Below are 57,671 nucleotides of genomic sequence, written 5' to 3' on the forward strand. Positions count from 1 at the left end.
TTTATCAAAGAAGAGGTAACTATTGCCGTAGAAGGTTTACAAACTATGGGCTTTAAGGTAGTCTTAGGAAAACATGTTTTCGACCGATACGGAAATCTCGCAGGAAAAGACGAAGACCGTGCTGCTGACATCAATGAGATGTTTGCCAACAAAAGCGTTAATGCCATTATGGCTATGCACGGTGGTTGGGGAAGTGCCAGAATTTTATCGTTGCTCAATTACGATACCATCAAGAATAATCCAAAAATATTTATCGGTTACAGCGATATAACTGCCCTATTATTAGGAATTTACAGCCAAACGGGCCTCGTAACATTTCATGGCCCAGTTGGTTCTTCTACATGGAATACTTTTACGGTCGATTATTTTAAAAATACATTGATTGATGGAAATACCACACGTATGAGTAATCCTGTGCGTAAAGGCGATGCTTTGGTGCAAATGGAAGACCGCATTTATACGATTTATGGTGGAAAAGCGAGTGGCAAACTCATTGGCGGAAATCTGACCGTGCTTTCGCATATTCTTGGCTCAATGTACGTTCCTGATTTCAAAGGAGCAATTCTATTCATCGAAGATGTGCAAGAGGATACTTACCGCATTGACCGTATGATGACACAACTTAAAATAACAGGAATTTTGAACCAACTGGCGGGTTTTGTGTTTGGGAAATGTACTGATTGTCCACCATCAAAAAACTACGGCTCACTAACGCTCGAAGATATTTTTGAAGACCATATCAAACCGCTCAAAATTCCAGCATTTTCGGGAGCTATGATTGGGCATATTAAAGATAAATTTACCGTTCCGATTGGCATTGAAGCCACCATGGATGCCGACGAAGGAACTATCAAACTCAGAGAATCAGCGGTTATCTAATGTGGAGCGAACATCCTTGTTCGCTTTGTCTAAAATTTTAACAAAAAAGACGAAATACAATTTCGTCCCACAATGAAAATGAAAACTAAACTCATTTCACTATTTATTTTATTCGGAATTTTTACAGCAAAAGCACAAAAATGGGAGCGAACTTCGAGCGAAGACGGTGCTATTCCACTTTCTTGGAAAACTACTCAACAAACTGCCTCACTTTCGGTCGATATTGACAAAGATGGCATCGAAGAATTTGTAATGGCGGGCCGTGGCCAAGTCACTTCGATTATCTACCTAAAGTTCGACCGTGCAATTGGATGGCGAGAATTTGCCGTTGAAAAAGAAGCTCTTCCTATCGAAACTGGCGGTACATTTTATGACATCGACAGCGATGGCGATAATGATTTGGTTTTCGGTGGCGATGCCCAAAGTAATAAAATTTGGTGGTGGGAAAACCCCGCTCCGTTTTTCAATCCAAATGTGCCGTGGCATCGTTATGAAATCAAAACCGATGGTGAAAATCAGCACCACGATATGGTTTTCGGAGATTTTAAGCAAACTAGCAAAGCTCAGTTGGCTTTTTGGAATCAAGGTGCAAAAACTTTGTTCGTAGCCAATATTCCGAGCGAAGTGCGTCGAGAAAAATGGATTTTTGAGCCAGTTTTTGTAGCTGATAAGGACACTAAAAACATCAAAGGCTGCGTAGCTGCCGATGTTGATGGTGATGGAAACAAGGATTTAGTAGCGGGAAATTACTGGTTTAAATACGTTGATGGAAAATTTAAACCCACAAAAGTTGGCGAAGAAGGAGGAAGAGTAGTAGCAGCCAAATTTAGAGCGGGCAAAAAAGTGCAACTTGTGTTTGCACCAAGCGATAGCAAAGGACGTTTGATGCTCTACGAATGCACAGGAAGTGCAGAAGTATCAGCCAACTGGAAAGGCCGTGATTTGATAGGCCGTGAACTCACACACGCTCACACACTCGAAGCAGCAGACATCAATGATGATGGTAATTTGGATATTCTATGTGCCGAAATGGTCAAGTGGGAAGAGAAGTTAACCACAGATAATAATCCAAATGCCGAAGCCTTCATTCTTTACGGTGATGGAAAAGGTGGTTTTACGAAAACTGTTTTTCAGACAGGGATTGATTTTCATGAAGGAAAAGCTACTGATATTGATGGCGATGGTGATTTAGATATTATCTCAAAATCATACATTTGGAAAACTCCAAGAGTAGAAATGTGGCTACAAAATGGTACTGGCGAACGCCAACCAAATATCAGCAAAGTTTTAAGCGACCGTATCGGACTGGAATTTTATAGTCTAAGAGATTATTTCAAAACCGATGTAAAAGGCACACTTGCTTATGTGAAAAGTCTCGGTATTATGGAAGTAGAAGTTGCGGGTACTTACGGCATGAAAACCGAAGATTTCAAGGCAGAACTTGACAAAGCAGGGCTAAAACCATATAGTACTTTGATGGATTATAATCTTTTCAAAGATAGCATCAGTAAAGTTGTGGCTACTTGTAAGGCTTTGGGTATCAAATACGCTGGTTGTGCTTGGATTCCTCACGTAAGCAATAAATTTGGTAAAGAAGATGCCGATAAAGCGATTAAAGTTTTCAATAAAGCTGGCGAAGCACTGGCAAAAGAAGGCATTAAGTTTTATTATCATTGTCACGGCTACGAATTTAAACCAACCGAAGAAGGTACACTTTTCGACTATATAGTGAAGCAAACCAACCCAAATAACGTAGGCTTTGAATGCGATGTTTATTGGGCTTTTCACGGAGGACAAGACCCTGCTCTTTTACTCAAAAAACACAAAGGCCGTTTTGTGGCTTTGCACATCAAAGATATGAAAAATGGCCAAGAAACTGGCGAACTTTCAGGCGGAACGCCATTGACCTCTGACGTAGCCGTTGGAACTGGACAATTAGATTTCAGAAAAATTTTACGAGCAGCCATTCAGACGGGCGTAAAATTCTATTACATCGAAGATGAAAACGAAGCCGTAAAAGAACATTTGCCAGTTTCGTTACGTTATTTGAGAAATTTAAAATAATCATCGCCATTTCACTGCCTTAAATACAATTTGAGCGTAGTTATTCTTTTCGTATAAAATTCCGATGTGGTTTTTATTCATTTTCACGATGTCGGAGTAAGCAGCAAAATCGTTTACTTTGGCATCGTTACTTTTTTCAATGACTTGTGTCCATGCCCAAGTTTTCCCTTCATCAAAACTAATTCTTAGCGTTAGGTTATCTCGATTTTGGGTGTCGGCAGCATTGCAGAAAGCTAAGATATGTTTGCCTTTTTTTATTCCCAGAGATAAAATACTTCCTTCACACACGGGGTCAGGCAGGTTTGAGTCGAAATAGGTTTTATCCCAAGTTTCGCCACCATTTTTGCTAATCGCTACTATTCGCTGACGAATATCCCCTTTCTGATTCCTCATATTCATCATCAATCCATTTTCAGAAATTTCAGTTGCTGTGGCTTCATTGCTTCCTGCAAGCTCAATGGTTTGACTCAAACGAAATGTCTTACCATGGTCGTCTGTAAAAAATCCGTGAGCAGCATAATCAGTAAATTGTTTCTGTGGCTCCCCCGCCGAGTGGTTGGCCGCAACGAATATTCTACCCTTATATTTTCCTGATTGAAACTGCATTGCGTGGCCAGGTGTATTGGCATACGACCGCCAATCTTCTTTGAAATGATACACCGTATTTGCTTGATTCGGTCGGTGAACTTGGCTTGTAATGTTCACACCTTCGCTCCAAGTTTTACCTCCATCAATCGAGGTTTTGTACCACACTTCCCGCAAGCCTTTGCCTTTTCTCACTTCATTTTCATGATTATTTCCTGTATTATAAAACAAAAACAAACGTCCTTTCGGAAAATTGGGGTCAGTAGCATCAAAAACAGGAGCAGGATTACCCGCTTGTAACGAATCATAATTGACAACGGTTGTTAGTTCGCTCCAAGTTTTGCCATTGTCGGTGCTACGTTTTAGTACAATGTTTATATCGCCAAAATCGCCACTTCCCTTTACCCGACCTTCGGCAAAAGCCAATAAATCACCGTTTGGAGTTTTGATAATGGCAGGAATTCTGTAAGATTTATGCCCCTCAGTTCCTGATACAAAAACGGGCGTTTGTGCCAATAATTGGTAGGAAGTGAGTAAAAATACGATGATTAATTTATACATAACAAGAGTGTCTATTGAGGTTGAATAAATTTCAAAATAACAAATTCTTGGGCATTTTTCTCGCTAATTTTCGGTTTATTGATTAAATAATTACCTTTGAGCAGCCTTACATTTCATTTTAAACTTATTTTGACCGAATGCCTCACGTCTTTTATTTGCCAATTACAGTTGCTCCAGATGATATTGATGAACTTAATCATGTAAATAATATCGTATATCTGCGTTATGTGCAAGATGCCGCCATCGGGCATTGGAAAACTGTACCGCAGGAAATTGCTTCACAAATAATTTGGATGGCTCGCCGACATGAGATTGATTACCTAAAACAAGCCTTTTTGGGAGAGGAATTAGTCGCTAAAACTTGGGTTGATGATTTTGTGGGTGTAAAAAGTATCCGTCATTGCGAAATCATGCGAGGCGAAGAAATTCTGGCTCGCTCAGTTACGCACTGGATTTCGCTTGATGCCCAAACTTTACGCCCGAAACGCATCACCGAAGAGATTGTAAAGCAGTTTTTCCCCGAATCAGAATAAAGATAATTCAAAAAACACCCATTTTTCTAATAAAAAACGCTACTTTTGCCCAAGAAAATGACGTAAGCTTTCTTACTCATTCGCTCATTCAATCATTCACAATTAAAGAAAATGGGACTTTTTGACTTTTTTAGCAAGGAAAAAAAAGAAACGCTTGACAAAGGCTTAGAAAAAACAAAAACCAGTATTTTTGATAAAATTTCACGGGTAATTGTTGGAAAATCGAAGGTTGATGAAGAGGTTTTAGACGAATTAGAAGAGATTCTGATTAGTTCGGATGTGGGTGTCGAAACAACCGTAAAAATTATTCGCCGAATTGAAGCAAGAGTAGAGCGAGATAAATATACTAATGTCGAAGAATTAGACCGTATTTTGCGTGAAGAAGTTGCGGCACTTTTGTCGGAAAATAATTCACAAGACGTAAAAGACAGCTACGAAACCGAGCATTTACCAAAACCTTACGTTTTGATGGTTGTGGGCGTAAATGGTGTAGGAAAAACTACCACCATCGGAAAATTAGCTCATCAGTTTCATAAAAGAGGTAAAAAGGTTGTTTTAGGTGCGGCCGACACTTTCAGGGCGGCTGCCGTTGACCAGCTCAAGCTTTGGGGCGAACGAGTGGGCGTAACGGTTGTTGACCACGGCATGAACACCGACCCTTCATCGGTGGCATTTGATGCCGTGAAAAAAGGTATGGAATTGGGTGCCGATATTATCATTATTGACACGGCTGGCCGTTTGCACACCAAAGTAAACTTGATGAACGAATTGGGCAAAATTAAGCGTGTTGTGCAGAAGTTTTTACCCGAAGCCCCGCACGAAGTAATGTTGGTTTTAGATGGAAGCACTGGGCAGAATGCTGTGATTCAAGCAAGAGAATTTACGAAAGTGACAGAAATTAGCTCTTTGGCCATTACAAAACTCGATGGCACAGCGAAAGGTGGTGTGGTTATCGGTATCTCCGATGAATTTAAGATTCCAGTAAAATACATTGGTGTTGGCGAAAAAATGGACGATTTGCAGGTTTTCAATAAAATGGAATTTGTTGATTCGTTGTTTAAGAGATAAACTTTCAAATCATTAATAAAGTGAAAGCAACGGTTCTGAATCGTTGCTTTTTTTGTGCAAAAAGACAGATAGACCCACTAAAACTTATAACTTTACAAAACTATTCAACACTAAAAACCTATAAATGAAAAACTTAACACACTTCCGCACTTGTAATCTTTGCGAGGCCATGTGCGGACTCGAAATAAAAGTAGAGGAGGGCATCGTGACCAAAATCGAAGGCGATAAAAATGACCCTTTCAGTCGAGGTCATATTTGCCCGAAGGCTGTTGCTCTGAAAGATATTTACGAGGACCCCAATCGCTTGAAATTTCCAGTAAAACGCACCGAAAATGGTTGGCAACAGATTTCTTGGGAAGCGGCTTTTGAAGAAGTTGTAGGTAAAATCAAAGAAATTCAAGTAAAATATGGCAATAATGCCGTAGCGATGTATCAAGGAAACCCCTCGATTCATAACTTGGGGACGACCATGAATTCTCCACTTTTTGCCAAATCTTTACGCACTAAAAATATGTTTTCGGCAACATCGGCCGACCAACTTCCGCATCATTTTGCTGCTTGGCAAATGTTTGGCCACCCGATGTTGATGCCGATTCCTGATATTGATTTTACTGATTTCATGCTCATCATAGGTGGCAATCCGATTGCTTCTAATGGCAGTATTATGTCGGTGCCTGATGTGGCCAATCGTTTAAAAGCCATTCAAAAACGTGGCGGCAAAGTGGTGGTTATCGACCCACGCCTGACCGAAACTGCTGCCAAAGCAGACCAGCATTTTTTCATTCGCCCAGGAACAGATGCTTTTTTGCTTTTGGCTATTATTCAAACTCTTTTTGCTGAAAATTTAGTAAATCTTGGCCGATTAGCTGATTTTACTGACGGTGTTGAATTACTAAAAGAAATTTCAGCCGAGTTTACGCCCGAAAAAGTTGAGAAACAAACAGGCATTTCGGCCTCAACTATTCGTCAACTCACACATGAGTTTGTGCAGGCGAAATCGGCGGTTTGTTATGGTAGAGTAGGGGTTTCGGTGCAAACTTTTGGAAGTATTGCTCAATGGCTTATCAACGCTATTAATGTGCTGACGGGAAATCTCGACCGCACAGGTGGAGCGATGTTTACAGCCCCAGCCGTTGATTTTTTGGCAAGAGCCAAAACCGATAATCGTTTCAATCGTTGGCAGAGCCGAGTGCGTGGTTTGCCTGAGTTTTTGGGTGAATTGCCAGTGGCTACGCTTGCCGAGGAGATTCTGACCGAAGGCGAAAATCAAATAAAATGCTTAATTACGAGTTGTGGAAATCCGATTTTATCCACACCCAACGGTGGACAACTCGACAAAGCCTTTGAATCGCTCGAATACATGGTAGCGATTGATATTTACATCAACGAAAGCACCCAACATGCCGATATTATTTTGCCGCCTGCTACGGGTTTAGAAGTACCACATTATGATATGACTTTTCATGTGTTGGCGGTCAGAAATACGGCTAAATTCTCAGAAGCACTTTTCCCGAAAGCCGAAGGAGCAAAATATGACTGGGAAATCTACCAAGAATTGGCTTACCGAATGGCTCACCCAACATCGAGCAATGAGGGTTTTGTGGCAGAATCTCCCGAAGTAAAATTAGATTTAGGTTTACAATTTGGTCCTTATGGTCTTTCTTTGCAAAAACTAAAAGAAAATCCTCACGGAATTGATTTAGGAGCATTGAAACCATGCCTTCCAAACCGACTTTTTACACCCGAAAAAAGAATCAATATCGCACCCGAAATTTTAGTAAAAGATATTGAAAGGTTGCGTAAGTCGCTCAATGACAATGGTTTAAGTGCTGGATTTGAATATTTGTTAATCGGAAGAAGACATTTACGGGATAATAATTCGTGGATGCACAATTCAGAAAGATTAGTAAAAGGCAAAAACCGTTGTACGTTGATGATTCATTCAGAAGATGCCAAAAGCTTAAATCTTGAATCGAATTCTTTGGTAAAAGTCACCTCAAGAGTAGGTAGCGTAGAACTCCCCATCGAAATCACTGACCAAATGATGCGAGGAGTGGTGAGTATGCCACATGGCTACGGTCACGCCCGAAAAGGAGTAGTACTTGATGTAGCCACGCAGCACGCAGGTGTAAGTATCAATGACTTAACCGATGAATTAGTGTTGGATGAACTCACAGGAAATGCGGCTTTCAATAATGTAGCTGTAAGAGTAGAAATGGTTACTAATTAACGGTAATGAGTTAATTATCAATGATATATAAAAACTGATAATAAATTTTCTAATAACTAATAACCAGTATTTCGTGTCTATTTTTCTTGCGTGTTTGGCTGCATTTGCGGCAGGTTTTATTGATTCAATCGTTGGTGGTGGTGGATTGGTGCAAGCTCCTGCGTTGTTCATTTTATTTCCGCATTATTCCGTTCCTCAGATTATCGGTACAAATCGTTTTGCTTCATTTATGGGAACGGGCGTTGCGGGCTATCAATATTCTAAAAAAGTAAAAATTCCACTAAAAACCGTTCTTTTTGCGGGAATTGGGGCGGGTGTAATGTCGTATTCGGGAGCGTTGATTTCGAGTTTGATGAGCGAACGCATCTTGAAACCAACAATTTTGGTCTTGATGACACTCATCGCTATCTATACTTACTTCAAAAAAGATTTAGGACAAGAAGACAAGCACCGCTTTGAACTGGGCAAAATACCGCTCTATGGACTATTAATCGGAATGACGACTGGTTTTTATAATGGTTTTGTTGGGCCGGGAACAGGAAGTTTGTTGGTTTTTGGCTTTGTGAGCATCATCGGCTATAATTTTCTTACGGCTTCGGCCATCTCGAAGGTGGTCAATGTTGTGGCCGATATTTGTTCGTTGATATTTTTTGTGGCCAAAGGTTACGTGATGTTTAGTATTGCAATACCGATGATGGTCTGTAATATGGCTGGTTCGTATGTAGGCAGCCGAATGGCTCTACTCCGAGGTAATAGCTTTATCAGAATCTTGTTTTTGGTAGTAGTTTTTGGTCTGATTCTAAGGTTTGGCTATGATATTTGGATGATGTATTTAGGGAGGAATTTGGAAAGAACAATTATCCCGTAGGGATTAAATATCGGTAGGATGTAGCGGCTATTCCCACGAATTAGCGTGCCGTAGGTACGCAACATTTCATCTATGGATTTTTTGTACGGGTATTTCTCCTAACGGCATATCGAAATCGCAAAAAACAAAACCCCTACGATGTCATTCGCAGGGGTTTTTGATATGATTTCGAATCAAAAGATTCTTAAATGTCTGAAAAATCAAAACTTTCTAAGAATTTGGTTGTGAATTTACCAGATTTGAAAGTCTCGTCGTCCATCAATTTGATGTGGAACGGAATCGTTGTTTTGATACCTTCAATCACAAATTCTTGTAAGGCACGTTTCATACGAGTTAAAACTTCTTCTCTTGATTGGCCTGTAACGATAAGTTTGGCAATCATTGAGTCATAATTTGATGGAATCGTGTAGCCTGCATATACGTGGCTGTCGATACGTACTCCGTGGCCACCAGGGAAATGTAAATTCGTGATTTTACCTGGTGATGGACGGAAACCATTGCGAGGGTCTTCGGCATTGATACGACACTCCATTGCATATAATTTCGGGAAGTAGTTTTTACCCGAAATCGGCACACCTGCTGCCACTTTGATTTGCTCTTTAATCAAATCGAAATCGGTAACTTCTTCCGTAATCGGGTGCTCAACCTGAATACGAGTATTCATTTCCATGAAATAGAATTTACCGTGTTTATCCACCAAAAACTCAATTGTTCCTGCACCTTCGTAGCCAATGGCTGCTGCACCTTTGATGGCCGCTGCACCCATTTCTTCACGTAATTCTTGCGAAACAATCGGTGAAGGAGTTTCTTCAACCAATTTTTGGTGACGACGTTGAATCGAACAGTCACGCTCCGAAAGGTGACAAACTCGACCGTTTTGGTCGCCCACAATCTGAATTTCGATGTGGCGAGGTTCTTCGATAAATTTCTCTAAATATAAACCATCGTTTCCGAAAGCCGCACCCGATTCCATTTTGGCGTCGTCCCATGCTTTTTGGAATTCCGATGAGTTATTGATAATTCTCATACCACGGCCACCACCACCAGCAGTTGCTTTGATGATAACAGGATACCCCATTTCTTCCGAAAGACGGATACCTTCTTCAACCGATTCGAGCAAGCCTTCAGAACCTGGAATTACGGGTACGCCCGAATCTTTCATGGTTGCTTTGGCAGTTGCTTTATCGCCCATTGAGTTGATTTGGTCGGCTGTTGCACCGATAAATTTGATGCCATATTCAGCACAAATTCTCGAAAATTCAGCATTTTCCGACAAAAAGCCGTAGCCTGGGTGAATCGCATCTGCATTCGTTATTTCAGCCGCCGAAATGATGTTCGGAATGCTCAAATATGACTGACGGCTGGCCGCTGGCCCGATACAAACAGCTTCATCGGCAAATCTTACATGCAGACTATCACGGTCGGCAGTAGAATAAACCGCTACTGTTTTGATGCCCATTTCACGGCAAGTTCTGATAATGCGTAGAGCAATTTCTCCACGATTAGCTATTAATATTTTTTTAAACACGATTTTCGAATTTGGAAATTGTTAAAATTTGAAATTTTGAAAAAACTCCGCTTTGGACAAATCTTCAAACTTACTTACTTTCAAATTAGTTTGGCTCAACCAAGAATAATGGTTGGTCGAACTCAACTGGCGTTGCGTTTTCAACCAAAACTTTAACGATTTTACCAGAAACTTCTGACTCAATCTCGTTGAATAATTTCATTGCTTCGATGATACAAACCACTTTCCCTGTTGATACTTCATCGCCTACTTCAACGAAATTAGCTTTGTCTGGGCCAGGTGAGCGGTAAAATGTACCAATCATTGGTGATTTAATGGTGATTAAGTTGCTTGCTTCGGCTGCTGGTGCAGGAGCGGCTGCTGGAGTTGCTGGGGCAGCTACTGGTGCAAGAGCCGCTACTACTGGAGCTGGAGCAACATAAGCAGGTTGTGCTTGAACAGCTACTGGAGCGGCATTTGAATAACGCTTAATAGCAAGTTTCAACTCCGAAGTTTCGATGTTTACTTCGTCTAAGCCTGATTGAGATATAAAATCTATTAGTTTTTGGATGTCTTTTGTTTCCATGAAGGGTATAAGATTATTCGTGGTTTTTGAGTATTTACCGTACAAATGTAAAAAGAAAGACGATACCTACAAAGAAATAAGAAAAGCAGAAATATAATTTCGGAGCTACCAAATTCTTTGCTACTTTTCAAATTTTTTGAAGATATCGTCTATGATAATATTTCGTTTTGAACATTCAAAAAGAGCCTTTGAGATAAGCTATTGATTATTTGCCTTCTTTTACTCTTGAATCATATTCGTAAGTGTTCGTATTTACACGAATCAATTCATCGTTTTCGATGAAAAGAGGTACTTTGATGGTTGCACCTGTCTCAACTGTTGCTGGTTTGCTTGGGCTGGTAGAAGTATCACCTTTCAAGCCTGGCTCAGTGTAAGTTACACGAAGCTCAACGTATTGAGGAAGCTCAACGCTAAGGATTGTTTCAGTTTCAGCGTGAACTAATACCGAAACTGCTTGGCCGTCTTTCATTAAATCGGCTTGTGGAACCATCTTCTCGTCGAGGTTAAATTGCTCGAAAGTTTCGGTTTCCATGAAATTATAGCCATCCTCATCTTTATAAAGGAATTGGAATTCTCTTTTTTCGATTCGAGCAGTAGTAACCGTTACGCCCGATGTAAATGTATTATCAATTACTCTGCCTGTCTTGATATTTCTCAACTTTGTTCTTACAAAAGCTGGGCCTTTACCTGGTTTTACGTGCTGAAATTCTACGATTGAGTAAAGGTCATTATTCCATTCCAAACAAAGACCATTTCTAAAATCTGCTGTTGTTGCCATTACTAAATATATCTAAAATTATTTATTCGTAAGTAATTAATTATCAGTCAATTATAAACTATTTCTCAAAATTAAAGACGAGGTTTATAAAAGGGATTGCGTTCATGCTATGACCAAAGTTTCCTAATTTTGTAATCTGCTCGTCGGTGGTTGAGCGTAAATTGAGCTTAGTAAATAAGAAACTGACTCCTGCTTTTACAGTGATTTCTTCTCTGATTCGAAAACCAACATAGACTTCACTGTTTGTACTTCCTGCACTTCCGAGTGCAAAATTAAACTGGGTTGGCTTAACCGATAAATTATCTGTAGAGCCTATATATCTACTGATTGCCAGAGAATCTTTACTTCTTCCAAAGGTTAGTCCTATCAAGTCAATATTGAAACCCGCTACAACTTTATCTCCTTGATATTCTGCCGAGATTGGTGCGTTGAGTATAAACATATTCTCACGAATCAACGGTGTAATTGTAGTTAATAAATACGGGCTTTTCAGTCCTGTAAATGTATTTCCTTTGGCAGAAAATATTGTTGCTCGAATACCCGAACCTATTGCAAATCGGTAGTCTTTACCAAGTAAGACTTGTTCTCCAAAACTTATGTTTGGTATAAACTGACCGCTACTAAAAGCCCCGCCAAAACTAAAGACTTGATTAACTTTGGCTCTTTGAGCTGTTATTTTAGATGAAAATAAACAAATAATACAGAGTAATATGAGTTTTTTCATTGTTTTATAGTTGTGTATTCTACTTAAACCTGCTTTAGAGTTTCAAACTTTTCTACCTAATTCCTATTGAAAAATAAATTGGCGTTTGGTGCGAGAAATCGAGACTTTCAATCGGAAAAGCTACTTAGATTGCCCACTTGACATAGCATGCTCCCCAAGTGAAACCTCCACCAAAAGCCGCTAAAATCAGATTATCTCCTTTTTTGAGTTGATTTTGGTAATCGAATAAACACAGAGGGATAGTTGCGGCCGTTGTATTACCATATCGTTGGATATTGAGCATTACTTTTTCATCGCCAATTCCCATGCGGCGAGCAGTAGCGTCAATGATACGCTTGTTGGCTTGGTGAGGCACTAACCATGCTACGTCTTCGCCCGTAAGATTATTTTTTTCCATGATTTCGGCCGAAACATCTGCCATGTTAGTTACGGCAAACTTAAATACCGAAGGCCCTTCTTGATGAATATTGTGCCATCTGTTATCAACCGTTTCGTGGCTGGCTGGGTAGCGGCTTCCACCACCTTTCATAATTAAGTGGTTTTCTCCAGTACCATCTGATTTCAAGATGAAATCCATCACGCCTTCATTTTCGGTAGTTGGTTCGAGCAATACTGCCCCTGCACCATCACCAAATAATACACAAGTAGTACGGTCGGTGTAGTCAACGATTGCCGACATTTTGTCAGCACCAATAACGATAACTTTTTTGTATCGGGCAGACTCAATAAATTGTGAACCTACCGAAAGTGCATATAAAAAGCCAGAACAAGCAGCCAAAATATCAAAACTTCCAATGGCAGGAATTCCACATTGTGTACACACCAAGTTGGCGGTTGAAGGAAACATGTAGTCTGGTGTTACCGTTGCACATATTACCAAATCAATATCTTTTGGGTCGGTTCCTGTTTTAGCAAGTAAGCCTTTCACTGCTTCTGATGCCATGTACGAAGTAGCTAAACCTTCTCCTTTCAAAATGTGGCGTTCTTTGATACCAGTTCGGCTCGTAATCCATTCGTCATTAGTATCAACCAATTTTTCTAAATCTTCGTTGGTCAAAATATCTTCTGGCACATAGCCATGAATACCAGTGATAGCTGCTTTTAATTTCATTTAGAGTTTAGTTATTTGGTACTGTACAAACGATTTTAATCTGTGTACGACCGTTTTGGCTTAATTAAGTTTGGTAATTAGTCAGAAAATAATCCTAATTCTTGTCTTAATCTTCGTATGATTCGATAATGTGTTCGGTTACTTTCGATTCTACTTGACGGATGGCCAAGAAAATCATGTTTTTGATAGCTTCGGGCGACGAAATACCGTGTGCCACAATTACGTTGCCTTTGATACCAATAATCGGACTTCCGCCACTTACTTCGTAATTCATACGGTCAATGAGGGGGTCTTTGATACCTTTTTCGGCGGCGTAATCGTAGAACGATTCACCCATTTTGAAGATAACATTTCCAGTAAAGCCTTCGGTTACGATTACGTCGGCTTTGCCATCAAACAAATCACGTCCTTCTACGTTTCCGATGAAGTTGATTTTTTTGTTGATTTTCAATAATTGATGGGCAGCTTGTACGACGGTTGAGCCTTTTTGTTCTTCTTCTCCGATATTGAGAAGAGCAACTTTAGGGTTTTCGATTCCGAATGAGAATTTTGTATAAAGCGAGCCAAGTTCGGCAAATTCGGCCAAAACTTCGGGTTTGCAGTCGGCGTTAGCACCAATATCAAGCATTAGGCTGTATCCGCCATTTTTTAGGGGAAGGAAACCCGCAATAGGTGGGCGTTGGATATTTCCAACTGTTTTAACTGTAAAGAGTGAACCTACCATCATAGCACCAGTATTTCCGGCACTACAAAAAGCATCGACTTGTTTCTCCTTTAAAAGTTTAAACCCAACTCCAATGCTGGAATTGGGTTTCTGAGAAAAAGCCCTTGTAGGATGTTCACCCATCTCGATAACATCGTCAGCATTAACCATTTCAACAGCATGAGCAGGATATTTCATCGTTCGTAAAATATCAAGCATTATGCTTTGTTTGCCAATCAACACCAGCTTTACGCCTTCGGGTAATTGGTTGGCGGCAATGACAGCACCTTCGACGATAGCTTTGGGAGCAAAATCACCCCCCATAACATCTACGGCAATTTTCATAAAAGCAATCTCTTGGTTGAGTAAATATTTGTTTTTGGGTAACGGCTACTGGTGTCTATTACGTGCCAAGCACATAATCTAATAGGTAAGTAACCAGTATCCAGCCACAAGTATTATTAAGCTTTTTGGTAGCCTTCAGCAACTAATTTGCCTTTGTAGAATAAGTTACCTTCGAATACGTGTGCACGGTGACGAACGTGAATTTCGCCAGTAGTAGCATCTACCGATAAGGCTTTAGTTGATAAAGAATCGTGCGTTCTACGCTTATCTCTTCTTGTTGTCGAATGTCTTCTCTTAGGATGTGCCATTTTACTATTAACAATTAACTATTTACAAAATTTATATATCTAAATTAATCAGCGGAAAAGATTTTTAGCTCGAAAGCCAATTCTTAATGCTTAATTATTCATTCTTAATTTACTAAGAGCAGCCCATCTTGGGTCGATTTCTTGCTCTTTTGGCTCGTCAGTAGGTTGCTCTTCTTTTTCAGAAGTATAAACCAGTAAGCCATCTTCGTCAATATCTTCATCTCTGAATCTTGGATGTAGCTTCTTCATCGGAAGCGAAATGCCAATAAAATCATAAATGTGTTGTGCGATATTGATGGTGTCGGCTCCGTAAGGAATCATTTCGATTTCGTCAGTGATTTCTTCGTAACGGTCACCAAATTTATAAATGTATCTTTCCTCAACCTGTACTTCTTCATCAAACAATTCGAGACTACGGTCGCAAGTCAATTCGACGTTTGCCCTAATATCGAAGTCCAACTGAATCAAGGCGGAATTCTTGTTGAGTCTTACGATGGCTTTAAAATTTCCCTTCGTAATAAAACTCTGCTCGAAAGCCCCAAAAAACGTATCATCGCCCTCGAATTCAAACGTATGAACCTTTTCTTCGAGTCCTTGAATGTTAATGTCGTATTTTGATAGTATCTTGCTCACGTTTTCACAGAAAGGTTGCAAATTTACGGCTAATTTTGGAATTAAGAAAGTTTCTTAGAGAAAATGCTTAAAATACTTACTAATAATCGTTTATTTTTCATTATTTTCTTCGTTTGGGTGATTTTTGGGGCTGTTTTGCAGCTACTTTTTACACCAACCGAAATAATGTTTTGGATAAACCGACATCACAACTCACTGTCAGATAGTTTTTTTCGCTACGTAACACTACTTGGCGAGGATACAATTTGGTTTTCATTTTTGTGTGCGTTAGCTTACGATAACTATGTAAGAGAAAACGATAGAAGCTATGCCATAAAAGTACTGCTAATTAGTTGGCTATCAAAAGTTTTGGTGTCGGTTTCGTTGAAAAACATCTTTAATTATCCACGACCGATTGAAGTTTATCAACATTCAGGCCAAGCCATTCATTTGGTTGATGGTGTAACGATGCACCATTGGCAGAGTTTTCCGTCAGGGCATACCATGACAGCGTTTGGATTTGCGTGTGTGTGTTTGTTTGTGCAGAAAAAAAAATCTCCCGCAATCGTTGCTTTGTTGATAGCTATGCTCGTGGGCTACTCTCGAATGTACCTTTTTCAGCATTTTCCGAGAGATGTCTTTGCTGGAAGTGTGTTGGGAGTGGGGATACCCCCCGCCCTGAAGGGAGCTAAAATGCTTTTTTTAAACGTAAAAAAACATTATTTATAGTCTAATATTTTAATCTTTAACTCCCCTTTAGGGGCTGGGGGTCATGTTTTACTCAAAACGAGATTTACAATTTCAATTATTTGAAGTACTTGATAGTGAATCACTTACCAAGTATGAATATTTTCAAGACCATAACCGAGAGTCGTTTGATATGGTACTTGAGGCTGCCGAAGGTATTGCCACCAAAATGATGCTTCCACTTCTGACCGAAATGGACAGAAAAGAGCCGCAATTAGTCGATGGAAAAATCAGAATCCACGAAGGTATGAAACCCATCATCAAGAAAATGGGGGAAGATGGCTGGGTAAATGCTGCTTTTCGATACGATGAAGGTGGGCAGCAACTGCCAACTACTATTTTAAATGCGGCTGGGTTTATTTTTCAAGCCGCCAATTATTCTTCGAGCATCTTCTCGTTTATGAGTGGTGGTTCGGCTAATCTGATTCGCACCTTTGGTTCGCAAGAATTGATTGATAGATTCACGCCTGATATGTATTCGGGTAAGTGGCAGGGAACAATGGCCTTGACCGAACCCGATGCAGGAAGTTCGCTTTCTGATATTTCGACGAGTGCCGAACCAACCGAAACAGAAGGAGTATATAAGATAAAAGGACAGAAAATTTATATTTCGGCGGGCGACCACGATGCTTGTGAAAATATTGTTCACTTAATGCTTGCCAAAATAAAAGGCGGACCGATTGGAGCAAAAGGAATTTCGTTATTTGTAGTACCACAAAAACGCCCAGAAAATGGAGAATTGATTGATAATGATGTAATTACGGCTGGAATATTCCATAAGATGGGCTACAAAGGAGCTCCGATTGCTCATTTGAGTATCGGCTCGAATGACGGTGCTTTGGGCTATTTGGTTGGCGAACCGCATAAAGGTTTGAGTTATATGTTTCAATTAATGAACGAGGCACGTATCAGTGTGGGGTTAAACGCTACTGCTATCGGTACGGCAGCCTATCATACTTCGTTGGCTTATGCAAAAGAGCGTCCACAAGGTAGAAAGATTTCGGAGAAAGACCCTACAATGCCACAGACCACTATTATCAATCATGCTGATGTGAAACGAATGCTGTTGTTTCAGAAATCAGTCGTTGAGGGTTCGTTGGCTTTACTTCTATATTGCAGCAAATTATCAGATTTGATTCATGTAGAAGAAGGTGAAACTAAAGAACGAGCGAGTTTATTGCTCGATTTGCTTACGCCAATTGCCAAATCGTATCCTTCTGAAATGTGTTGTCTTTCGACAAGTGCGGCTGTGCAGGTTTTGGGTGGTGCTGGCTATACAACTGATTTTACGGTCGAGCAATATTATCGTGAGGCTCGTATTCACCCAATTCATGAAGGCACAACGGGCATTCATGGACTTGATTTATTGGGTCGAAAAATCACGATTCATAATGGAAAAGCCGCTCAGATTTTCTTTGAAGAAGTAAGCAAAACAATGGCAAAAGCTTCTGAAAATGAAGATTTGCAGCCTTTTGTAGAAAATTTGCAAAAAACATTGGGCAAAGCCCAGCAAGCCACTGGCTATTTGCTCGGTTTGGCAGGAAAAGGAGAAACCGAGAAGTTTTTGGCCGATGCCACGCTTTATCTCGAAATGTTTGGCATCATCACGATTGCTTGGCAATGGCTCAATCAAGGTATGGTGGCGAAAGAAAAACTAAATGATGCCCACGAAGCTGACCAAAATTTCTATCAAGGAAAATTAGCTACGATGAGGTATTTTTATGAATATGAATTAGTAAAAGTAGATTCGCTCGTAAAACGCTTACAAAGTACTGATAGCGTGACGATTGAAATGCAAAGTGATTGGTTTTAATATTTTTCGGTGGCTTCGACTCCGCTCAGCCACCGAAAAAAACGTTGCCTGAGCGGAGCCGAAGGAAACGTTTTTATCCGACCAAAGCAAAGGTAAATAATCCAAAAGCTATCAGTAAAAAATAGCCTACCAATGAAGCTGCTCCAGCGTAATCTTTGGCGATGCGTTGACCAGTAAACAAACACAAAATAGAAAGAAGCGATAGCTCTAAGCCGAGAATCGCAAAGTCTTTTTGTCCTTCGATGAAATAGAAAATTGCTCCGAAAAAAGAAGCCAATCCTGCCAAAACTTCCAATATTGTAATGATTACGAATAAAATTCCCGAAAAAGAATTGAAAAACGTTTTGGCAAAAACACTCTGAATGTATCCTTTATTACCTTTAAAATCGAAGACTTTATCGAAGCCCGATTGTAGGAAAAGTACGCCCGCAAAAAGCGAGATAAGCACCTGAATAACTTTTAATAAGGTATGGTCGAAAATGTGCATAGTTTTTAAGGGTTTAGTTTTTGACAAAGATAGAAAATCGGCTTACAATTATAATTAACATACAAACAGAAATAATGTTCTTGCCATTTGGTCAAAATATTATTTTGAAATAATCTTGATTTTTTATTATTTCGTGAGATTATCCAAAGAAAATTTTGATTTATGGATTACTACATGCCTTCCAAACAAATCGAATTCGACCATATTATTGAAGGTTTTCGAGCGAAAACTCTTCCTGCCAAAGAATGGACTCACGAAGCTCATTTGATTGCTGGTCTATGGCACGTAGCCAATTTTGATTACGATGATGCTCTCGTGAAAATGAGAGAAAATATTAAAACCTATAACGAAGCAAGTGGCGGACAAAATACCGATTCGAGTGGCTACCATGAATCAATTACGGTATTTTGGGTGTGGCTTTTGAATGAATTTTGGCAAAGAAATTCGACTCATAATCGGAATTTTGAGCAAGTCTGTAATGCTTTCTTAAAAAGTAAGTATTGCGACCGAAACGCTGCCTTTACTTTCTACACTCGGGAAAAACTACTTTCTCGTGAAGCTCGATTGACTTTTGTCGCACCTGATATTCAGGCTTTTGATTTTGATATTTTGTAGAGACGTTGAATACCAAATGTGCCACACTTTGTCACTTTAAACAAAAAACGCTGGCATGGTTCAAAACCATGCCAGCGTTAAGTCAAGTGGTTTTACAAACGAATCCCGAATGAAATGGCATTGCCATTGATAGGGTTATTGTCTTTGAAAAGTGGGGTAGCTTCGTAGCGGGCAAAGATGGCAAAACCTTCACGACCTAATTCGGCGGCAAATCCATAATGGAATTTATTGAGGTTATATGCACTTTTGAAGTGTTCTTTTGCTCCTGTTTCTTCTTTGGTTTTTACGTAGCTGCCGATTCTCGCACCACCATAAGCACCAACTCCAAGACTCCATTTACTTTCTTTAAAGCCAAACTGCAACATCATTGGAATATTGAAACTCGACATCACAAATTTCGATTTATCAAGATTTTCTTTTACATCTACAAAACCTGCACCGTTGGCGGTATTTACCAAGCGAATGTTCTCTTTCATCATATAATTGTTCCAAGCAAACTCGAAGCCTGTTCCGAGAGCGACATCTACATGATTGCCCGTAATGAGGCGGTGGTTTTTCTTCCAGTTTAAGGCTACGTATCTCGAACGCACATTATCAAGCTCAGGCAAGTTTTTTGTTTCGTAGGTGTTTAGACCAACGTACAATCCAAAGTCTTTGCGAGAAAACATGTTGTGTTTCTTTGGTGAATAATGCGATGATTGTTTGTATTCTCTCGAATCGTTTTCATCGTCTTGGGCAAATGCACCCGAATTTACAGTGATAGCTATGGCTAAAGCAGCGATTGTTTTTACAAGCGTTTTCATAATTTTAGTTTTTGCGGCAACCCGCATTCAGAATGTGAATGATTATTTTGTGTCGGATGGCGATAGAAATATTTGTCTATTTTCTCTCGCTCATCGAGCTATGTTTGAAAAACTGCTGCAGTAGTTTTTGAAAATTTGCTTTTCGTAATGAAGATGCAGAAAATAGGAGAGAGGGTTGCAGAGAAAAATAAAAAATCTGATAATCAAGCTAAGAATAATTTTTAAATACTTGATTATCAGATTTTTATAAACGAAAAATATTTTTAATTTCAGATAAAATTAACTTCAGCCGAAAGCTGAATACCAAATTTTTCTTTGACTGATGCCTGTATTTTTTGTGATAAATCTTTGATTTCTTCGCCTTTGCCGCCACCGTAATTGACCAACACCAAAGCCTGTTTGGCGTGTACGCCCACATTGCCAAAGCGTTGACCTTTCCAACCTGCTTGCTCAATCAGCCAACCCGCAGGAACTTTCGTGGTAGTTTCGTTGACGGGGTAAGATGGAATCGTTGGGAATTGTGCTTTTAAAGCCTCAAATTGCGTATTCGGAATCTCAGGGTTTTTGAAAAAACTTCCTGCATTGCCAATTTCGGCTGGGTTTGGTAGTTTACTTTGGCGAATATGAATCACGGCATCGCTGATGGCTTTGATGCTCATTTCGGTTACTCCCATTTCGGCCAAAGTATCTTTTATGGCTCCGTATTCTACGTGGAAAGTTGGTTTTTTATTCAGTTTAAAAGTTACGTTCAAAATAATATATTTACCTTTTGCCTCATGTTTGAAAATACTTTCTCGATAGCCGAAATTACAAGTGGCTTTATCGAAAGTTCTGATTTCACCAGTTTCTATTTCCAAAGCTTCTAATTCCTCAAAGACTTCTTTTATTTCTACCCCATAAGCACCAATATTTTGCATAGGAGCAGCACCGACCGTGCCTGGAATCAGCGATAAGTTTTCCATTCCTGCATAATTTTGGTTGACGCAGTGCATCACCAAATCGTGCCAAACAACGCCCGCTCCTGCTTTTATCCAAATATTATCTTCATTTTCTTTGACAACTTCAAAGCCTTTGATGGCTATTTTTATAACCAAACCTTCAAAATCTTTCGTGAGCAACATATTGCTTCCTCCGCCCAAAATCAAACGCTCAGTTGATTGATAATCAGGGTTTTGTAAGATTTCTTTTAGTTGCTCAATACTCGACACTTCAACAAAATATTTTGCTGTTGCTTCGATTCCGAAAGTATTATATGGCTTGAGTTGTACGTCTTTTTGAACTATCATTAGGCAATAAGAAAGAAAGAGGTTTGTTAGAAAAACTCGTCAAAGTTAGCGATTTTTGTAAAATCTTGACGAGATAAGTACTAATGTACAATTAAGAATTAAGAATTAAGAATTAAGAATGCTGATTATCAGTAAATTACGAAGTCGTAATTTGGCAAATAATTGAGTATTAGTACCAAAATGCAAAACAACAAAATCAATACCAACTGTGAAACATAACTTTATAAAGATATTCCTGTTTTTAAGCATTTGCCTCATGCTGGCGTGCGGGCGAACGATTATTGAAGATACTGTTCCATCTTTTACGCCACCTGCTTTTACCTCAATAGATATTTTGCCCAATAATCGAGTAAAAATAAATTGGTATTTCGATGCTTATCAAGAGCCACTCGTAAAGGGTTTTCGTATCGAACGCTCTGAAAATAACGGAAGTTTTCAATTACTTTCTGATGATATTACACCCAACCAACGCTCAATTGAGTTAGCTGAGCCTTTTCGTGGCGGAAAAGTATCATTTCGTTTATTAAGCAAAACTATCAAAGATACGGTTGCTTCAACGGTTGTGAGTTATTTTGCACCTACTGTGCCGACAAATGCTTTTTGTTCGGCGGTTTCTGCTACTTTATTGCAAGGTGTCGATAAACCAAATGTCTATTTATCTTGGCAGTTAGAGGGGAATTCGGCCAATTATGCAGGAAATTATATTATTCAACGTTCGGTCAGTAAAGCCGCTTTTCAGACGATTGGTACAACTCGAAATCCATTTTTCTTAGACACAAATACTGAAGTTGGTGTCAATTATAGCTACGTTGTGCGACTGGCGACCAATAATTGTGCATCTAACGAAGTACCAATTACAGTAACTACGCAATCGGTGGGGCTTTGCCCACAAAATTTTAAACTGAGTTTTCTTGCTGGAAAAGATAAAAAATCGGTGTTATTGAACTGGGATGCTCAGTTGGCTGATTTTGCAAAGTTTTATGTTTTCAGAAAAGCATCTGAGTCGGGAGTTTTTGAGAATTTAACTCCTACGGGAATCCGAACAACGGTCTTTGAAGATAAAACCGAATTGAAAGCCAAAACGAGTTATTTTTATAAGATTACTTCTCAAATTGAATCACAACCCCCTACAACTTGTGAATCGCCGATGCTTGAAATTAAAAATTATTAATTTTTTTTAAAAATACTTTGCAGTCTTATATTTTTTCTCGAAAATATTCTATATTTGCATCACCCTATTCAACCTAACTCTTTTTTCGCTTCGGCGATTGTTCAACCCAACCTATTTCAACTGATTTGTAAGATTTTGAAATAAGTTCATCGTTCAAACCCGATAAAAAAGGTAGCAAATTTAAGTTTGCTACCTTTTTGTTTTTCTGCAAAGTTCAGATTATCCTCTGCCTTCAAGGTTCTTCACTTTTTTTAATCTTGCATTATAAATCCAATACTTTGGTTTTCTCGTAGATGATGTCAGGTAACAAAATAATCTTATACGACAATGAAAAAATTCTTTCTCAAATTCGCCAAAGTGACGGGAGTGATAGCACTCACATTTTTCGTCTCGATGTTGGTTTGGGCAAATTGGGAAGAGCCACCGCTTTCTGAAAAACTTGATTTAAAGCCAATACACTTAGCTGTATTTGATTTAGATAAGCAAGTAGATGCGGCAGATAGCTCTCTCATTTCGCAAAAACTTACTGCCACTAAAGGCGTAACGGCCTGTACGGTAAATCCACAATTCAAAACTGTAAGCGTGACTTTCTATGACGATGAGGTTTCGGAAGAAGCCCTTCAATCGGTTGTTCAACAAAAAAACTATGTGGCCTCTAAGGTAAATTTTGCCGCAATGGAAGGTCCCAAATGCCCAGTCCCGATGGAGTATATTGATTTCTTTACCAATATGAAACGCACCCTTTGTTTAAGATAAACAAAAAGCATTTTATTAAGGGCATTCAATATCTTAGGCTGAAATAGTTTCTTTCAAGCAGTTCAGCTTTTTCCCAAGACTTCTTTCTTTTTTCGTTTGTTTTCGCAAATGTGTTTTTTGCGTTAATGGCTTTTTATTGCCTTTATTTTCAGAAAATCTATTTGCCAAGATTGACAATATAGCTGTGAGTATTTTTTTATTTTTTTAACTATAACCAATTTTTCATTATGAAAAAAAGTGTTTATTTACTGCTTGCAGGGGCATTGTTTTTCACTGCTTGCAAGAAGACAGAAGAGGAGCCTCCGAAGTCTCTGTATGTGCGTTTGGGTGGAAATGCTGCCATCTCAGGAGTAATTGACCAATTCATTGCCAACGTTGCCAGCGATACCCGCATCAATATCTTCTTTGCTGATGCAGCCGCCGACCCAGCACGTTTGAAAAAATTGCGTGATAACTTAGTAAATCAAGTTGGTCAAGCAACTGGTGGCCCTGAAAAGTACACTGGCCTTGACATGAAAACCGCACACAAAGGCATGAATATTCAAGATGCTGACTTCAACGCTTTGGTTGAAGATTTGTCGAAAGCACTTGATAAGTTTAGCGTTCCGATGACAGAGAAAAATGAATTGTTGGGAGCATTGGCAACAATGAAAGCCGACATCGTTGAACCGAGTGCATCGTTATACGCACAATTAGGTGGAAATGCTGCTATTTCGGCAGTAATCGACCAATTCATTACCAATGTAGCGGGTGATGCTCGTATCAATGCGTTTTTTGCTGATGCAGCCGCCGACCCAGCACGTTTAATGAAGTTACGCAATAACCTCATTAATCAAGTTGGAATGGCAACTGGTGGCCCAGAAAAATATACTGGCCTTGACATGAAAGCTGCTCACAAAGGTATGGGCGTAAGCGAAGCAGATTTTAATGCTTTGGTTGAAGATTTAGTAAAATCATTGGATAAGTTTAAGGTTTTACCAAAACCAAAAAGCCAATTATTAGGTGCATTGGCAGCTATGAAAGGCGACATCGTTGAAGGCTCAACTCCTCTTTACGCTCGTTTGGGTATGAATGCAGGAATTACTTTAGTTATTGATGATTTTATTGGTAAAGTAGCGGCAGATACTCGTATCAATTCATTTTTTGCAGCAGCGGCGGCTGACCCAGCACGTTTAAATAGATTAAAAATGAATCTCGTAAATCAAGTAGGTGCTGCTTCTGGTGGTACAGAAAAATATACAGGTATGGATATGAAAACTGCCCATAAAGGTATGAAAATCACTGATGCTCACTTCAATGCTTTGGTAGAAGATTTGACAAAATCATTGGTTAAATACAATGTGCAGTCAAAAGCAAAAATCGAATTATTGACAGCGTTGGGTGGCATGAGAGCCGACATCGTTGGACAATAATTATTTGGTTGTAGGACTTCATAACAAAAAAGGCGAAGAATTCTCTTCGCCTTTTTTGTTATTTTAATGTATCTCTAAAGACTGTTGATTTCTCAAACTAATCCTTTAATTTCAACAACTTCGTTTACATCTGCTTGATAATCAACACCATCGAAGCCAAAACCAAATAGATTTAAGAAATCTGACTTATAACCGTTCAAATCACCAATTGCTGGAAGGGTTTCGGTGGTTGCTTGTTCCCACAATTCAGAAACTTTTGCCTGAATATCTTCAGCCATTTCTAAATCATCGATTCTGATTCTGCCTTTTTCGTCAGTTGGAACTGCTTCACCAGTATAAAGACGCTCCTTAAACAAGCGAACTATCTGCTCGATACAACCTTCATGAACGCCTTTTTCTTTCATTTTTTTGTACAATAATGAAATATATAAAGGAATTACAGGAATGGCCGAACTCGCTTGTGTCACCAAAGCTTTATTTACTGATACATAAGCCTTTCCGCCGATGCTATCTAATTTATTAGAAATCTTGAAAGCGGTTGCTTCCAAATGGTCTTTTGCACGACCGATTGTTCCTTTGCGGTAAACAGCTTCGGTTAATGACGGCCCGATGTACGAATAAGCAATCGTAAGAGCGTTATCAGCTAATGCGTCGGCTTCGGTAAGGGCATCAATCCACATTTCCCAGTCTTCACCACCCATTACGGCTACTGTGTTTTCGATGTCCTCGTCAGTGCAAGGAGCAATCGTAATATCGGTAACATTTCCTGTGTGGAAATCGACTGTTTTATTGGTAAAAGCATTGCCGATTGGCTTCAAAACCGAACGGTGCAAAACGCCCGTAACTGGATTTGTACGTACTGGCGAGGCCAAACTATATATGACCAAATCAACTTTGCCCAAATCGGCCTTGATTAATTCGATTGTTTTATTTTTTACTTCCGTAGAAAAGGCATCACCATTGATGCTTTTGGCATATAGACCCGCTTTTTCGGCTTCTTCCTGAAAAGCAGCACTATTATACCAACCTGGTGAGGCAGTTTTGCCTGGGGCAGGGGCTTTTTCAAAAAAGACACCTATCGTAGCGGCATTTGAGCCGAATGCACTTGTAATTCTTGAAGCAAGACCAAAACCTGTTGAAGCACCGATAACTAAGACTTTCTTTGCTCCATCAATTGGCCCCTGTGATTTTGTAAACTCAATTTGATTTAAGATGTTCTTTTCGCAACCTTTTGGATGTGCGGTCAAACATATAAACCCTCGCATTCTTGGTTCTATAATCATAATTTTATTTTTCTTAGTAAAAACCCAAAGGTACGAAGTTTTCTTGTATTTCTTACATTTATCTACTTTCGTAACTCTTACATTCCTGCCAAAATCGTCTTCAAAACAGCCTGAGCCGACCATTCACGGTTAGCGGCTTGAGGAATTACAACAGATTGATTATCAAGTACATAGTCGGTCACTTTGAGGTTTCTACGAACTGGTAAGCAGTGCATAAAAAGGCCATTGTTGGTCAAATCCATTTTTTCTTTCGTTATCATCCAAGAAGGGTCTTGCGAAAGCACTTGGCCGTAGTGAGTGTACGATGACCAGTTTTTGCCATATACAAAATCAGCACCTTTGAGGGCTTCGTTTTGGTCGTAAATTACTTTGGCATTCCCTACCATTTCGGGAGCTAAATCGTAGCCTTCGGGGTGGGTGATTACAAATTCGTAGTCTGTTTTATTGACCCATTCAGCAAACGAATTGGCAACGGCCTGTGGCAATGGCTTAAAGTGCGGCAACCAAGTAAGTACTACTTTTGGGCGAGCAGTTTTCTTGAATTCTTCGATGGTAATCAAATCGGCCAAAGATTGGCAAGGGTGGCGGGTAGCCGACTCTAAATTGACAATTGGCACGCCTGCATACTGACGAAACTTTTCCATTACTATCTCTTTATAATCAGCGTCACGGTCTTTCAAACCTGCAAATGCACGTACAGCAATAATATCGCAGTAGCTTCCAATCACGGCTGCAGCTTCTTTTACGTGTTCGGCTTTATCGCCGTTCATGATTACGCCATCTTCCATTTCGAGTTGCCAACTATCTTGCCCAACATTCATCATCAAGACATTCATTCCCAGATTTTCAGCGGCTTTTTGTGTGCTTAGACGTGTACGAAGACTTTGATTGAAAAAAAGTAAACCAATGGTTTTGTTTTTTCCGAGTGCTTGGTCAGCGAAACGATTTGCTTTTTGTCTGATACCTTCTTGTACTAATTCTTGCACGTTATCAACATCGTGCAAAGAGATAAAATGCTTCATTCTTTCTTTGGATTTCTAAAAATGCACAGCTTTAGGAGTAATATTTACATCTTAACTGGCTGTTAATCAAACAACTGTATAACTATAAAATTATTCGTATAAAATCGCTCTACTTACCTTCGCTGGTAGCGGTCCCATTGTTGTGAGTTTCAAAACTGCAATGTTTACACCTGCTTTTGCACACGTTTCTATATCTTTTCCTTCCAGAAATGCTGTTAAAAAGCCCGACCAGTATGAATCTCCTGCACCAGTGGCATCTACAACCTCAATTTTTCGAGCTGCCATTTCAAACTTTTTGTTGCCATTTCCATACGAAATAATGCTGCCTCGTCCTCCCATCGTAAAACACACTACCGATGCTCCCATGCGGTGTAAATCGGCAATGGCTTCTTCTGGTTCGATAACTCGGCCGTACAGACGCTCGGCATCGTCTTCACTCATTTTGGCCAATGCTCCGTGTTTGATATATGCCTCAATTATTTGTATGGCTTCTTCTCGGTCAGGCCAAATCGTTGGGGCATAGTTTAAATCAATACTCAGCTGGCAACCCAGTTGTGCTGCACGTTCAGCAGCCTCAACAATGGTTTTCTGAGCGGGATTTTGACTCAAAGCAAAGCATGTTGTATGAAAAATGGCACTTTGGCTCAGTAATTCATCCGAAATATGCTTTGGTCGAATCATGCGGTCGGCGGTTCGATAAGCAATAAAATCGGGTGTGCTTTTCGAGCGAGCCACAACCACAATGCTCGACGGCTCTTGTTTATCTACACCAACGTGACTGACATCAACACCAGTTTCTCGAACTTTTTCTACTAAATATTTTCCTAAATTATCATCACCTACGCACGAAACAATAGCAGTATGATTGCCCAAACGAGCCATATTGGCTGCTAAATTTGAGGGGCTTCCGCCCTGAAAGCGTTGGAATCTTTCGGCTGTCGAAATATCCTCCGTAATTTCCATTCCAATAAAGTCAGCCAGCAACTCGCCAACTGCTAAAAGTGCATATTTTCGTGTCATAGGTTAAAGTTTTTACAAATATTAAAGATTTACTAAGGAATTAAAAAAATGCGTTAATTATTTTCTAATTCGTGTCAAAAATCGGTCATTTTGACTTTAAAACTGTTATTTTAGAGATTAATTTTTTTTGTCATTAAAAACAACGGATAACTCAAAACCAAGAAAATAAGGGCATACATACTGCTGTTAATATCTTGATAGACAGCTCCTACAAGGAACATAATTGAGATAATAATCAATACAAAAGGAATGTAAGGGTAGCCAATGACTTTATATGGTCGAGGCAGATTTGGTTCTTTTCTACGAAGCATAATTACAGAAGCAAAACCAGCGGCATAAGTCATCACGAAAAAGAAAACTGCAATGTCAGAAAGGCGTTCACAAGTGTCTTTGCCACTGATTATCAACAATATAGAGCAAATGCCTGTTAGCGGCATTGCTACGGCTGGCGTTCCGCCACTGTTTACTTTTTGAGCCAACTTAAAGAAAAGTCCATCTTTGCTCATCGAATAGATAACTCTCGGAGCAAACATGATTTGGGCGTTAAGCATTCCGAGAATCGAAACCATCAAGAAAAACGTAACGATTTTTCCCGATTTTTCTCCAAAAATCAATCGGATTGCATCGGCAGCGGCCAGTTTTGAAGTAGCCAGAACCTCAATCGGCATGATGTAGAGAATAGCCAAATTGACCAGTAAATAGATAGAAATTACGACCAAAACACCACTAATCATTGATTTGGGTAGGTTTTTAGCTGGGTCGGTGTTTTCTTCGGTAAAGTAGGCGGCTGTATGCCAGCCATCGAATGTGTAAAAAACTTGTTGTAAGGCTATGATTAAACCAGTAAGTAAAGCTGGCTGTGCTACACGTTGGGTTGTTGCTACCAAATCTTGTGTTTTTACATCTCCACCATAAATAAAACACATAAAAACAAAAGCAAATAGCCCGATGGCTTTCAAGAAAGACATAATTTCTTGCGATTTTCCCGCTGACTTTGTGCCAAGCCAGTGAAAAGCCATCAACACTATTAAGATACTAATGGCCATCCAGCGAATAATTGGTTCGGTATCAGGCCAAATGAGAGCGATGTATTCGCTCATGGTATAGGCTCCAAAACCTAATGCCGCCACCGTGCCAAGCCAACTCGTAATGCCAGTTACGAACCCGACGTAATCGCCAAAGGCTCGACGAGCGTACACATACCACGCACCCGCACGAGGAACCGAAACGCCCAACTCAATCGTACAAAGTACGCCTAAGAAAGCATACAAACTCACCAAGACCCAAACCAACATAATGAGTGATGGGTCGCCGAGATTAGCTGCAATAGGGCCAGGTTTACGCAAAATACCAGTACCGATTGTTCCACCGACGGTTACGGCAATTCCAAAACCCACACCGAGCAATTTAAGAAGCTTATTTGGTTCTTCCTTTTGTATATTTTGATTCATTTAACAGAAGATTTTCATTAGTTTTGAAACGAAGATAAGAATTTTAAGTAAAATCCAAAACCGTAGGTTTGGTTCGTGAAAACTAAGAAGACTTTTGATGCCACATAATGGTTTGATAATAAACTGTTTAAGGAGAGTGAATAGAGGCGTTGGGGCATATTCAAAAAAAAATGGTCAGTTAGACAACCGACCACCCTATCCATTTTAAACTCAATTAAGCTTCAAACAAGTGTTCTGACTTAAATTATGAAACAAAACTACGACAATATATTTTTTAGGTAAGTGATTTTAATGTTTTATATAATAGGTAAGTACTTGCTTTAATATAATCTTTGATTTTCTCTTTGTAGGTTGTCGGGGCTTAGCCAACAACCCCCTCAGAGGCACTTATATTTCATCATAGGTTACTAATTCTAAAAGAACATTGCAAAGATATGCAAAGTTTTTTGATATTGTCAAGAAATGATTGCATTTTTTTGCAATATTTGTACAAATATTTGCAATGAATCATGCTAAAGGAAGAAAGACAACGTTTAATACTCGAAAAACTCAATACTGATAAGAAAATTAACTTCGTAGAACTGGGAAAATTCTTAGATGTTTCGTACGATAGTATCCGCCGAGACATCATCGAATTGGAAGATAAAGGCTTTTTGAAGAAAGTACACGGAGGTGCGGTAGCTAACTCTTACCTGTCGGTATTGGGTACAAAAAAGAACGGAGCAAGCAGCGAAGAATTGGGGATTTTATCGAAAAAAGCCCAAAAATTCATTGAAAACCGCCAAACTATCATCATGGATGGTGGAACAACTAATTTTTTTATGGCCGAGCAGTTGGCAAAAACACTCGAACTCACCATCGTAACGAATAGTGCTCCGTTAGCAATGGCACTCAATGAACACCCACGAATTGACGTAATTTTGTTGGGCGGAACTTACTTCAAACGTTATCAGATTACGCTCGGAAGTGAAGTTTCTCGCCAACTCGAACACATCAATGCCGATTACTATTTTATGGGTGTTAATGGGGTTCATCACGAAAAAGGGCTTAGTATTCGTCATTATGAGGAGTCATTAATCAAGCAAAAAATGATGCAAGCCGCCAAAAAAACGGTTTGTTGTATCATCGAAGAGAAAATAAATGTGCAAGAAGCACACAGAGTTTGCAATTTTCAGCAATTAGATTTGATGATTACGAATCTAAAGCCAACCGACCCAGCACTAAAAGATTTTCAGAAACAAGGGGTAGAGATTATCTAATTGCCCGCTGAAATCGCAGACATTCGCAGAATAGGACGTATCATTTCAGCGGTTTTCAGCGAAATCTGCGAAAAAAAAATATTGAAAAGTTAAATTGTAATAATAATGCAACAAAAATACCTTTTTGCCTTACTTCTTTTTATAGGCTCGTTCATCGCACAGGCTCAAATTGTAGATGATTCTCTTTTAATCGAGGGCCATCATAGAAGTTTTCATTTCTTGAAATCAGCTAAATCTAATGCTTCATTGGTGTTTGTGTTGCATGGTTCGGGTGGAAATGGTACGCAAATGCGGGCAAGGGCTAAGTCGTTGGAGGGAATTGCTCCAACCGAAAATATTTTACTGGTTTATCCTGATGGCTATAAAAAGTATTGGAACGAATGCCGAAAAACAGCCAATTCGGCTGCTAACTTAGAGAATATTAATGAAAATGCGTTCTTTGGGTCGATGATTGATTACTTCAAAGAGCGTTACCAAATAAACGAAAAACAAGTTTTTGCAGTTGGCACTTCGGGTGGGGGACACATGGCTTATAAATTAGCCTTGACAATGCCAGAGAGCTTCAGAGCCATCACGGCCCTGATTGCCAACTTACCCGACACCAACAACATTGATTGCGAAGAAAAACGCAGAGCCATGCCCGTGATGATTGTCAATGGTACGGCTGATAAAACAAATCCGTATGAGGGTGGCGAGGTAATTACGAATAATATTAGCTTAGGGTTGGTTCGCTCAACTGACCGAACCTTTGCCTACTGGTCGTCGTTGGCGGGCTATAAAGGCAAGCCGCAAATGCAAAATTTACCCGATACCGACCCAAAAGATGGTAAAACAATAGAAAAATATACTTTCAAAAAGAAAAGAAAACCAGAAGTAACACTACTGAAAGTTATCAATGGTAAGCACGATTACCCTAATGATATTGACGTACATTTGGAAGCTTGGGAGTTTTTCAAACGAAGTATGAAATGACACATCTGCCAGAAATTGATAAAATCGCCTATATTCGAGTAGAAAAAGGGAAAATCCTAAGCACGAGGTCGAAAGGCAAAACGAAGTTTTATATTCCTGGTGGAAAAAGAGAAGATAACGAAACCGACGAAGAAACGCTCATCAGAGAGATTCGAGAAGAGTTGAATGTTTCGATAATTTCGGCAACAATCAATTATTTCGGCACTTTCAAAGCCCAAGCTGATAGCCACAAAGTTGGAGTAATCGTAAAAATGACTTGTTACACGGCAGAATATGAAGGAAATTTAGAACCCTGTAATGAGATTGAAGAAATGAAATGGCTTTCTTACTCCGACCGTAATGAGGTTTCGGAAGTAGATAGACTAATCTTTGATTTCTTGAAAGAAACGGGTGAATTGGTTTAATTTTTTCTTTTTCCTAATTATCTCAGACATTGAAGGTATTACAACATTTACCCAAGATACTTGAAAAAAAGGTCAAGGCTGAAGCCATTTAAGGCGTTTTAATTTCTTTAACCCCAGACTTAAGTCTGGGGTTAGGTCATAAAGAAGAGCAAAGACTTTTAGCCATGACTTACATTTTTGGTGCTTAATAGTCTGCTACAAACATATTTTCTACAAATATTTTGGTGCTACGCACCATACAACAGTTTCACTTATCCTCGTCTAAACACTAAAATTCTCCGTTTATCATATTTTTTATATTTTCAGCAAATTTATTTAGCCTATAATCGTTATAGACTGGATTGATTTTTGCTAATTTAGTAGCAGCAATTCAATGCCATTTTGAGCATTATCATTGCCGATTATCCATTTTAAAAACACCTGTTTGTAATATGAAAAAGCCAAGTTTGTTTGCTAAGGCATTTTTGAGCATAAGTTTGTTGACGATTTTTATATCGGCAACTCCCCTCAATGACGACCCTCCAAGTAAAAACGAAACGATTCTGCGATACGTTGGAGCAATGCTCGAACAAGGACACTATAGTCCGAAAAAAATTGATGATAATTTCTCGAAAGAAATCTTTAACGAGTTTTTGAAACGCCTCGACCCAAGTAAACGTATTTTGCTTGAAAAAGACGTAGCTAAACTTCGCAAGTTTGAAACTACTATTGATGATGAAATTCATGGTTCGCCATTGGCATTTTTTGCGGCGGCTGATGAAATCTACAAAAACAGAATCGTTGAGGCTGAAGAAATGTATAAGCAATACATCGAAAAACCATTTGAGTTTACGAAAGATGATGTTTTGGAATTAGATGCCGATAAAGTAGATTTTGCCTCAAATGACTCAGAAAGAAAAGAGCGTTGGAGAAAATATCTGAAATGGCAAACGCTCGACCGCTACCTTGATGCCCAAGAAACGCAAGAAAAAAACAAAGACAAGAAAGATTTTGTAGTAAAGTCTGACCAAGAGTTGGAGAAAGAAGCCCGTGCGAAAGTGAAAAAAGCAATGGACAAATATTTTGACCGTTTACGTAATAAATTCGATGAAAATCAACGCTTTGCGATGTTGGTCAATACAATCACTAATGAAATGGACCCACACACCGATTTCTTTCCACCAGTAGAAAAACGCTCGTTTGATGAGCGTTTGAGTGGTCGTTTCTTTGGAATCGGGGCATTATTGCAGCAAGAAGATGATAAAATTAAAATCAAAAGTGTAACAACTGGTGGCCCTGCGTGGAAGTCGGGCGAGATTCAGGCCAATGATTTTATTGTAAAAGTAGCCCAAGCAACTGGCGAAGCCGAAGATATTACAGGTTACACAACTGACGATGCCGTAAAACTCATCAGAGGTGCCGAAGGCTCAGAGGTAAAAATCACGGTTCAAAAACCTGACGGTACATTGAAAACTGTGTCGATGATTCGTGCAGAATTGAAATTGGATGAAACTTTTGCTCGTAGCGTAATCATCAACAGCGGCAAACACAAAATTGGTTTGATTGATTTACCTGCATTTTATGCTGATTTTCAACGCCCACAAGCGGCTCGTTGCTCACAAGATGTAGCCAAAGAAGTGGCTCGTCTGAAAGCTGAAGGTGTAGAAGGAATCATTTTGGATATTAGAGACAATGGCGGTGGCAGCTTGCAAGAAGTGGTAAATATGGTGGGTTTATTCATCAAAACTGGTCCAGTTGTGCAAATCCGTGACCGTGCTGGTCGTCCTTCGCAGATGGGCGATAATGACCCTTCGGTGCTTTACGATGGCCCATTGGTAGTGATGGTCAACGAACGCAGTGCGTCGGCTTCTGAGATTTTCGCATCCGCTATTCAAGATTATAAGCGTGGCGTTGTGGTTGGTTCGAGTTCTACTTTTGGTAAAGGAACAGTACAACGTGCATTCCCAGTTGGTGGAAATGGCACAGGAAGTGGAGCGGGTGATTTAGGTGCGGTGCATCTTACTCTACAAAAATATTATAGAGTAGATGGTGGTGCAACTCAGCTAAAAGGCGTAGAATCTGACATCGTTTTGCCAGGTTTATACGAAGCCTATAAAGTACGTGAAAAAGATAGTCCAAACGCCCTCGTGTGGGACGAAATGCCGAAGGCTTCTTACCAAACTTGGACTTACGCACCTGATTTAGCGGTTTTACAACAAAAAAATCAAGAACGTTTATCTACTAATGATGTATTTAAGCAAATAAAAGACAATACAAATATTTTAGCTGATAATCGTAAAACGGCTCGTTCTTTGGAAATCCAAAAGTATAAAGCTCAACAAAAAGAAGTGAGAGATATTTCGACTAAGGTTAGAAACTTGACTCAATTGAAAGATGATTTGTCAGTAGCTAATTTATCAAGCGATTTAGAAGCAATCAATTCTGATTCGTTGAAAAAAGATAGAAACGATTTTTGGGTAAAATACTTGAAAAAAGACGTTTATTTGGGCGAAACACTTAATATCATGAACGATGTAATTCAACAAAAAGGAATGGCATTGAAGAATTAGGATTAGACCACGGTCGATAGTCCACGAGTCAACGGTTTTAGTATAAAATGTTTTAATAGAAATCCCTCGCAAGATTTAATTTTGCGAGGGATTTTTTATTCAAAATAATTATTTTTATCGTTATTGTCATGCTGAAAGCATCCGTACGAGGTATGATAAAATCGTCGAAATCTGTTTGCAGCTAACAGATTCCTTCGGAATGATAATGATACCAACATCTTAAATTCAAAATGTAGTAATGACTATCGTTTAAAACTTTTAAACCAACTCCAAATCTTCATCATAATTACGCCAAAAATAGCTTCTCGAAAAATCTTGGTTGACATTTTCGATACGCCTTTTGTGCGGTCGGTGAAAATAATTGGTACTTCTGTAATATTAAATTTATACAAAAAAGCGTTGAATTTCATCTCAATCTGAAACGCATAGCCAATAAATGTAATTTTATCGAGCGGAATTGTCTTCAAAACTTCTCGGCGATAGCAAATAAAACCACCCGTTGGGTCCATGATTTTCATACCCGTAATCATTCGTACATATACGCCCGCAAAATACGACATCAACACTCGGCCCATCGGCCAATTCACTACATTTACTCCTTTGATATAGCGAGAACCAATGGCCACATCATAGCCATCAATTTTGGCGGCTTTATACAAACGCACCAAATCTTCGGGGTTGTGCGAGAAATCGGCATCCATTTCATAAATAAACTGATAACCTTTTTCTAAAGCCCACTTAAAACCGTAAATATATGCTGTGCCTAAGCCGAGTTTTCCACTTCTTTCGATGAGGTGTAGATTTTGTGTAAACTCGTTTTGTAGTTCTTTTACTTTTTTTCCAGTACCATCGGGCGAGCCATCGTCCAAAATCAAAACATCGAAGGCTTCGCTCAAACTCATGACTTTCCTGATAATCGCTTCTATGTTTTCGATTTCATTATAAGTCGGTATAATTACAAGATTTTCTTTCAAAGTATATAGTCGGGTTTAGGATTGCACATTGATACTTACTAACAAAACAATCAATATGCCATTTTTTTCTTTTTCTTCAATTCCTCCAAATTTTTTAGCACATTATCATACAGCTTGGTCATTTGTTCGGGGTTTGTTACGTAATAATTATAACTTGCCCTATAACGTGCCGTATCGGTTTTATATTTTGTCATTATTTGCTGTTCCAGATATTTGTAAGCAATTTTCGTAGAGTCATAATCTTTGAAAGACAATCGGCTTACTTGGGCTTCGGTCAGATGGATTTCGGCCAAAATTTTTGCCATTGTAGCCTCGTCAATCGCATCTTTTGGTCGGCTGGGGGCATTATCACAAGCCAATAATGTCAAAATTATACCTAAAACCAAGAATATTTTTTTTGTCAGCATTTTCACTTTATCTTCGTTTCTAAAAATAGCTCAAAAGAACTGTTTATTGACTTTAAACAACAAATTACGGAAAAATCTAACAAAATCCATGCGTTAAATTTTCTTAATTGATTCAATCTGATGAATTAACAGAAATTATAATGTTAGAATTCATTAAGTATAAAGAACTATTTAATTGATAGTATTTTACCACAGAGGTACACAAAGTACAACACGGAGTTACACAAAGGAAAAATAGAAAAGCTCTGTGAAACTCTGTGATTTTTAAACTCTGGACACTCCGTGGCGACCGACGCTCGGTAAAAAACAATTATCAATTTTTAATTGACAATTATCCATTAAAAAATGGTAGAAAGTATTATTTCAAAACTTAATAAGTACGAGATTAAAATCCGAAAAGCCGTGAATGGTCACATGCACGGAAACTTCCGTTCGGTTTTTAAAGGCTCTGGCTTGGAGTTTAGCGATTTGCGTACCTACCAATACGGCGATGACGTTCGGACGATTGATTGGATTACGACTGCCAAAGGCGACGGGGCTTACGTAAAGATTTTTAAAGAGGAAAAAGAGCAAACCGTGTTTTTTATGCTCGATGTGAGTAGTTCGCAGGAAGTAGGAAACAGCGGACGTTTAAAAATAGATACCGCCAAAGAAATCTGTGGAGTTTTGGCACTTTCGGCCATAAAAGAGGCTGGTCATGTGGGGCTTTATTGTTTTTCTGACCAAAAAGAATTGTATTTCAAGCCCACAAACGGCATGAAACACGGCTACGAACTCATCTTGACACTCTTTAAGATGAAGCCTGTTTCGCAGAAAACCGATATTCCATCGGCCATTGGTTTTGCCTTGAATATGCTTCGCCGCAAGAGCGTTGTGATTATGATTTCTGACTTTTTGGATAACGATTATGAGCATAACCTCAAGGCTTTGGCTCGTAAACACGATTTGGTGGTGGTGCATGTATATGACCAACGAGAGATAAAGTTGCCAAGTCTCGGAATTATTCCTGTACTGGATAAAGAAAGCAAAAAAACAGTTTGGTTAAATACTTCTTCCCCATCGTTTAAACGTGAAATGCGGGAGGTTTTTGAAGATAATCAGAAACGTTTAGAAACTTTGTGTAAGCAGCACAATGCCAATTATGTGGCTATTGATTCGAGAGAAGACTATGTGCCGAAACTGATTCAGTTATTCAGAGTAAGAAAATAAGCAGTAGAGAAGAAGAAAAAGGTTTAAAAAGATAAAAATGCCAATCAGAATTATACAAATACTGAAGTCTGTAAATAGTATCTTACTGATAATCAGTTGTTTGTTGGTTATAGAAAATAGCTATGCTCAAAAGCCTATCGGCAGGTTTCAAACCGATAGCATCGAACTCGGCCGCCCGATTGACTATACACTCAGCTATCATCATAGCCCGTCGGCGGAGGTTTTTTTTCCTGACACAACTTATAATTTTTATCCGTTTGAGATAATCCGCCGAAATATTTTTCCGACATCAACCACCAATGGGGTCAGTACTGATAGCGTGGTTTATACGCTCGTGACTTTCGATATAAGGAAAACCCAAAAACTGGAGCTTCCGATTTATCTACTCTCAAAACGTGACTGCACGGCGGTTTACTCGTTGGCCGATTCTGTTTTTTTGAAAGAAATGATAAAAACCAGTGTCGATTCTCTACAGTTAAAGACCGATACTAAACTTTTACCGCTATCTCAGCAAGTAAATTACCCGAAGATTCTAACCTATATTTTGGGACTTTTGGGCATTGCACTTATCATTTATGCGTTTTTTGGTCGTTTTATTCGCAAACAATATACTTTGTTTTTGTTTGGTCGTCGGCATAAGGATTTTCAGACCAATTATAAAAAATTTACACGTTCAACTTTAGATGATGTGACCATCGGTAAAGCATTGGTTTTATGGAAAAAGCATTTAGAATGGCTCGAAAAACGCCCTTATACTTCCTACACAACGAAGGAGATTATTTCGAGGCTACCCAGCGAACGTTTGGAAGAAGCCCTCAGAGAAGTTGATAGTGCCATTTATGGTGGAATTTTGTCAACCCAAATGCCATTGGCCATGAATGTTTTGCTTGATAAAGCTACTGAACTATACAAAAATCGTCGAGAAGAGTTAGCCGCCAGCCTGTAATGGTAGGATAAGTTTCTAACTTGTCAGTTGATGAGGAAAATTAAAAACTAAAATTTACTTCTATTTTGATGAATCAGCCAATCGAAATCATATTATCTGATAAAACCCTCAACGAACAAGCCTGTTTGGATTTTGTAAAAACTGATGACTCGGGTGGAATCGTAACATTTGTCGGAACGGTCAGAAATCAAACCAAAGGAAAGCGTGTACTGAGACTTGATTTTGAAGCTTATGAGCCAATGGCAGTTTCGGAGATGAAAAAAATTGCCGAGCAAGCCGTTGAAAAGTTTTCGTTGAAAAAAATAGCTATTTATCATCGAGTTGGAAGCCTCGAAATTGGCGAAGTCCCTGTCGTAATTGCAGCTTCGGCGGCACACCGTGGAGCGGCTTTTGATGCGTGTGAGTATGCCATTGACACGCTCAAAGAAACCGTACCGATTTGGAAAAAAGAGATTTTTGAAGATGGAGAAGTATGGGTTTCGGCTACGCCTTAAATTTTATTCGCTCAAACTCTTCCTTGGTATTTACATTTTTCAGGAAATCAAGACTACTCATCCTAATAACTTCGGTAGCATTATTTTGTAGAAAAACCTTAGGGCTTTTGTTTCCTTCTTCAACGTATTTTGTCAGAAGTTGAAATGCTTGAGGCTCGTAAATCGTAAAAAATGGGTCGGGGGCATTGGTTTCTGGATTCAGAAATGCCGTTGCTACTTTCTCTTTAATTCGGTGATTTATTAAAGTCTGAAAGCTGTTTTCATCAATCAAAGGCATATCGCAGGCAACGACCAACCAAGCACTATTTGGGTTGAAATCAAAGGCCGATAAGATTCCTCCCATCGGTCCGAGTGTGTAAGTATCAATAATGCTTTGCTCGGAAAATTGTTGTTCGGCTCGGCACGAAAAATAGACTTCTGAGCAGTATTTTTTAGCTAAATCGAACAGATATTCTCGTTGAGGTTTACCGTGATAATTGAGTAAACTTTTATCAGTTCCCATCCGAGAGCTTTTGCCACCGATTAGGATAAGAGCATTCAATTTTCTTCTAATTTAAAGTCTTTTTTACCACCAGTTTTTTCAATCAAACGGGTTTCTTTGATTACAATATTGTGCGAAAAAGCCTTACACATATCATAAATTGTCAATGCCGCTACACTTGCACCAGTTAAAGCTTCCATTTCGATGCCAGTTTTGCCAGTGAGCGAAGCCGTACATTCGACGATAACTTCTCGTTTATCATTCAAAAAAATGTTGATTTGGCAATTTTCAAGTCCGAGCGGGTGGCAGAGCGGAATCAAATCTCCAGTTTTTTTGGCGGCCATTACGCCTGCAATGATAGCGGTCTGAAAAACAGGCCCTTTTTTAGTATGGATTTCTTCGTTAGTTAGTCTCTCCAAAATAGCATCATCTAAAATTACGATGCTCCGAGCTTTTGCGGTGCGTCGAGTAATGGCTTTTTCGCCTACATCAACCATCGAAGGGTTGCCAGCGGCATCTATGTGCGTAAAATTTGTCATTTCTGTGGTGCGAATCATGCGATGACCGCATCCTATTCGCTTTTAAATATTGAGTTTGTTATATTTTGTAAAAAACTACCCTAATTCTACTAATTCTTTCTCAGCCCAATTAAGGTTTTCGGGTAAATCAATATCTGAAAATTCAATATGGACAACCCTTCTTCTTTTATTATTAGTGGTTCTGCTTGAGCTATGCAGTAAAAGTGGTTTCATTAGCATAACACCTCCCTGTTCCACATTACATACGGTTTCGTTTTCTTCATCCCAATTGATATTTTCCGGTCGATAAAACCCTTTTCTATGTGATGCGGGAATTACCTTCAACGCTCCGTTGTTTTCATCGGTTTTATCTAAATGTATGCGTATTGTAAAGATATTTTGTAGAATATCAAGAGGTGGTTGAACTGCGGATTGATTATGTTTAGTTGTCCAAGAAGTAAAATTTTTGATTTCTTGTTTTTTATCTACCGAAATTGTTAAATCTTGATGATACGAAACGAACCAATTTGAGGTCTCGGGTTTATCGAAATAGATAGATTTTATCACAAAGTACTCATTTCCTCCAAATTCTTTAATAGTAGCTTTCAATTTTTCATTAAAAATCAAATCTTTTATTTCGGGAAGTTCTTTAATAAATTGTCGGATAGCAAATACATCGGCAGACTTTCTGAAAGTAGGTTTATCAGATTCTACGGACTCTATCAAGGCCAAAATTTGATTAATTTCTTCTTTTGTGTAAATGTTTTCTAATGTAATGAAACCATTTTGTTGAAATTCAGTCACTTTATTCATTTCTGTGGTGCGAATCATGCGATGACCGCATCCTATTCGCTTTTGTTTTAAATTTTGTTTTATAAAGGCGAACTTGAAGCGGTCATCGCATGATTCGCTCCACAATTCCCAATTCACTAAATTTTATTTCTTCGTTTTCTATCATCTTTCTAATTACTTCCTTTACAAAGTCTTTATTATTAAAAAACTGATAATCAACTATTTGATTGGCAGGTGCTGGAATTATCTCTAAGATTTTTTGTCTATACTTTGTATAAATCTCTATCGGAATCGGTTCATCTCGCTTTTTTTGTTTCAAGCAATTATCGCAAATTCCGCAGGTGATGTTCGTAAACTCATTGAAATATTCCTGCAAAAACTGCTGACGACATCGGCGACTTTCATCGGCAAATTGCACAACGGCTGCTACTTTTTCTAATGCTTTTTTCTTGCGTCGTTGCATTTCTACAACGTTGATTGTCAGATATTTAACGTCTTGACGAGCCGTAAGAAATGTCAGTTGTGGAATACTTTTTTGTTTTTGGTAAGTCAAGATTCCCACTTGTTGGAGGTAATCAAGCATTTTCTCGATTTCGCCCGCACTGCCAAAGAAATATTTACCAATCGTAGCTTCCGAAATACTGACGTAGCTCGTAAATAAATCACCGCCGTAAATTCGGAGTAGAGTCTTAATAAACTTATCGTAACTCGGTGTTTTTATCTGAAACTTATATAATTCGTGATTATCGACTTTAAAGGAAATCTTCGACGGACTGTAATACGCATCGCTTAGCTGAATCAGACCTTCGTCTTCGAGTACTTTCAGTTCGTTGTGCGTATCGTGAGCTGTGAGGCCAAAATTGTTGATAAACTCTTGAAAATCAAAGTCGTAACTCTCAAAATTCTCTCCGCCAACTGCCAAGTTTTTATAATTGGCGAGTGCTTGATAAACCCTTTTGAGGTTTTCGATGGGTGGATATTTCTGCTCGGTTTGCTTAAAAATATCTTCCAAATCACCTTTCGTGTAAAGTAAAACTGCGTATGCTTTCTTGCCATCTCGCCCCGCACGGCCAGCTTCTTGATAATAGGCTTCGAGGGTTTCGGGTAAATCAAGATGCACCACTACTCTTACATCGGGCTTGTCGATACCCATTCCGAAAGCATTGGTAGCCACAATTACCCGAATTTGATTATTTATCCATGCTTCTTGTTTCTTGAATCTTTCGGGAGTTGACAAACCAGCATGATAAAAATCCGAACTAATTCGGCTACGATTCAACCAATCCGAAATTTCTTTCGTGCGTCGGCGACTACGCACATACACAATGGCAGTTCCTTGTACTTTTTGTAGAATATCAAACAGTTTTTTCTCCTTACTTTCTTCACAAAATATCGAATACGAAATATTGGGCCGTGCAAAACTCTGCTGAAAAATCTGTACGTTTTTGAGTTCGAGTTTGTCGATAATATCTTGTTGGGCTTCTTTGGTGGCAGTTGCCGTAAGTGCAATCGTAGGAGCATTACCCGTAAATTTTCTAAATTCGGGAATTTTCAGATAAGGCGGACGAAAATCATAACCCCATTGCGAAATACAGTGAGCTTCGTCAATTACAAGCAAGCAAACCTTCATCATTTTGGTGCGTACTTGCATGATTTCAGTCAGCAGGCGTTCGGGCGAAACGTAGAGAAACTTAAAATCTCCGTAAACAAAATTATCAAGCGTGTAATCAATTTCGTTGCGGTGCATTCCCGAATAAATGGCTGCGGCTTTTATTCCTCGGCGTTTGAGTTGCTCAACTTGGTCTTTCATCAGAGCCACCAGAGGCGTAATGACGATGCAAACGCCCTCCATGGCCATGGCTGGCACTTGAAAACAAATAGATTTTCCTCCACCAGTTGGCATTAAGGCAAGCGTATCTTTTTGTGCCAAAACTGAGTTGATTATATCTTCTTGTAATGGTCGAAAAGCATCATATTGCCAAAATTCTTTTAATATTTCTAATGGGGTCTGCATCGCAAAGAATAAAAACTTCGTCTTTAGCTACAAAGATAGGAGCGTGAATCGGAGAAATGGATAAGTGTCAATAATTTTGTTTGATTCATTGGGCTACAAAAACATTGGTTTTATCTTTATTTACAGATATTCATTCAACAAAAGTATTAGTTTTTTCGTTAGATTTGATAACTTGTGAAATAATTGATGAGCAACCCTATTGCCACAAATTACGTATATTTTTTAAATCCTGACAAACAGACGATTAATTTAAGAATTATGAGAAAAATTTACCTTTCTGGCCTATTACTTCTGGTGGTAATGTCAGTTTTTGCCCAAAAAATGGCCAAACCACGCCATGAAGACATAACCCCATCGAACCCCGATAAAATTGAATTTATGAAGGGAAAGATGATTGTGTGTCCGGGAAACTTTGAAGATGCCAATACTTATGTGCCTATGGCGAAAGAAGTAGAAGAAGCTCTGAAAGGCCAGAAAGCCCGTGGTACGGCAGCTAAAGCAACTTTTATTGTTACGTACAATGGTTTTTCTCCTGCGGCACAAAAATCATTTCAAGCAGCTGTTGATATTTGGGCAAACTTAATTAGCTCGCCAGTGCCAATTCGTATTACTGCCACTTGGCGTGCCATTGATAGCGGTAATAGTGGAAATACAATCTTAGGTCAAGCCTCACCCGCTGACTTTACTCGTAATTTTCCTGGGCAAATCAAAGCAGGTACTTGGTATCCAATGGCTTTGGCTGAGAAATTGGCGGGCCAAGAACTAAATTCGGTTAACGACCCCGATATTACGGCTGAGTTTAATAGTTCAGCACCGTGGTATTTAGGTGTAGCTGCTCCAGGTGCCAATCAATTTGATTTTACGTCCGTTGTTTTGCACGAATTATGTCATGGATTGGGTTTTACTTCTTCGCTTCGTGTACCTGTTAGTTCGACAGGCGTAGTAGGGAATACAGGTTCGTGGGGTTTTGGTACAAGTTCTCCGTTTGCTTATGACCACTTTGTTGAGAATGGAAGTACACAACAATTGATTAGTACAGCCAATTTTGCAAACCCATCGGTTCAGTTAAAAGACCAAATGGTTAGTGACAACTTATTTTTCAATAGTCCTACTGCAACAGCAGCAAATAAAGATGTAAAAGCTAAAATTTATGCTCCTAATAATTATCAAGGAGGCTCAAGTATTTCGCACGTAAACGATGCAACTTATCCTTCTGGAAACGAAAATTCATTGATGACATCGGCGGCGAGTTTGCGTGAAGTAATCAGAGACCCCGGCCCAATCGTGAAAGGTATTTTTGCCGATATGGGTTGGAAAAGTACATCATTGATACACACAAGAGTAAAAAATATCGAAAACTCGGTTAGTAAAGTAACCATCAAGGCTACCATTACGAGCGATACGACATTGGTAGCAGGAAGTGCAAAGGTGTTTTATACCGAAAATGATACCCTTATGACCAATGCTAAGCCTATCAATATGGTTCGAGTTGGTACAACAAACGAATATACTGCTGATATTCCAGTTACGAAGGCTGCTGCCATCATTCGTTATTATTTGACGGTTGATGATAATTTTAAACGTAAGAATACATCTCCGGCTGAGGCCCCAACTAAAGGGTACTACGGCTTCAGTGTAGGTACAGCCGATACTTCACCCCCTTTCGTAACAACAAACCCACCAACGGTAGTACCAACAACGGGTCTTCCAGATATTTTTGCTAACATCGAAGATAACTTTGAGCATGGTATTGATACGGTTTATGTCGAATATAAGCTTAATGGTGTTGACCAAAAACCTTTTGGTATAAAAAAATACAACGCTGCTACTGATGATAAATCTTATTCACAAGGCCGTAATGATGTATTTGCTTATTTAGCCAAAACACCTTTTGGTACACTAAAACAAAATGACCGTGTGCTTTATAGGATTGTAGCGATTGATAAGTCAAAAAATAAAAATAAGACTATCTTACCTGCATATTTGAATACGCCAGGAACAAACGTAACACCAACGCCTGATTACTTTGAGTTTATAGTGAGTGATTTAAAAACCCAAACGCCAGTTCGAGTTTATACAAACAACTTCGATGCAGCCAGTGATGATTTTGCTGCAATAGGTGGATGGGGAGTTGCCACACCAACTGGCTTTACAAATGGTGCTTTACACTCGGCTCACCCATACAAAAACGGTGGAAACGAAGATTTACAATCAAATACGATTGCATTGTTGCGTTATCCTATCGAAGTAAAACAAGATTTAGACTCGGCAACAATTACTTTTGATGAAGTAGCTTTGGTAGAGCCAGGCGAAACTGGCTCAGTATTTGGCGACTCGGATTTTTATGATTATGTTGTTGTTGAAGGCTCTTATGATGGTGGTCTTTCTTGGATTCCTTTTGAAGATGGTTATGATGCTTCGAGAGATGCCAACTGGACAAAAGCATTCAATAGTAGTGGAGCAAATGGTACATTCATTGGTTCTGATGGAAAATCATATCAAACTTCAGATTCAAAAGGCACAGCTACTTCGGCTTTGTATAAGAGTCATACAATCAAGATGTTATCAAGTGGAGATTTTCTTGGCGGTGATGTAATTTTGATTCGTTTCAGATTATTTGCCGATGAACTTACTTACGGCTGGGGTTGGGTAATTGATAACCTAAAAGTACAAGTGCCGCCGCCACCACCAATTTTGGCTACTGAACAAACATCTGAGAGAGTATTGACGCTTTCGCCAAATCCAAGTCCAGACGAGATTTTGATTTCGACAAGTTTACAAAAACCAGGGCCAGTAAAAATGGAAGTTATTAGCTCTAAAGGCGTAAAAGTAATGGACAGAGAGTTTTTGGCAGATGTAAGTACTTTCAACCAAAAAATTGATTTAAGAGACCTTACTACGGGTACGTACATAGTAAGACTACATACCGAAAGCGGAATCGTTGTGAAACGTTTTGTGGTGAATAAATAATAAAACCAATATATTTTAACCGTAGAAGTTCTAAATTTGAGCTTCTACGGTTTTTGTTTTTATAATTTTCTGTAAATTGTGGCATACAAATCAAAGTAAAAATTATGCGTAAAATTTTATTTATATCTTTAGTAGCATTCGTTGGGCTTTCGTGTAAAACAACTCAAAATATATCAAGTAAATCGCCTTATGCAAAAATGCTCGACACCTCAAGTGTTTTGTCGCAAAGCATGACAGGCATGGCTTTATATGATTTGAGCGAACAGAAAATGATTTTTGAGCGGAACTCTAATCGCTATTTTACACCAGCATCAAATACTAAATTATTCACTTTTTATGCCTGCCTAAAGACACTCGGCGATTCGATTCCTGCACTTCGCTACGAAATCAAAAGCGATTCTTTAATTTTTTGGGGAACTGGCGACCCAACTTTCTTCCACCCAGACCTTACAAGTACCAAAACCTTCGATTTCTTGAAATCATATAAGCGTAGTAAGAGATTCTATTTTTCAGATGGAAATTTTACTAACCCATACTTCGGAGCAGGTTGGGCTTGGGATGATTACAGCAGTTATTACACCGTAGAAATGTCACCATTACCGATGTACGGAAACATTGTAAGAACTAAAATCGAAAACGGCGAAGCAAAACCTCAACCAAGTATTTTTGATAATAGTTTTTATAAGAAAGACACGGGTACTGAAATAGAAAGAACGGCAGCAGATAATCAGTTTCTTCTACCAAAATCACTTTTGACAAAATCAGGTTATCAACAAGATATTCCTTATAAAACTTCAACAGGCTTAACACAGCAATTGCTCATTGATACGCTTCGTAGAAATGTGAATTTATTGAAAATACCAGTTACAGCGACTGCAAAAACGCTTTATAGTATGCCCACAGAGCCTGTGTATCGCTTGATGATGCAAGAAAGTGATAACATGTTGGCTGAGCAGTTATTGTTGCTTTGTGGCACTACTTTGAAAGACTCTATCAATTCTTCTTTTGCCATCAAATCAATCAAAGAAAAGCATTTGCAAGACCTTCCCGATGCTCCTAAATGGGTAGATGGTTCGGGGCTTTCACGGTATAATTTATTTACGCCCCGTTCTATTATCAAATTATTGGAGAAAATCCATGCCGAACTTCCGCAAGAAAAACTATTTTCGATTATGGCTAATGGCGGAAAGAGCGGAACTGTAAGAAATATGTTTAAAACTGAAAGCGAACCATTTGTTTTTGCAAAATCTGGCTCACTGAGTGGAGTTTATAACCTAAGTGGATATTTAATTACGAAGAAGGGTAAAACAATACTTTTCAGCTTAATGAACAATAACTTTACGAAGCCGACAAGTCAAGTAAGAAAAGAAGTAGAAAAGATTTTGCTGGAGGTAAGAAATAGAGAGTAAAATTTATATAGCTTCGTATCGGCCGATACGAAGCTATATAACTACTTTATTTTTTCAATTCATTCAATGCTTGATTTCGTAATGTTTTAGCGGTTTCATATTTACCCGTGTGGCTCCAACCTGGGGGCATAAAAATATATGCAATTTTGTTTTTTAATCCCGGTGCTGCAATAACATCATGCCACAGACTTACAATCTCTCCAAAATAGACATCAACAAAATTATTTGAGTCCATTGGGCGAGTGATACCATAATCAACAGGAATTTCTTCTTCTTCTTCCTGATAAGTTCTAAAAACAATATCCCAAACGTTGATAATAGAACAAAAATTAGTATCCATATAAAGATGATTTCGTCCGTGGTGTACTCGATGGTGTGAAGGTGTCAGAATGAATTTTTCTAAGAAACCCAGTCTGGCATTTTTCATTGTACTTTCACTTACATGTACGAACGCTCCCCATATACTATCGAAAATCATGATTGCAAAAAGCATGAGCGGTTGTACGCCCAGAACCATGCAAAACATGGCTGCAAAGAACTCAGTATAAAGATTTTCTACAAAAAAAGTAGTGAGTGTTACTGACGAATTGAGGTCTTCGGGCGAGTGATGTACCGAATGGAAACACCACAATAAACGCACTTTATGAGTAAGATAATGGCGGATAAAATTGTTAAGTTCATAGACCAAATAACCATAAATAAACCAATACCAAGTAAGTGTCGTATGAATAATAGCATATTTTTGGAATATCCCGATTGTTAGGACAAGCACCGAGATACCAATTAACCTACTCATGATTCTGTTAGTCAGAATGATGAGAAATGTTATTTTATAAACAGATGCTCTAAATCGGTACTGCATTAATAACCATAAAAACTCAAAAACGATAATAAAGGGTGTTATTGGCGATATAAATGTCAAGAACCCCTCAAAAGTTAGTAAAGCTCTGTAATTTCCAGAGCGAATAATGTCTATTAAGCCATTTATTCGGAGAAAAGTAGTTAGCTCATTAAGAAAGTCGGTAATTATGTTCATTTGGGTAATTATTTTAGTATAATAGGATTACTTGATTTTAATGTTCTTTCATTTTGTCTAAGTCTTACTTACGTATTGACGCTTTTTTTTGCTAAATAGTTGGATGGACTTAGGCCCTCGAAAGAAAATAAAATGATAAGACTTCTACTACACTTGTTATAAGTATTTTATAATAGTTTGGTAATGAAAATATTAAGTAAAATTATAAATGGTTGCTTTTTCAATAAATGATTCTTGTCATAATTCATCTTTCAAGAAAAAACCAGTATAGCTACCTTTTACTTTTGCCACTTGTTCAGGTGTCCCTTCACCCACTATTGTCCCGCCTTTGCTACCGCCTTCTGGACCAATATCAATTACGTGGTCGGCTACTTTTATCACATCCAAATTATGCTCAATAATCAGTACTGTATTACCCTTATCGGCCAACTTTTGAAGCACTTCAAGTAGTTTCTGAATGTCTTTAAAATGAAGTCCAGTTGTTGGCTCATCTAAAATATAAATGGTTTTACCTGTGTCTTTCTTAGATAATTCTTCCGATAATTTTACTCGTTGAGCTTCTCCTCCCGAAAGAGTTGTGGCGTGTTGTCCGAGTGTGATATACCCCAAACCAACTTCATTTAGAATCTGAACTTTTCGATTGATTTTCGGAATATTCTCAAAAAACTCAACGGCTTGCTCAACGGTCATATCCAGTACATCAGCAATGGATTTCCCTTTATAACGTACCTCCAAAGTTTCACGATTGAATCGTTTTCCTTTACACGTTTCGCAGGCTACGTGTACATCGGGCAAAAACTCCATCTCGATTTTTTTCATACCCGCACCTTCGCAGTCTTCGCATCGTCCACCTTTTACATTGAACGAAAAACGCCCAGGTTTATAGCCTCTGATTTTAGCTTCGGGAAGTTCGGCAAAAAGCGTACGAATCTCCGAAAACATTCCTGTATAAGTTGCAGGATTACTGCGTGGCGTACGCCCGATTGGACTTTGGTCAACCTCAATTACTTTATCGAGATGTTCCAGTCCTTCGATAGCTTTATGGGCTAAAGGTTCTCTTTTTGAGTTATAAAAATGCTTATTCAGCACAGGAAAAAGAGTTTCGTGAATCAAAGAAGATTTTCCGCTACCACTAACACCAGTAATACAAATCATTTTTCCCAAAGGCAGTTTCAGGGTGACATTCTTCAAGTTATGCCCCGTTGCTCCTTTGATTATCAAGTATTTACCATTGCCTTTACGTCGTTCTTGCGGTACTTCAATGCTGATTCGTCCACTCAAATAATCAGAAGTTGTACTTCGGTTTTTGATAAATTCTTGTGGCGTTCCTCGCCCAACGATGTTTCCACCGTGTCGGCCAGCCCCTGGGCCAATATCTAAAATATAATCCGATTCGAGCATCATGTCTTTGTCGTGTTCAACAACCAAAACAGTATTACCCAAATCTCGTAAATCTTTTAATGCTTGAATCAACTTTACGTTGTCTCGCTGGTGCAAGCCAATGCTTGGCTCATCCATAATATACAAAACACCCACCAACTGCGTACCGATTTGAGTTGCCAAACGAATCCGTTGTGATTCTCCACCCGAAAGTGTACGAAGCGGACGGTTGAGTGTCAGATAATCTAAACCAATACCCATCAAAAATCCAATTCTTTTTCTGATTTCCTTCAAAATCTCTTTGGCAATTATATTTTGACGGTCAGACAAACGGTTTTCCAAATCAGTAAACCACTCTTCCAACTCTCTGATGTCCATTTCGGCCAAATCGGCAATGTTTTTCTGTGCGATTTTGAAATTTAGCGATTCTTTTTTCAATCGCTGCCCTTCACAATCTGGACAAGTTTTGATAACCAAAAAGTCACGTACCCAGTCTTGAATCTTATCATTATCAGAATCTTGCTGACGCTTCAAGAAAGTAATTACGCCCTCAAAAGTCGTATTCCATTCTGTGCCTGGGTATTTTTTTGAAGGAACTGGCAACGGCGTTTCACTTCCATAAAGAATCGTTTTTAAAGCATCTTCAGGAATCTTTTCAATGGGAGTAGCAATATTCGACTTGTAGGCTTTCAAAATTACCTCAATTTGCTTGAAAATCCATAAATCACGGTATTCACCCAGTGGAGCAATTCCTCCACGAGTGATGCTCAAACTACGGTCAGGAATAATTGATTCTTCGGTAATTTCTTCGATTGTACCCAGTCCATTACAAGTCGGACAAGCACCGTAAGGCGAGTTGAACGAAAAACTATTCGGTGAAGGGTCTTCGTAAGAAATGCCAGACTCGGGGTCAGTGAGATTTTGTGAGAAATATTGTGTTTGGTTTTTGCTATCCAAAAGCATCATTGAGCCTTTCCCTTGTTTCAACGCCGTACCGACTGATTGACTTAAACGATAACGGTCTTCCGTTTTCGGGATAACTCTATCAACGACAATCTCAATATCGTGTATCTTATAGCGGTCGAGTTGCATTTTTGGATTAATATCCAGCACTTCACCATCGACACGCACTTTATTATAGCCCAATTTGGCAATTTGTACAAAAAGCTCACGGTAATGCCCTTTACGTCCTTTTACGATAGGAGCAAGTAAAGTAACTTTTTGATTTTCAAACTGTTGTAGAATCTGGTCAATGATTTGGTCTTGCGTTTGCTTAACCATTTTATTGCCAGTTATATAGCTAAAAGCTTCGCCCGCACGAGCAAAAAACAAACGAAGGAAATCGTAGATTTCGGTAGTTGTACCAACCGTTGAGCGAGGATTTTTAGAGGTAGTTTTTTGTTCAATAGAAATTACGGGCGAAAGACCATTGATTTTATCAACGTCAGGACGCTCCATATTGCCAATAAAACTACGAGCATACGCCGAAAAACTCTCCATGTAGCGGCGTTGACCTTCGGCATAAATTGTATCAAAAGCCAAAGATGATTTCCCACTTCCCGAAATACCAGTAATAACCACCAGTTTGTTTCGTGGAATACTCACATCAATGTTTTTGAGGTTGTGTTCTCTTGCACCCAAGACTTCGATTTGGTCGTAGCCAGTTAGGTCAATATCGTTCAGTTTTTTATTGCTCACTATTTTTTTGCTCGGTTTTTTCTTACAAAGATAACGAAAAAACATTGGTGGTGGTTCAGAAAAATTATCTATAAATAGCAGACTGAATATGTTGACTAAGAATATAGAGATAAGTTAATTATAACGAAGAGTACCTTTAAATCAAATTGAGAACCGATAAATAAAATACTGGATGATACTAAAAATAAATATTTAAAATTTGAAAGCTCATTCAAATGAATAGGTGTTTGCCGAAAAACCTTTTAAGAGTAGGCATAATAATAATTTTATCGACAGTCATGAATAGTTTGATGCAAAAAGGTGAGGAAGAAAGTCTTCCAGTTGCTTTCGTCCCAACACCAACACAACAGTATCGACAACACCGTAAGGTGAACAAAGTAACTAAATCTGCGGGATTGCCAATCCCAATTCCTGTTCCGTTTCCACGTCTTAATGGGCATCGAGTTTTAATTTGGAAACAAGACCCGTCTGTTACGGAGATAGGTATTCGTAAAGTATTTATGCCAAATTTAATCTCTTCAGGCCCTCGTAATTCACGCATTACCAGTCAAGGATTACCTCCCGTATCTGCTAATGCGTTTGGTGATTTTATCCAGACACCAGGGACTGACCAGTTTGATGCAGTACATACTTTTTCTATTGTGCAAATGACTTTAAAAATGGTTCAAAGAGCTTTGTCATCCACTGGTAACCCTATTCCTTGGCAATGGAATTCCGCCGTTAACACAGAACCATTACAAGTGTTTGCTCATGGTTTACCTGATACTATGAATGCCTTTTATTCGAGAGGGCAAAAAGCCTTAAAGTTTGGTGATTTTATCAAGCCAGGGTCAAATCCACCACAAAGGATTTTTACTTGTCGTTCTCTTGATATCGTAGCTCATGAAACAGGTCATGCGATTTTAGATGGTTTGAAACCAAACTGGATTACTTCTCCTAACCCTCAAGCTGGAGGTCTCCATGAATCTTTTGGTGATTTAATGGCCATTTTTCTAACTTTATCGCAATTAGACCAAGTTGAAGCTATTATAGCCCAAACGAAAGCAAATCTACATGATAAAACTTTTCTTGCAGATATGGCCGAAGAGTTTGGGTTGGCATTAGGACGTCCGAATGGCTTGAGAAATGCGGATAATGACTTGAAAATGAGTGAGGTAACCAACGAAGTTCATGCTATTTCACAGGTTTTTACAGGAGCTATTTATGATATTTTAGCCGATATTTTTGCATCAGAACGTAATACTGCAAAAAAAGATGATGCTCAGGTTCTTTTGGAAGTGGGACAGTATTTATTAAGTGTTGTGTTGAGAGCTATTTTGGCTTCACCAAATGTAAATCCAACTTATGCCAATTTGGCCATAAAAATGAAAGATATTGTAGTCGCTGATGGTAAGCCAGTACACTATAAGAATGCAGTTGTAAATAGATTCACGGTCAGAGAAATTGTAGTACCTGCTTTAGGCGTAGATGGTTCTGAAATATTATCAGAAGGTTTTACATTTGCTGATAATGTAGAGGGTAATTTTCACACCTGCTGTGGTTGTATGCAGCTCGAAGAATATAGAGCTAATCATGAAAATGATGAAGAGGCAAAAGAGTTGGCTAAATGGTTAAAAAAACATGCCTCCGACGAAAAAAATGTAAAAAATAAAGGCGAATAACTGAAAAAGGTAATACTGAAGCTAATTTTAATTAAATTGGCCTCAGTATTATTTTCTTTTAATAAATATAACAATGGAAATAACAGTTATAGTAAATGGAGGTATAGCTGGTTTTGTTAATGATATATTGGCAAAGGTTGATTCTCGTAATCTTATTAACTCACAAAGAAAAGAAATAGAGGGTTTATTGGAAAAAAGTAATTTTTTCAAACTCCCAGAGTTGATTCCGAAAGCAGATATATATGCAGATTCATTACAGTATCAAATTGTCGTGAAAGAACAAAATCGATCGAAAAATGTAGTATTTTATGATGAACAAAGTCCAAAAACAAAGCATCTACATCAACTAAAGGATAAAATTATTGCATTGAAATAGAAATATTAGAGTAAAATGTGAGGACTGTCATCATATAAATAGCATTACTTTAAGTTAATGCTATTTATATGATTTATTAGTTAATCTTATATCAAAACAGCACTTGCCGCCAATTCACGTACGGCATTAGCAATACCCGCGTGGTCGAAACCACATTCACGTTGAAGTTCGATTTGCTCGCCGTGTTCTACAATGCGGTCAGGAATACCCAAACGTTTTACTTTGGCATTATAGCCATTATCAATCATAAATTCTAATACGGCACTTCCCATACCACCTTGTAGGCAGCCATCTTCTACGGTTATCACTCTGTCGAATTTTTGGAAAACTTCGTGAAGCATTGCCTCATCGAGTGGTTTTACAAATCTTAAATCATAGTGAGCAGGATTTAAGCCTTCTTTTTCAAGCATTTCGCAGGCTTTTACTGCATAATTACCGATATGTCCGATTGTTAAAATAGCTACTTCTTCACCATCTTTGATTTTACGTCCTTTTCCGATTTCAAGTTTTTGGAATGGACGTTTCCAGTCTGGCATCACACCCTCACCTCTTGGATAACGAATCGTGAAGGCTGTTTTTAGTTTTTGAGTTTCTTCCAATTGGAAAGTGTACATCAAATTACGCAATTCTTCTTCGTTCATTGGCGAAGCCACCACCATGTGCGGAATACAACGCATATACGCAATGTCGTACGCTCCGTGATGCGTAGGGCCATCAGCACCCGCAAAACCCGCACGGTCGAGGCAGAAAATGACAGGAAGTTGCTGCAAACACACATCGTGAATCACTTGGTCGTAGGCACGCTGCATGAAGCTTGAGTAAATATTGCAATAAACTACCAAGTCACGAGTAGCCATACCAGCCGAAAACGTAACGGCGTGTTGCTCGGCAATACCCACATCAAATGCACGGTCGGGCATGGCTTTCATCATAATATTCAACGACGAACCCGACGGCATCGCAGGCGTTACACCTACGATTTTATCATTCTTTTCGGCCAATTCTACAATCGTATTGCCAAATACATCTTGGTATTTTGGCGGCATTGGCTTATCGTAAACTTTCTTCTGAATTACGCCCGTTACTTTATCAAAAAGTCCAGGAGCATGCCATTTAGTTTGTTCTTTTTCGGCAGGAGCGTAGCCTTTTCCTTTCACTGTTAGGCAGTGAAGAATTTTTGGGCCTGGAATATTCTTTAAATCTTCTAAAACACTTACCAAATGGTCAATGTCGTGGCCATCAATCGGGCCGAAATAACGTAGATTTAATGCCTCAAAGAAATTACTTTGGCTCAACAAAGCACCTTTCATGGCATTTTCAATTTTGGCTACAATCTTTCTGGCACTCGTGCCGAAAGTACTCATTTTGCCGAGTAATTGCCAAACATCATCTTTTACGTTATTGTATGTTTTTGAGGTTGTAATATCGGTCAAATACTCTTTCAATGCACCCACATTTGGGTCGATGGCCATGCAGTTATCGTTCAGGATAATCAACACGTTGGCATCTTTCAATGCCCCTGCGTGGTTCATTCCTTCAAAAGCCATACCCGCCGTCATCGAGCCATCGCCGATGATAGCAATGTGCTGGCGTTGTTTTTCGCCATTATGGTTAGAACCAACTGCCATTCCGACTGCCGCCGAAATAGAAGTAGAAGAGTGACCTACGCCAAAAGCATCGTATTCACTTTCTTTTCTTTTCGGAAAACCAGAGATACCTCCATAAACACGGTTAGTGTGGAAATTCTCACGTCTTCCTGTTAAGATTTTGTGTCCATAAGCTTGGTGGCCTACATCCCAAACGAGCTGGTCGTCGGGCGTATTAAAAACATAGTGCAAAGCAACAGTAAGTTCGACTACACCTAAGCTTGAGCTAAAGTGTCCACCATAGACAGAAACCATGTCGATGATATATTGGCGGAGTTCGTCGGCTACTTGTGGAAGTTTCGTACGGTCAACGTTTCGTAAATCTGCGGGAATGTTGATGTTTTTTAGTATTTCACCTGGCGTTATGAGCATATCTTTTGACCAATTAAGGTTAGATTGTCTTTCTAAAACTTAGTACAGCTAAAATTGTTCGATTTCGGAAGGAAAATTTACGTACAGAATAAAAACCCTTCTTTAATCTTCAAATTATTTAGACTTTGAAGTGTAAATGAGATTACAAATGTACGGAAAATTTAGAAATTTTAATCTTTCTTTTGACTTGCTCGGTAGAGTTTTTGTTTTTCTTCTTTAGTGAGGCTTTCGTTGGGTTTTTGAAAACAACAAATAGGTAATTGTCATTTCAAATGATTTTTCTATTTTTGTAAGAAAGGCTCTCAAAGTATGCAAAATTGGAAAGAACATATTAGTATCAATCCTGAAATTAGATTCGGGAAACCTTGTATTGTAGGTACTCGTATTACTGTCGATGACATATTGGGATGGTTAGCAAGTGATATGAGTTTTGATGAAATTATCGAGGATTTTCCGACTCTAACCCGTGAAAATATTTTAGCATCATTGGCTTTTGCAGCACATAGGGGAGAAAATACGAAGGTATTAATTAGTGCAGCATGAAATTACTATTTGATGAAAACATATCTTATCGAGTTGCAAAGAAATTAGAGCCTGTTACAGAGTGCCTGCACGTTAGTCGTTCGGGTTTAAAAATGCCTGCTAAAGACGCTCAGATTTGGAATTTTGCGAAGAAGAATAATTATATAATTGTGACCTTCGATGAAGATTTTGAAGACATGTCGAATTTATATGGTTTTCCTCCAAAAGTAATTTTGTTGAGATTTGGAAACTCGTCAACTCAAGAATTAGTAGAAAAACTCACATTTAAACTACCAGAGATAAAGCAGTTTTATGATTCAGAAGTCTATGGCCTTTTAGAAATGTTTTAATCTTTCTTTTGGCTTGCTCGGTAGAGTTTTTGTTTTTCTTCTTTTGTGAGGCTTTCGTAGCCCGATTTGCCTATTTTATCCAAAATAGCATCGACCTCATCTTGGTCAGGGAAGTAATTGGGGTCAAGTTTGGTACTATTGCCACTTTTATTGGCAACCGTTGACTCGCTATATTTTCTTTGAGGGATTCTTACTTGGGGTTTTGGCTTCCACAAATTACTCCACCAATCGCTTACAGCTTCTATTGGGCTACCTAAATCTGTTCCTCGACGCAACAAATAAATGTAGGAATAACCAGCGATTGCCCCACCTAAATGCGAGATTCCGCTACTTGGAACTATAAAAGATATTAGCAAGAAAGCCCAAGCGAGATATTTGATTTTGATAAGTATGATACCAAATAGATAAAACTCATATTCGGGAAGTAAGGCAACTGCCGCAAACATCACCGCATAAACCGCTGCTGAAGCCCCCAAAACAGTTGGACTAATATTGTTGAGTTGCGGAGATAAAGCTAATAAGTTATATACTGCTATGTAAATCAAACCGCTGATGATACCACCGATGAGGTAAATATTCAATAATTTTCTGCTTCCGATAAATTCTTGTACCAGATTTCCGAACCAAAATAACGAAAGCATATTGAAGAGCAAATGGAAAAAGCCATAGTGCGTAAAGCAGTAGGTAAGGAGTGTCCAAGGCTTGCTAACAAACTGTTTGATTGGAGCAATTAATTCAAAATTATCAGTGATGATTTTGTTGATAACCCCACCATTTGGAGAGAACGAAAAGATAAAGCCAACCAAAATTAAAGCCACAAAAACTCCTGCATTGATGAGCATGAGTTGCACCAATGTGTTTCCTTTCTTAAATGGACTCTTTATGTCGTCAATGAAACTTGCCACTATTAATAGAATCTATCTTTCTTTTTGTTCCAATAATTAATCAATAATATACCAAAAATTAAGCCACCGATGTGGGCAAAATGTGCAACCCCTGGCATGATATTATAAATGCCCGAGAAAATCTCGAAAAGTGCATATAAAGATACTAAATATTTTGCTTTTACGGGTATTGGAAGCGGAAAAATTATCATTTCGGTATTTGGGAATAATCTGGCAAAAGCCCCCAACATACCAAAAATTGCTCCCGAAGCCCCCACCATCGGAATACTCATCATCATTGTGTACTCTGGCGAATCGACAGGGAATTGAGATATCTCGTAGAGATTGATTACTCCATGAAGCAAACAAGCTCCTACACCCGAAACAATGTATAATATTAAGAAACGCTTACTACCCAAGAAATGTTCGAGCATTGGCCCAAACATAAATAAACCGAACATATTACTGAATATGTGTCCTGTACCTCCGTGCAGAAACATATACGTAAAAATCTGAATAGGGTTGAAAAGCCCCATTTCGTGTAGCGAAAAGTTATGATAGCCAAAAATTGTGGCTAAATCTATTCTTAGGAAACTCTGTACTAAATAAACAGCAATATTTGCTATCAATAAGTTACGAACAACGGGTGTAACTTGATACATATCGTAATGTTGGTTAAAATAGCTTTTTCGTCAAACTCAGAGTTATTGTTTGCGGTTCAATAACTCTGCTAATTGGTCTAACGACAAAATAGTCATAATTGGTTCACCATTAGGTGTATAGCTCGGTACGGCCGTCTCGAAAAGTTGATGAATCAACAAGTTTATTTCAATCTTCGAGAGTTCACCCATGTATTTTGATGACGAACGCTTCGAAAACGAACGAGCCACATTTTCTAATCTATCTAATTGTAAATCGGTCTGATTGGTTTTGTATTGTTGTACTAAACCCTCAAAAATCTCTTTTTCGTTTTCTTCTTGTACTTCGGGCGGAACACCATTGATTTTGATGGTATGTTGC

The 57,671-nt window shown here is 38.8% G+C and carries 53 protein-coding genes (2 of these 53 cut by a window edge); 25 read left to right on the forward strand and 28 right to left on the reverse strand.

Going from position 1 to position 57,671, the window contains the following annotated elements; all coding sequences use genetic code 11:
- Nucleotides 1-879 carry the 3' portion of a S66 peptidase family protein gene (locus IEX65_RS23890; protein WP_188770145.1) on the forward strand. 180 nt of this gene lie to the left of the window's left edge, so only the last 879 of its 1,059 coding nucleotides appear in the window; its start codon lies off the left edge, out of view; the stop codon is at nucleotides 877-879.
- A 78-nt stretch (nucleotides 880-957) separates the two neighbouring features.
- The gene (locus tag IEX65_RS23895) at nucleotides 958-2,943 is read left to right on the forward strand and encodes a sugar phosphate isomerase/epimerase family protein (RefSeq protein WP_188770147.1); all 1,986 of its coding nucleotides are present in this window, start codon (nucleotides 958-960) and stop codon (nucleotides 2,941-2,943) included.
- Here the strand turns inward: IEX65_RS23895 and IEX65_RS23900 are convergent, their stop codons facing one another.
- Nucleotides 2,944-4,089: a sialidase family protein gene (locus tag IEX65_RS23900; protein ID WP_188770149.1), complete on the reverse strand. Its 1,146-nt coding sequence runs from the start codon at nucleotides 4,087-4,089 to the stop codon at nucleotides 2,944-2,946. It lies immediately after the preceding gene.
- Nucleotides 4,090-4,226: 137 nt separating this feature from the next.
- Here IEX65_RS23900 and IEX65_RS23905 point away from each other — a divergent pair, with 137 nt between their 5' ends.
- The 4 genes from IEX65_RS23905 to IEX65_RS23920 all read left to right on the forward strand — a co-directional run bounded on the left by IEX65_RS23905 (nucleotide 4,227) and on the right by IEX65_RS23920 (nucleotide 8,788).
- Complete coding sequence (locus IEX65_RS23905) at nucleotides 4,227-4,622, forward strand: acyl-CoA thioesterase (RefSeq protein WP_188770150.1); 396 nt, start codon at nucleotides 4,227-4,229, stop codon at nucleotides 4,620-4,622.
- A gap of 111 nt (nucleotides 4,623-4,733) precedes the next feature.
- The gene (ftsY, locus tag IEX65_RS23910) at nucleotides 4,734-5,690 is read left to right on the forward strand and encodes a signal recognition particle-docking protein FtsY (protein ID WP_188770152.1); all 957 of its coding nucleotides are present in this window, start codon (nucleotides 4,734-4,736) and stop codon (nucleotides 5,688-5,690) included.
- 124 nt (nucleotides 5,691-5,814) lie between these two features.
- Nucleotides 5,815-7,920: a molybdopterin oxidoreductase family protein gene (locus IEX65_RS23915; RefSeq protein WP_188770154.1), complete on the forward strand. Its 2,106-nt coding sequence runs from the start codon at nucleotides 5,815-5,817 to the stop codon at nucleotides 7,918-7,920.
- Between the two features lie 73 nt (nucleotides 7,921-7,993).
- On the forward strand, nucleotides 7,994-8,788 hold the full coding sequence (locus IEX65_RS23920; protein WP_229250863.1) for a sulfite exporter TauE/SafE family protein: 795 nt from the start codon (nucleotides 7,994-7,996) through the stop codon (nucleotides 8,786-8,788).
- A 184-nt stretch (nucleotides 8,789-8,972) separates the two neighbouring features.
- Here the strand turns inward: IEX65_RS23920 and accC are convergent, their stop codons facing one another.
- From accC to IEX65_RS23960, 8 genes are all read right to left on the reverse strand, one after another.
- Nucleotides 8,973-10,316: an acetyl-CoA carboxylase biotin carboxylase subunit gene (gene accC, locus IEX65_RS23925; protein ID WP_188770156.1), complete on the reverse strand. Its 1,344-nt coding sequence runs from the start codon at nucleotides 10,314-10,316 to the stop codon at nucleotides 8,973-8,975.
- 85 nt (nucleotides 10,317-10,401) lie between these two features.
- Nucleotides 10,402-10,881, reverse strand: a complete 480-nt coding sequence (gene accB, locus IEX65_RS23930) for an acetyl-CoA carboxylase biotin carboxyl carrier protein (protein ID WP_188770157.1) — start codon at nucleotides 10,879-10,881, stop codon at nucleotides 10,402-10,404.
- A gap of 205 nt (nucleotides 10,882-11,086) precedes the next feature.
- Entirely contained in the window at nucleotides 11,087-11,659 is a 573-nt protein-coding gene (gene efp, locus IEX65_RS23935) for an elongation factor P (RefSeq protein ID WP_188770159.1), read from the reverse strand.
- 58 nt (nucleotides 11,660-11,717) lie between these two features.
- Complete coding sequence (locus IEX65_RS23940) at nucleotides 11,718-12,383, reverse strand: hypothetical protein (RefSeq protein ID WP_188770161.1); 666 nt, start codon at nucleotides 12,381-12,383, stop codon at nucleotides 11,718-11,720.
- A gap of 124 nt (nucleotides 12,384-12,507) precedes the next feature.
- Nucleotides 12,508-13,494 (reverse strand): beta-ketoacyl-ACP synthase III, encoded by a 987-nt coding sequence (locus IEX65_RS23945; protein WP_188770163.1) that lies wholly within the window; start codon nucleotides 13,492-13,494, stop codon nucleotides 12,508-12,510.
- Between the two features lie 106 nt (nucleotides 13,495-13,600).
- Nucleotides 13,601-14,542: a phosphate acyltransferase PlsX gene (gene plsX / locus IEX65_RS23950; protein ID WP_188770165.1), complete on the reverse strand. Its 942-nt coding sequence runs from the start codon at nucleotides 14,540-14,542 to the stop codon at nucleotides 13,601-13,603.
- Nucleotides 14,543-14,658: 116 nt separating this feature from the next.
- Nucleotides 14,659-14,850, reverse strand: coding sequence for a 50S ribosomal protein L32 (rpmF, locus tag IEX65_RS23955; protein ID WP_188770167.1), 192 nt, complete (start codon nucleotides 14,848-14,850; stop codon nucleotides 14,659-14,661).
- 90 nt (nucleotides 14,851-14,940) lie between these two features.
- Nucleotides 14,941-15,483, reverse strand: a complete 543-nt coding sequence (locus IEX65_RS23960; protein WP_188770169.1) for a YceD family protein — start codon at nucleotides 15,481-15,483, stop codon at nucleotides 14,941-14,943.
- Nucleotides 15,484-15,546: 63 nt separating this feature from the next.
- Between IEX65_RS23960 and IEX65_RS23965 the strand changes: the two genes are divergently transcribed.
- Both IEX65_RS23965 and IEX65_RS23970 read left to right on the forward strand, forming a co-directional pair.
- The gene (locus IEX65_RS23965; protein WP_188770171.1) at nucleotides 15,547-16,191 is read left to right on the forward strand and encodes a phosphatase PAP2 family protein; all 645 of its coding nucleotides are present in this window, start codon (nucleotides 15,547-15,549) and stop codon (nucleotides 16,189-16,191) included.
- A 43-nt stretch (nucleotides 16,192-16,234) separates the two neighbouring features.
- Nucleotides 16,235-18,022, forward strand: a complete 1,788-nt coding sequence (locus tag IEX65_RS23970) for an acyl-CoA dehydrogenase (protein ID WP_188770173.1) — start codon at nucleotides 16,235-16,237, stop codon at nucleotides 18,020-18,022.
- 73 nt (nucleotides 18,023-18,095) lie between these two features.
- Here IEX65_RS23970 and IEX65_RS23975 read toward each other — a convergent pair whose 3' ends face one another.
- Entirely contained in the window at nucleotides 18,096-18,509 is a 414-nt protein-coding gene (locus IEX65_RS23975) for a DoxX family protein (RefSeq protein WP_188770176.1), read from the reverse strand.
- 162 nt (nucleotides 18,510-18,671) lie between these two features.
- Here IEX65_RS23975 and IEX65_RS23980 point away from each other — a divergent pair, with 162 nt between their 5' ends.
- A complete protein-coding gene (locus tag IEX65_RS23980; RefSeq protein WP_188770177.1) occupies nucleotides 18,672-19,124 on the forward strand; it encodes a hypothetical protein in 453 nt (150 codons plus the stop codon).
- Nucleotides 19,125-19,216: 92 nt separating this feature from the next.
- On the opposite strand, the gene IEX65_RS23985 is transcribed toward IEX65_RS23980, so the two are convergent.
- Both IEX65_RS23985 and murB read right to left on the reverse strand, forming a co-directional pair.
- A complete protein-coding gene (locus IEX65_RS23985; RefSeq protein ID WP_188770179.1) occupies nucleotides 19,217-19,927 on the reverse strand; it encodes an outer membrane beta-barrel protein in 711 nt (236 codons plus the stop codon).
- A gap of 269 nt (nucleotides 19,928-20,196) precedes the next feature.
- Nucleotides 20,197-21,213 carry a UDP-N-acetylmuramate dehydrogenase gene (gene murB, locus IEX65_RS23990; protein ID WP_188770181.1) on the reverse strand — a complete coding sequence of 339 codons (1,017 nt, stop codon included), beginning with the start codon at nucleotides 21,211-21,213 and terminating at the stop codon, nucleotides 20,197-20,199.
- Between the two features lie 208 nt (nucleotides 21,214-21,421).
- Here murB and IEX65_RS23995 point away from each other — a divergent pair, with 208 nt between their 5' ends.
- The 3 genes from IEX65_RS23995 (at nucleotide 21,422) to IEX65_RS24005 (ending at nucleotide 24,552) form a co-directional block, all read left to right on the forward strand.
- Nucleotides 21,422-22,384, forward strand: a complete 963-nt coding sequence (locus IEX65_RS23995) for a fibronectin type III domain-containing protein (protein ID WP_188770183.1) — start codon at nucleotides 21,422-21,424, stop codon at nucleotides 22,382-22,384.
- 327 nt (nucleotides 22,385-22,711) lie between these two features.
- The gene (locus IEX65_RS24000) at nucleotides 22,712-23,140 is read left to right on the forward strand and encodes a hypothetical protein (RefSeq protein WP_188770185.1); all 429 of its coding nucleotides are present in this window, start codon (nucleotides 22,712-22,714) and stop codon (nucleotides 23,138-23,140) included.
- Nucleotides 23,141-23,367: 227 nt separating this feature from the next.
- Nucleotides 23,368-24,552: a group I truncated hemoglobin gene (locus IEX65_RS24005; RefSeq protein ID WP_188770187.1), complete on the forward strand. Its 1,185-nt coding sequence runs from the start codon at nucleotides 23,368-23,370 to the stop codon at nucleotides 24,550-24,552.
- 92 nt (nucleotides 24,553-24,644) lie between these two features.
- Here IEX65_RS24005 and fabV read toward each other — a convergent pair whose 3' ends face one another.
- From fabV to IEX65_RS24025, 4 genes are all read right to left on the reverse strand, one after another.
- Nucleotides 24,645-25,835, reverse strand: coding sequence for an enoyl-ACP reductase FabV (gene fabV, locus IEX65_RS24010; RefSeq protein WP_188770189.1), 1,191 nt, complete (start codon nucleotides 25,833-25,835; stop codon nucleotides 24,645-24,647).
- A 77-nt stretch (nucleotides 25,836-25,912) separates the two neighbouring features.
- Complete coding sequence (locus tag IEX65_RS24015) at nucleotides 25,913-26,857, reverse strand: N-acetylornithine carbamoyltransferase (RefSeq protein WP_188770191.1); 945 nt, start codon at nucleotides 26,855-26,857, stop codon at nucleotides 25,913-25,915.
- Between the two features lie 90 nt (nucleotides 26,858-26,947).
- Nucleotides 26,948-27,877, reverse strand: a complete 930-nt coding sequence (locus IEX65_RS24020; protein WP_188770193.1) for a carbohydrate kinase family protein — start codon at nucleotides 27,875-27,877, stop codon at nucleotides 26,948-26,950.
- A gap of 110 nt (nucleotides 27,878-27,987) precedes the next feature.
- Nucleotides 27,988-29,328 (reverse strand): APC family permease, encoded by a 1,341-nt coding sequence (locus IEX65_RS24025; RefSeq protein WP_188770195.1) that lies wholly within the window; start codon nucleotides 29,326-29,328, stop codon nucleotides 27,988-27,990.
- A gap of 509 nt (nucleotides 29,329-29,837) precedes the next feature.
- Here IEX65_RS24025 and IEX65_RS24030 point away from each other — a divergent pair.
- The 4 genes from IEX65_RS24030 (at nucleotide 29,838) to IEX65_RS24045 (ending at nucleotide 34,512) form a co-directional block, all read left to right on the forward strand.
- Complete coding sequence (locus IEX65_RS24030; RefSeq protein WP_188770197.1) at nucleotides 29,838-30,587, forward strand: DeoR/GlpR family DNA-binding transcription regulator; 750 nt, start codon at nucleotides 29,838-29,840, stop codon at nucleotides 30,585-30,587.
- Nucleotides 30,588-30,692: 105 nt separating this feature from the next.
- Entirely contained in the window at nucleotides 30,693-31,559 is an 867-nt protein-coding gene (locus IEX65_RS24035; protein WP_188770199.1) for a CE1 family esterase, read from the forward strand.
- Entirely contained in the window at nucleotides 31,556-31,963 is a 408-nt protein-coding gene (locus tag IEX65_RS24040) for an NUDIX hydrolase (RefSeq protein WP_229250865.1), read from the forward strand. The genes IEX65_RS24035 and IEX65_RS24040 overlap by 4 nt, the downstream gene beginning before the upstream one ends.
- A gap of 431 nt (nucleotides 31,964-32,394) precedes the next feature.
- Nucleotides 32,395-34,512 (forward strand): carboxy terminal-processing peptidase, encoded by a 2,118-nt coding sequence (locus IEX65_RS24045; protein ID WP_188770201.1) that lies wholly within the window; start codon nucleotides 32,395-32,397, stop codon nucleotides 34,510-34,512.
- Nucleotides 34,513-34,754: 242 nt separating this feature from the next.
- Here IEX65_RS24045 and IEX65_RS24050 read toward each other — a convergent pair whose 3' ends face one another.
- Both IEX65_RS24050 and IEX65_RS24055 read right to left on the reverse strand, forming a co-directional pair.
- Complete coding sequence (locus IEX65_RS24050) at nucleotides 34,755-35,486, reverse strand: polyprenol monophosphomannose synthase (RefSeq protein WP_188770203.1); 732 nt, start codon at nucleotides 35,484-35,486, stop codon at nucleotides 34,755-34,757.
- Between the two features lie 50 nt (nucleotides 35,487-35,536).
- Complete coding sequence (locus IEX65_RS24055; protein ID WP_188770205.1) at nucleotides 35,537-35,893, reverse strand: DUF4296 domain-containing protein; 357 nt, start codon at nucleotides 35,891-35,893, stop codon at nucleotides 35,537-35,539.
- A 345-nt stretch (nucleotides 35,894-36,238) separates the two neighbouring features.
- On the opposite strand from IEX65_RS24055, the gene IEX65_RS24060 reads away from it, so the two are divergent.
- The 3 genes from IEX65_RS24060 to IEX65_RS24070 all read left to right on the forward strand — a co-directional run bounded on the left by IEX65_RS24060 (nucleotide 36,239) and on the right by IEX65_RS24070 (nucleotide 38,542).
- Nucleotides 36,239-37,102 (forward strand): DUF58 domain-containing protein, encoded by an 864-nt coding sequence (locus IEX65_RS24060; RefSeq protein ID WP_188770207.1) that lies wholly within the window; start codon nucleotides 36,239-36,241, stop codon nucleotides 37,100-37,102.
- 37 nt (nucleotides 37,103-37,139) lie between these two features.
- Nucleotides 37,140-38,048, forward strand: a complete 909-nt coding sequence (locus tag IEX65_RS24065; protein ID WP_188770209.1) for a hypothetical protein — start codon at nucleotides 37,140-37,142, stop codon at nucleotides 38,046-38,048.
- 68 nt (nucleotides 38,049-38,116) lie between these two features.
- A complete protein-coding gene (locus tag IEX65_RS24070; RefSeq protein WP_188770211.1) occupies nucleotides 38,117-38,542 on the forward strand; it encodes a molybdenum cofactor biosynthesis protein MoaE in 426 nt (141 codons plus the stop codon).
- On the opposite strand, the gene IEX65_RS24075 is transcribed toward IEX65_RS24070, so the two are convergent.
- The 4 genes from IEX65_RS24075 to IEX65_RS24090 form a co-directional block, all read right to left on the reverse strand.
- Nucleotides 38,532-39,083, reverse strand: coding sequence for an NTP transferase domain-containing protein (locus tag IEX65_RS24075; RefSeq protein WP_188770213.1), 552 nt, complete (start codon nucleotides 39,081-39,083; stop codon nucleotides 38,532-38,534). The genes IEX65_RS24070 and IEX65_RS24075 overlap by 11 nt on opposite strands.
- Nucleotides 39,080-39,562 carry a cyclic pyranopterin monophosphate synthase MoaC gene (gene moaC / locus IEX65_RS24080; protein WP_188770215.1) on the reverse strand — a complete coding sequence of 161 codons (483 nt, stop codon included), beginning with the start codon at nucleotides 39,560-39,562 and terminating at the stop codon, nucleotides 39,080-39,082. Before moaC ends, IEX65_RS24075 begins: the two co-directional genes overlap by 4 nt.
- Nucleotides 39,563-39,637: 75 nt before the next feature.
- On the reverse strand, nucleotides 39,638-40,354 hold the full coding sequence (locus IEX65_RS24085; protein WP_188770217.1) for a phytanoyl-CoA dioxygenase family protein: 717 nt from the start codon (nucleotides 40,352-40,354) through the stop codon (nucleotides 39,638-39,640).
- A gap of 82 nt (nucleotides 40,355-40,436) precedes the next feature.
- Entirely contained in the window at nucleotides 40,437-42,347 is a 1,911-nt protein-coding gene (locus IEX65_RS24090) for a RecQ family ATP-dependent DNA helicase (RefSeq protein WP_188770218.1), read from the reverse strand.
- Between the two features lie 258 nt (nucleotides 42,348-42,605).
- Here IEX65_RS24090 and IEX65_RS24095 point away from each other — a divergent pair, with 258 nt between their 5' ends.
- On the forward strand, nucleotides 42,606-45,317 hold the full coding sequence (locus tag IEX65_RS24095; protein ID WP_188770220.1) for a T9SS type A sorting domain-containing protein: 2,712 nt from the start codon (nucleotides 42,606-42,608) through the stop codon (nucleotides 45,315-45,317).
- Between the two features lie 104 nt (nucleotides 45,318-45,421).
- The gene (locus IEX65_RS24100; RefSeq protein ID WP_188770222.1) at nucleotides 45,422-46,726 is read left to right on the forward strand and encodes a D-alanyl-D-alanine carboxypeptidase/D-alanyl-D-alanine-endopeptidase; all 1,305 of its coding nucleotides are present in this window, start codon (nucleotides 45,422-45,424) and stop codon (nucleotides 46,724-46,726) included.
- A gap of 46 nt (nucleotides 46,727-46,772) precedes the next feature.
- On the opposite strand, the gene IEX65_RS24105 is transcribed toward IEX65_RS24100, so the two are convergent.
- Both IEX65_RS24105 and uvrA read right to left on the reverse strand, forming a co-directional pair.
- On the reverse strand, nucleotides 46,773-47,762 hold the full coding sequence (locus tag IEX65_RS24105; protein WP_188770223.1) for a sterol desaturase family protein: 990 nt from the start codon (nucleotides 47,760-47,762) through the stop codon (nucleotides 46,773-46,775).
- Nucleotides 47,763-47,999: 237 nt separating this feature from the next.
- Entirely contained in the window at nucleotides 48,000-50,885 is a 2,886-nt protein-coding gene (uvrA, locus tag IEX65_RS24110) for an excinuclease ABC subunit UvrA (protein WP_229250867.1), read from the reverse strand.
- A gap of 182 nt (nucleotides 50,886-51,067) precedes the next feature.
- Here uvrA and IEX65_RS24115 point away from each other — a divergent pair, with 182 nt between their 5' ends.
- The gene (locus IEX65_RS24115) at nucleotides 51,068-52,501 is read left to right on the forward strand and encodes a gluzincin family metallopeptidase (RefSeq protein ID WP_188770228.1); all 1,434 of its coding nucleotides are present in this window, start codon (nucleotides 51,068-51,070) and stop codon (nucleotides 52,499-52,501) included.
- 73 nt (nucleotides 52,502-52,574) lie between these two features.
- Nucleotides 52,575-52,877, forward strand: a complete 303-nt coding sequence (locus IEX65_RS24120; protein WP_188770230.1) for a protealysin inhibitor emfourin — start codon at nucleotides 52,575-52,577, stop codon at nucleotides 52,875-52,877.
- Between the two features lie 86 nt (nucleotides 52,878-52,963).
- Here the strand turns inward: IEX65_RS24120 and dxs are convergent, their stop codons facing one another.
- Nucleotides 52,964-54,895 (reverse strand): 1-deoxy-D-xylulose-5-phosphate synthase, encoded by a 1,932-nt coding sequence (dxs, locus tag IEX65_RS24125; protein ID WP_188770232.1) that lies wholly within the window; start codon nucleotides 54,893-54,895, stop codon nucleotides 52,964-52,966.
- A 309-nt stretch (nucleotides 54,896-55,204) separates the two neighbouring features.
- Here dxs and IEX65_RS24130 point away from each other — a divergent pair, with 309 nt between their 5' ends.
- Nucleotides 55,205-55,438, forward strand: a complete 234-nt coding sequence (locus IEX65_RS24130) for a DUF433 domain-containing protein (protein WP_188770234.1) — start codon at nucleotides 55,205-55,207, stop codon at nucleotides 55,436-55,438.
- On the forward strand, nucleotides 55,435-55,767 hold the full coding sequence (locus tag IEX65_RS24135) for a DUF5615 family PIN-like protein (RefSeq protein WP_188770236.1): 333 nt from the start codon (nucleotides 55,435-55,437) through the stop codon (nucleotides 55,765-55,767). The genes IEX65_RS24130 and IEX65_RS24135 overlap by 4 nt, the downstream gene beginning before the upstream one ends.
- Here the strand turns inward: IEX65_RS24135 and IEX65_RS24140 are convergent.
- The 3 genes in view from IEX65_RS24140 to mutL are tightly spaced (at most 42 nt apart) and all read right to left on the reverse strand, a layout consistent with a single transcriptional unit that may run on beyond the window.
- Nucleotides 55,764-56,672, reverse strand: a complete 909-nt coding sequence (locus IEX65_RS24140; RefSeq protein ID WP_188770238.1) for a rhomboid family protein — start codon at nucleotides 56,670-56,672, stop codon at nucleotides 55,764-55,766. The genes IEX65_RS24135 and IEX65_RS24140 overlap by 4 nt on opposite strands.
- A gap of 2 nt (nucleotides 56,673-56,674) precedes the next feature.
- Nucleotides 56,675-57,313, reverse strand: a complete 639-nt coding sequence (locus tag IEX65_RS24145; RefSeq protein WP_188770240.1) for a rhomboid family intramembrane serine protease — start codon at nucleotides 57,311-57,313, stop codon at nucleotides 56,675-56,677.
- A gap of 42 nt (nucleotides 57,314-57,355) precedes the next feature.
- Nucleotides 57,356-57,671, reverse strand: partial view of a DNA mismatch repair endonuclease MutL gene (mutL, locus tag IEX65_RS24150; RefSeq protein WP_188770242.1) — the 3' end only. It continues 1,613 nt past the right edge of the window; the window shows 316 of its 1,929 coding nt (coding positions 1,614-1,929); the start codon falls outside the window, past its right edge — the gene reads right to left on this strand; its stop codon occupies nucleotides 57,356-57,358.

The sequence above is a fragment of the Emticicia aquatilis genome (assembly GCF_014644295.1).
Taxonomy (GTDB): Bacteria; Bacteroidota; Bacteroidia; order Cytophagales; family Spirosomataceae; genus Emticicia; species Emticicia aquatilis.

Excerpts from the sequence above, each read along its gene's own strand:
- IEX65_RS23895 (WP_188770147.1), top strand. The coding sequence starts at position 958 with ATGAAAACTAAACTCATTTCACTATTTATTTTATTCGGAATTTTTACA.
- IEX65_RS23900 (WP_188770149.1), bottom strand. The coding sequence starts at position 4,089 with ATGTATAAATTAATCATCGTATTTTTACTCACTTCCTACCAATTATTG.
- IEX65_RS23905 (WP_188770150.1), top strand. The coding sequence starts at position 4,227 with ATGCCTCACGTCTTTTATTTGCCAATTACAGTTGCTCCAGATGATATT.
- ftsY (WP_188770152.1), top strand. The coding sequence starts at position 4,734 with ATGGGACTTTTTGACTTTTTTAGCAAGGAAAAAAAAGAAACGCTTGAC.
- IEX65_RS23915 (WP_188770154.1), top strand. The coding sequence starts at position 5,815 with ATGAAAAACTTAACACACTTCCGCACTTGTAATCTTTGCGAGGCCATG.
- accB (WP_188770157.1), bottom strand. The coding sequence starts at position 10,881 with ATGGAAACAAAAGACATCCAAAAACTAATAGATTTTATATCTCAATCA.
- efp (WP_188770159.1), bottom strand. The coding sequence starts at position 11,659 with ATGGCAACAACAGCAGATTTTAGAAATGGTCTTTGTTTGGAATGGAAT.
- IEX65_RS23940 (WP_188770161.1), bottom strand. The coding sequence starts at position 12,383 with ATGAAAAAACTCATATTACTCTGTATTATTTGTTTATTTTCATCTAAA.
- IEX65_RS23945 (WP_188770163.1), bottom strand. The coding sequence starts at position 13,494 with ATGAAATTAAAAGCAGCTATCACTGGTATTCATGGCTATGTGCCAGAA.
- plsX (WP_188770165.1), bottom strand. The coding sequence starts at position 14,542 with ATGAAAATTGCCGTAGATGTTATGGGGGGTGATTTTGCTCCCAAAGCT.
- rpmF (WP_188770167.1), bottom strand. The coding sequence starts at position 14,850 with ATGGCACATCCTAAGAGAAGACATTCGACAACAAGAAGAGATAAGCGT.
- IEX65_RS23965 (WP_188770171.1), top strand. The coding sequence starts at position 15,547 with ATGCTTAAAATACTTACTAATAATCGTTTATTTTTCATTATTTTCTTC.
- IEX65_RS23970 (WP_188770173.1), top strand. The coding sequence starts at position 16,235 with ATGTTTTACTCAAAACGAGATTTACAATTTCAATTATTTGAAGTACTT.
- IEX65_RS23975 (WP_188770176.1), bottom strand. The coding sequence starts at position 18,509 with ATGCACATTTTCGACCATACCTTATTAAAAGTTATTCAGGTGCTTATC.
- IEX65_RS23980 (WP_188770177.1), top strand. The coding sequence starts at position 18,672 with ATGGATTACTACATGCCTTCCAAACAAATCGAATTCGACCATATTATT.
- IEX65_RS23985 (WP_188770179.1), bottom strand. The coding sequence starts at position 19,927 with ATGAAAACGCTTGTAAAAACAATCGCTGCTTTAGCCATAGCTATCACT.
- murB (WP_188770181.1), bottom strand. The coding sequence starts at position 21,213 with ATGATAGTTCAAAAAGACGTACAACTCAAGCCATATAATACTTTCGGA.
- IEX65_RS24000 (WP_188770185.1), top strand. The coding sequence starts at position 22,712 with ATGAAAAAATTCTTTCTCAAATTCGCCAAAGTGACGGGAGTGATAGCA.
- IEX65_RS24005 (WP_188770187.1), top strand. The coding sequence starts at position 23,368 with ATGAAAAAAAGTGTTTATTTACTGCTTGCAGGGGCATTGTTTTTCACT.
- fabV (WP_188770189.1), bottom strand. The coding sequence starts at position 25,835 with ATGATTATAGAACCAAGAATGCGAGGGTTTATATGTTTGACCGCACAT.
- IEX65_RS24015 (WP_188770191.1), bottom strand. The coding sequence starts at position 26,857 with ATGAAGCATTTTATCTCTTTGCACGATGTTGATAACGTGCAAGAATTA.
- IEX65_RS24020 (WP_188770193.1), bottom strand. The coding sequence starts at position 27,877 with ATGACACGAAAATATGCACTTTTAGCAGTTGGCGAGTTGCTGGCTGAC.
- IEX65_RS24025 (WP_188770195.1), bottom strand. The coding sequence starts at position 29,328 with ATGAATCAAAATATACAAAAGGAAGAACCAAATAAGCTTCTTAAATTG.
- IEX65_RS24030 (WP_188770197.1), top strand. The coding sequence starts at position 29,838 with ATGCTAAAGGAAGAAAGACAACGTTTAATACTCGAAAAACTCAATACT.
- IEX65_RS24035 (WP_188770199.1), top strand. The coding sequence starts at position 30,693 with ATGCAACAAAAATACCTTTTTGCCTTACTTCTTTTTATAGGCTCGTTC.
- IEX65_RS24040 (WP_229250865.1), top strand. The coding sequence starts at position 31,556 with ATGACACATCTGCCAGAAATTGATAAAATCGCCTATATTCGAGTAGAA.
- IEX65_RS24045 (WP_188770201.1), top strand. The coding sequence starts at position 32,395 with ATGAAAAAGCCAAGTTTGTTTGCTAAGGCATTTTTGAGCATAAGTTTG.
- IEX65_RS24055 (WP_188770205.1), bottom strand. The coding sequence starts at position 35,893 with ATGCTGACAAAAAAAATATTCTTGGTTTTAGGTATAATTTTGACATTA.
- IEX65_RS24060 (WP_188770207.1), top strand. The coding sequence starts at position 36,239 with ATGGTAGAAAGTATTATTTCAAAACTTAATAAGTACGAGATTAAAATC.
- IEX65_RS24065 (WP_188770209.1), top strand. The coding sequence starts at position 37,140 with ATGCCAATCAGAATTATACAAATACTGAAGTCTGTAAATAGTATCTTA.
- IEX65_RS24070 (WP_188770211.1), top strand. The coding sequence starts at position 38,117 with ATGAATCAGCCAATCGAAATCATATTATCTGATAAAACCCTCAACGAA.
- moaC (WP_188770215.1), bottom strand. The coding sequence starts at position 39,562 with ATGACAAATTTTACGCACATAGATGCCGCTGGCAACCCTTCGATGGTT.
- IEX65_RS24085 (WP_188770217.1), bottom strand. The coding sequence starts at position 40,354 with ATGAATAAAGTGACTGAATTTCAACAAAATGGTTTCATTACATTAGAA.
- IEX65_RS24090 (WP_188770218.1), bottom strand. The coding sequence starts at position 42,347 with ATGCAGACCCCATTAGAAATATTAAAAGAATTTTGGCAATATGATGCT.
- IEX65_RS24095 (WP_188770220.1), top strand. The coding sequence starts at position 42,606 with ATGAGAAAAATTTACCTTTCTGGCCTATTACTTCTGGTGGTAATGTCA.
- IEX65_RS24100 (WP_188770222.1), top strand. The coding sequence starts at position 45,422 with ATGCGTAAAATTTTATTTATATCTTTAGTAGCATTCGTTGGGCTTTCG.
- IEX65_RS24105 (WP_188770223.1), bottom strand. The coding sequence starts at position 47,762 with ATGAACATAATTACCGACTTTCTTAATGAGCTAACTACTTTTCTCCGA.
- uvrA (WP_229250867.1), bottom strand. The coding sequence starts at position 50,885 with ATGTTTTTTCGTTATCTTTGTAAGAAAAAACCGAGCAAAAAAATAGTG.
- IEX65_RS24120 (WP_188770230.1), top strand. The coding sequence starts at position 52,575 with ATGGAAATAACAGTTATAGTAAATGGAGGTATAGCTGGTTTTGTTAAT.
- dxs (WP_188770232.1), bottom strand. The coding sequence starts at position 54,895 with ATGCTCATAACGCCAGGTGAAATACTAAAAAACATCAACATTCCCGCA.
- IEX65_RS24130 (WP_188770234.1), top strand. The coding sequence starts at position 55,205 with ATGCAAAATTGGAAAGAACATATTAGTATCAATCCTGAAATTAGATTC.
- IEX65_RS24135 (WP_188770236.1), top strand. The coding sequence starts at position 55,435 with ATGAAATTACTATTTGATGAAAACATATCTTATCGAGTTGCAAAGAAA.
- IEX65_RS24145 (WP_188770240.1), bottom strand. The coding sequence starts at position 57,313 with ATGTATCAAGTTACACCCGTTGTTCGTAACTTATTGATAGCAAATATT.